Below are 57,671 nucleotides of genomic sequence, written 5' to 3' on the forward strand. Positions count from 1 at the left end.
CACGGACGACGAAGAGGAAGATGATTTCGAGCCGATAGGCAGCTCGGACAAGAATGCGGCACAGGCCGGCGGTTCGGCTGCTGCCGCACAGACCACTTATAAAGCAAGCGGTTCGGGCAACACTCCGGTGCTCGACAATTTCGGTACCGACCTGACCCGTGCCGCAGCCGAGGGACTGCTCGACCCGGTCATCGGCCGCGAAGACGAGACCATGCGTCTGGCGCAGATTCTGAGCCGCCGCAAAAAGAACAACCCGATTCTGATCGGTGAGCCCGGTGTCGGAAAATCGGCCATCGTAGAAGGTCTGGCCCTGCGCATCGTGCAGAAGAAAGTGGCCCGCATTCTGTTCAACAAACGAATTGTGGCCCTCGACATGACTGCCGTTGTGGCCGGAACAAAATACCGCGGACAGTTTGAGGAGCGCATCCGCAACATCCTGAACGAATTGCAGAAGAATCCGGATGTCATCCTCTTCATCGACGAGATACACACCATCGTGGGCGCCGGTTCGGCTCCGGGCAGCATGGACGCCGCCAACATCCTGAAACCGGCTCTGGCGCGCGGCGAAATCCAATGTATCGGTGCCACCACCATCGACGAGTTCAAGAAGAGCATCGAAAAGGACGGTGCCCTGGAGCGTCGTTTCCAGAAAGTACTGGTAGAACCGACCAGCAACGAGGAAACACTCCGCATTCTGGAGAATATCAAGGACCGTTACGAGGAGCACCACAATGTGCGCTACACTCAGGCGGCTCTCGAAGCCTGCGTGAAATACACCGAGCGCTATGTATCCGACCGCTGCTTCCCGGACAAGGCCATCGACGCTCTCGACGAAGCCGGATCGCGCGTACATTTGTCCAACATCCCGGTTTCCAAGGAAATTGAAGCCAAGGAGCAGGAGGTGGAGCGTCTGAAAACACTGAAAAACGAGGCGGTAAAGAACCAGAACTTTGAGTTGGCTGCCGACTATCGCGACCAGGAAAGCAGTGCACAGCGCGAACTGGATGTCATGCGCCAGGAATGGGAAAAGCAGCTCAACAACGAGCGCGTAACTGTGGACGAGGATGATATCGCACGCGTCGTAGCTCTGATGACCGGCATTCCGGTGGAGAAAATCGGAATTACCGAGGCCGGACGCCTGAAGAATATGGCATCGGAACTCAAGAGCGCCGTCATCGGACAGGACGAGGCTATCGAAAAGCTCGTGAAAGCCATCCAGCGCAGCCGTGTGGGACTGAAAGACCCGAACAAACCGATCGGCACCTTCATGTTTCTGGGACCGACGGGTGTGGGTAAGACCTATCTGACCAAGAAACTGGCCGAAAGCCTGTTCGGTTCGGAGGATGCCCTGATCCGTATCGACATGAGCGAATATATGGAGAAGCACACCGTGAGCCGTATGGTGGGAGCGCCTCCGGGGTATGTGGGTTACGAGGAGGGCGGACAGCTCACCGAAAAGGTACGCCGCAAGCCCTACTCCATTCTGTTACTCGATGAAATCGAGAAAGCGCACTCTGATGTATTCAACATTCTGCTGCAGGTGATGGACGAAGGCCGTATGACAGACGGCAACGGCACCACCGTTGACTTCCGCAACACGGTGATTATCATGACTTCCAACTGCGGAACGCGCCAGTTGAAAGAGTTCGGCAAGGGAATCGGTTTCAGCACCATCAACGAACCGATCAACAAGGAGCAGAGCCGTTCGGTCATCACCAAGGCCCTCAACAAGCAGTTTGCTCCGGAATTCCTGAACCGTCTGGACGAAATCATCAACTTCGACCAGCTCGACAAGGAAAGCATCCGCAAGATTGTAGACATCGAACTCAAACCGCTTGTGAAGCGCATTCACGAGATGGGCTATAACTTTGAAATCAGTGAAGAAGGCAAAAACTTCCTGGCCGACAAGGGATATGACGTGCAGTACGGTGCCCGTCCGCTGAAGCGCGCCTTGCAGCACTACATCGAGGATGCGATATGCGAACTGATCATCAACGAAGAGGCCACTCCGGGTGACACCATTTCTGCCGATCTGGCCGAAACGAAAGATTGCCTGAAGCTGACCGCGAAAAAGGGATAAAACTTTAAACAATAGTTAAAATGCCAGCCAGAATATACTGACTGGCATTTTTTTTGTACATATCCCGGCAGAAAAACAAACAACAAAAAAACTTATACAACTATGCAGAAAGGTAATATTGGGGTTACAACCGAAAACATTTTCCCCATCATCAAGAAATTCTTATATAGTGATCACGAAATCTTCTTGCGCGAAATCGTTTCCAACGCCGTAGACGCAACCCAGAAACTGAAGACCTATGCCAACAAGGGCGACTTCAGCGGCGAGATGGGCGAACTGAAGGTAACCGTTTCTCTCGACACCGAGAAAGGCACCATCACCGTGAGCGACCGTGGTATCGGTATGACCGCCGAGGAGATTGAGAAATACATCAACCAGATTGCCTTCTCAGGAGCCAACGACTTCCTGGACAAATATAAAGAGGATGCCAACGCCATCATCGGACACTTCGGTCTGGGATTCTACTCTTCATTCATGGTGAGCAAGCAGGTAGAAATCGTCACCAAGAGCTATAAGGAAGGCGCACAGGCCGTGAAATGGACCTGCGACGGAAGCCCTTCTTACGAACTGACCGAGGTAGAGAAAGCCGACCGCGGTACCGACATCATCATGCACATTGACGACGACTGCAAGGAATTCCTCGACAAAAACAAGATTCAGGAGCTGCTGAACAAGTATTGCCGCTTCTTGCCGATTCCGGTAGCTTTCGGAAAGAAAACCGAGTGGAAGGACGGCAAGCAGGTAGAAACAGAAGAAGACCTGATTATCAACGATGTGGAGCCACTGTGGACCCGCAAGCCAAGCGACCTGAAGGATGAGGATTACAAGAGCTTCTACCGCACGCTGTATCCGATGAGCGACGAGCCTTTGTTCTGGATTCACCTGAATGTGGACTACCCGTTCAACCTGACCGGTATCCTTTACTTCCCGAAAATCAAGAGCAACATGGAGTTGCAGCGCAACAAGATCCAGCTCTATTGCAACCAGGTTTATGTAACGGATTCGGTAGAAGGTATCGTGCCCGACTTCCTGACTCTGTTGCACGGTGTCATCGATTCTCCGGACATTCCGTTGAACGTAAGCCGTAGCTACCTGCAGAGCGACAGCAACGTAAAGAAGATCTCTACCTATATCACCAAGAAGGTGAGCGACCGCTTGCAGAGCATCTTCAAGAACGACCGTAAGGACTTCGAGCAGAAGTGGGACGACATCAAGATTTTCATCAACTACGGTATGCTCACTCAGGACGATTTCTATGACAAGGCCAAGAACTTCGCCCTGTTCAAGGACTGCGACGGCAAATACTTCACATTCGAAGAGTATCAGACTCTGATCAAGGACAACCAGACCGACAAGGAAGGTAACCTGATTTATCTGTATGCCAACGACCAGGATGCCCAGTACACTTATATCGAAGGCGCCAAGAACAAAGGCTACAGCGTATTGCTGCTCGACGGACAGCTGGACACTCCGGTAATCTCCATGCTGGAGCGCAAGTTCGAGAAGAGCCGCTTTACCCGTGTGGATGCCGACGCCATCGACCGTTTGATCGTGAAGGACAGTGACAACAAGTCAGCCGTAGACGCCGAGACAAGTGCCAAATTGTCATCTATGTTCAAGAGCCAGATGCCGGAAATGAAACAGACCGAGTTCCAGATCGAGGCACAGAGCATGGGCGAACAGTCTACTCCGGTGCTGATCGTACAGAGCGAGTACATGCGCCGTATGAAAGAGATGGCACAGATCCAGCCGGGCATGTCTTTCTATGGTGAGATGCCGGATATGTTCACTCTGGTATTGAATACCGACCACCAGCTCATCAAGAATGTGATGGAAGACAGCAAGGAAAAGACTGCCGAGAGCCTGAAGCCCATCGAGGCCGAAATCAAGGGACTCAGCGCACGTCAGGCTGTTCTGCGCCAGCAGCAGGAGAACAAGAAGCCGGAAGAGATCACTCAGGAAGAGAAAGATCAGTTGAACCAGTGTGGCAACGATATTCTGGCCCAGGAAAAGAAACGCGACGAAGTGATGGCCGAATATGCAGCCGGAAACCCAATCGTACATCAGTTGATCGACCTGGCCTTGCTGCAAAACGGCATGCTGAAGGGCGAGGCTCTGAACAAGTTCGTGAAGAGAAGCATCGACCTGATCCAGTAATTCTGTCAGCAGATTGCAGATTAAATAAGATAACAAACCGCTCCGGACTCCGCAAGGTGTCCGAGAGCGGTTTGCTCGTTTCTGTCCCCTTTTTCAAACAAAATGTAAGCTTCTGAGCCGAAACACGGATTTTGCCTTCGGGGCAAAAGTTTCTTTCCGGTTGAAATCCGAAGCATAAATATACCTCCCGGCTGCATATTCATGCAGTTTATCGCCATGCAGAGCATGAATATGCAGATTTCCGATGCGGAAAAACCACAATCGGGAAAGAAAAAGATCAGGATGTCTTCAGCAAATCATCGTCAGGAAACGGCATTTTCCTGCAGATGAACCATCTTCCGGTCCGTTTTGCCGCATTTTCGTACTCCCCGATGCAAGGCATTTTCTTCAAGATACACTTTCACAAAAGCGGCTGTTATCCTGTGAATCAGATTCATATAGAAAAACAGAAGCCCTGAGACTGGCGAAAATTCTGTCCGCAGGGAATCCCGTGCGGAAAAATGCCAGTCTCAGGGTCTCTGATTATCCTTTTGTCAAAATGTCCGTTACGATTCAAACTCGCTCAGCTCCAGCCAGCGCATGCTCTTCTCGTCCAGCTCGTCGTTCAGCTCCGGCAGACGCTTGGACAGAGCGGTAATCTCCTCCACCGAAATCGTACCGCCACAAAGAGCCTCCTCAATCTGTTTCTTCTCTTCTTCGAGCGCGGCAATATCCTTCTCCAGCTGGGCAAACTCCAGCTTTTCCTTATAGGTCAGACGCTTTTTCTCCGTATTCTGGTTGCGGGCAGCCGCCGGTTTCGGAGCTTCCTTCGCCTCCTTCTCGCGCTGCTGCTTCTCCTCCTCACGCTTCAGCTGGTCCTGCTCATCCTTCCACTCGCGATACTGCGAATAGTTGCCGGGGAAATCCTTCACATCGCCCTGACCGTTGAACACCAGCAGATGGTCCACCACCTTATCCATAAAGTAACGGTCGTGGCTCACCACAATGACGCATCCCTTGAAGTTTTGCAGATATTCTTCCAGAATCTGCAAGGTCACGATGTCCAGATCGTTCGTCGGCTCATCCAGAATCAGGAAGTTCGGGTTGCGCATCAGCACGGTACACAGATGCAGACGGCGCTTTTCGCCACCGCTCAGCTTATACACATAACTTTGCTGCTGCTTGGGCGAGAACATGAAGTGTTGCAGAAACTGCATGGCAGAAAGATGACGGCCGCCGCCCAGGTCCACATACTCGGCCACGTTGCGCACCACATCAATCACCTTCATCTGGTCGTCAAACTGCAAGCCTTCCTGCGAATAGTACCCGAACTGCACGGTCTCACCTACCACAATGCGTCCGCTGTCGGGCTTCACTTCGCCCAGCAGCATTTTAATAAAGGTAGACTTGCCCGTTCCGTTGTTTCCCACAATACCCATCTTCTCATAACGGGAGAAGGTGTAGAAGAAGTCCTTCAGAATCACCTTGTCGGGACCGAAACTCTTCGAAATATACTCTGCCTCGAAAATCTTGCTTCCGATATAAGACGATTTCACTTCGAGCGACACGCTCTTTTCGTTCATGCGGCGCTTGGCCACCTTCTCCAGCTCATAAAACGCTTCCTGACGGTAGCGGGCCTTATGTCCGCGGGCGCAAGGCATGCGGCGCATCCAGTCCAGTTCCGTGCGATAAAGGTTGTTGGCACGGGCTATCTCGGCGTTCATGGCGTCAATACGCTCCTGCCGTTTCTCGAGATAATAACTGTAGGAACCTTTGTACGTATAGATCTGTTCGTTGTCGAGCTCAAAGATTTCCGTACACACACGGTCCAGGAAATAGCGATCGTGGGTCACCATCAGCAAGGTGAGCGAGCTGCGGCTCAGATACTTTTCGAGCCATTCGATCATATCCAGGTCCAGATGGTTGGTCGGCTCATCGAGAATCAGCAGGTCGGGTTCGGTGATCAGGATGTTGGCCAAGGCCACACGCTTGAGCTGACCACCGGAAAGATGCCGGATTTTCTGGTCGAAATCAAAGATTTTCAGTTTTGAGAGAATCTGTTTGGCACGGCTCTCATAGTCCCAGGCCTTCTCCTGATCCATACGGTCGAGCAGTTCTTCCAGTCCGGGGTTGCCCGGAGTCTGCATGCACTGCTCATATTCCTTAATCAGACTGGTTACGGAATTTCCATGCCAGAAGCAGGCCTCCATGATGGTCAGATCGGGCGGATACACCGGCGACTGCTGCAGGTATCCCACCCGCAGATCACGCTTGAACACCACACTACCCTCGTCGTACGAGTCCAGTCCACACAAAATATTCAGTAAAGTAGTCTTGCCCGTTCCGTTTTTGGCGATAAGTCCCACGCGCTGCCCTTCGGCAATACCCAGAGAAAGATTCTCGAAAAGCACGCGGTCGCCCACCCTGCGGGTAAGTCCTTCTACTTGCAGATATGAATTTACTAATGCCATATACTTATTAAATTTCGTGCGAAAATACACATTTTTTGCCACCCTGCCGCCAAGAAAAAAATTTTTGTTCGGAAAATGAAAAAAAGACCGGAAAAAACAGGAAGATACAAAAAAAAGAAGTATATTTGCACAACCAATTGATGCGGCTAATTTCTTATCGCATCAAATCCATCCAATTTATTTTTCATATTCTTAATTTTTTGCCCGGTCCATATACCGTCCGAATCAGGAGTGTGGATAGGCCTCAAATTAAAATTTCAATTTTATTATATATGCACACGAAAAGTGAACTCGAAGAAATGTCTCTGGAGCAGTTGCAGGATATTGCGCGTGATCTGGGCATCTCGATCAAGTCGGCCGATGAAAAGATCGACCTGATTTATCAGATCATCGACACACAGTCCGAACTGTCGGCAGCCGCACAGGTAAAGGCTGCGGAGACCAAAGCAACAAAACGCAAAAGAATTTCCAAGAAGGAAAGCGATCATGTCTATTCGGCCTCACAGGGCAGTGGCGAAAACTTTGACCTGAAGAAGAAAACCACCAAAGCCAAGGCCGCAGAACCCGTAGCCGAAGAAGTGGCACCGGCAGCTCCGGCCGAAGAAACCAAGGCCGCACAACCGGAAAGCCAGGAGCCGGCGGCAGAAACTGCAGCCCCAGCCAAGAAACGGGGCAGAAAGACCAAAACGGAAAAAGCAGCCGAAGAAGAGAAAGCGGCTCCGGAAGCAACCGAAAAACCGGCCGAAGCAGCTGCACCGAAAGAAAACACAAAGAAAACACGCACCAGTAAGAAAGAAACTAAAAAAGACAATCCGTTGTCTTTGAATTTTGAAGACTTTGACTTCACCAACAATTCCAACGATGATTCCATCCCTGAGTTCCTTTTGGAAGCACAGGCAGCCGAGCAGCAGAACGAGACTGTAGAGACCGGTTCACCGGAACCGACCGAGGCTCCAGAAAGCACCGAAGAGAAAAAGGAAACTCCAGACACTACTGAAAATACAGAAAACAAACCCGCACAGCCGGAAATCTCCGAAGAAGAATTTTTCTCTGCCAAAGAACCGGATTTCATTATCCTGCAGGACCTGCCTTTCGAACAGGAAGTGGCCGTGCCGGAAAATGAACCTTCGGCTACTCTCAATGTGCCCGAGGGCCTGGAGCTGCATCCCGACAACAACATTCCGCAGGGTGTCATCCCCGAAGATACTTCCTGGACCATGCCTACCCTGCCTGAGAGCAGCACCGAAACACCCAGCAAGAAGGAAACGGCTCCCGAACCGCAGCCGGTATACGACTTCGGCGATATCCTCACCGGACAGGGTGTTCTGGAAATCATGCCCGACGGATATGGTTTCCTGCGTTCCAGCGACTACAACTATCTCTCTTCGCCAGACGATATCTATGTGAGCAACTCACAAATCAAGCTCTTCGGTCTGAAGACCGGTGACGTGGTAGAGGGTCCTGTACGCCCGCCGAAGGAAGGAGAAAAATATTTCCCGCTCATCCGCGTGACCCAAATCAACGGAAGAGAGCCGAGCGAAGTGCGCGACCGTGTGCCGTTCGAACACCTCACCCCCCTCTTCCCGGACGAGAAGTTCAAGCTGTGCAAGGGATACAACGATTCTCTCTCGGCCCGTATCGTAGACCTTTTTGCCCCAATCGGTAAGGGACAGCGTGCCCTGCTCGTGGCCCAGCCGAAGACCGGTAAGACCATGCTGATGAAGGACATTGCCAACGCCATCGCTGCCAACCATCCGGAAGCCTACCTCATCATGCTGCTCATCGACGAGCGCCCGGAAGAGGTTACCGACATGGCCCGCACGGTGAATGCCGAGGTGATTGCCTCTACCTTCGACGAACCGGCCGAGCGCCATGTGAAGATTGCCGGCATCGTTCTGGAAAAAGCCAAGCGCATGGTAGAGTGCGGCCATGATGTCGTAATCTTCCTGGATTCCATCACCCGTCTGGCCCGTGCCTACAACACCGTATCTCCGGCCAGCGGCAAGGTGTTGTCCGGAGGTGTGGATGCCAACGCCCTGCACAAGCCGAAGCGTTTCTTCGGTGCGGCCCGTAACATTGAAAACGGCGGCTCACTGACCATCATCGCTACCGCCCTGATCGACACCGGAAGCAAGATGGACGAGGTAATCTTCGAGGAATTCAAGGGTACCGGTAACATGGAGCTGCAGCTGGACCGCACGCTGAGCAACAAGCGTATCTTCCCGGCAGTAAACATCATGGCTTCCAGCACACGCCGCGACGACCTGCTGCATGACAAGACCACTCTGGACCGCATGTGGGTATTGCGCCGCTTCCTGTCCGACATGAACTCGGTAGAGGCCATGAACAAGATCAAGGAACCGCTGGAGCGTTCAAAAGACAACGAAGAGTTCCTGATGAGCATGAACTCCTAAGCCATAGGAAACCGCCCTTCGGGGTTCTCAATACAAAAAGAGTCCTATTACACTCTCAGAAGCGGAGTTTAATAGGACTCTTTTTATATGAAGCGCCTGAATGAACGAAGCGACTAGAATTCTTCAAAGGCCGGCACATGCACCTTTCCGGGATTCTGCCGGTAATATACCGGAGACACCCCCATGCAACGCTTGAAAAAGCGGCTGAAATAAGACTGGTCCGGGAAGCCCAGCGAATTGCTCACCTCCTGCACCGTCTTGTCGGTGCGGTCCAGCATGCCGAGTGCCGCCGAGAAAAGCTTATAGTCGATCAACGATTTGGGGGTTTTCTGAAGCACACGCCGGCAAATCTGCGTCAGATATTTGGAAGAGATGCACAGCTGCTCGGCATAATACTGCACTCCGTGCTCCTGCGTATAGTTGTTCTCCAGCAGAAACATAAAGCGCTTGAACAGCGTTTGGATGCGCAGCGTGTCATTGCTTTTCAAATCCGGATAATACTCCATCACCACTCCGTAGATACCCTTGATGAAGACCTCGATCAGCGAAGTGATGACATCGTGACGGAAAGGATTGCGTTTGTCATTATAGGCATACTCAAACAAAGCACAGAAGCCGCGCACACTGTCGCGCGCCTCCGGAATGATGAACCAATGGACTTTATGAAAAAGAAGCCCGAAGAAACGGGGCTCCAGACGCTGCCCCACCTCATGCATAATGCTTCGCAAAAAGGAAACAAAAAAGACTTTAAAATCTTTTGTATGATTTATTAACTTTATTTCCGAATCAGGCTGAATAAACAGCATGACATTCTCCTTGGCTCTGTATTCTTTTTCATTCACAGACACAAGAGCACTTCCCTTCTCGACAAACAGAACCACCTGCCGTGAGGGGGCCATCATAAACGATGGAATATCCTGCAAATCAGTGTGAAAGCAATTGTAATATTCCGATTCTGAGAAATCTGGTTGCAACATATTACTTTTTTTTACGTCTATTAATTATTGTCTATTTCAGAGGAAAATTGTTCAAAAACGAACCTAGTTCCCAAAATTACAAAAAAAGTTCCATAATTGCAACCTGCCATCATCCGATTTATTTGTAATTTTGCCCGGTAAAATAGAATAGTTTAATTCAAAAATCAAATTATGAAAAAGAAAATTATGACTGCTTCCTTTGCAGCCTTACTTTGTATGTTCACTCTGAACAGTTGCAAAAAGGAACAACCGCCTATGGCAGCAACTGCGTACAAGACAATGACAGTACAAACACAAACACGAGAATTAAGTACTAGCTATCCGGCAACCATCCGCGGTCGCCAAGACATCGAAATCTACCCGCAGGTAGGTGGAACACTCCAGAAATTATTGGTTACAGAAGGACAGCGTGTCAAGAAAGGACAGACTTTGTTCATCATCGACCAGGTGCCTTATCAGGCAGCCCTGTCTACAGCAATTGCCAACGTGAAGGCAGCCGAAGCTGCTGTGGCTACTGCCGAACTGAATTACAAGGGCAGAAAAGAGCTGTACGACCAGAAGGTAGTTTCTGACTTTGACTTACAGAAAGCCCAGAACGATTTGCTCAGCGCCAAGGCTTCTTTGGAGCAGGCCAAGGCCCAGAAGGTAAATGCCGCAAACAATTTGTCATACACTGTAGTGAAGAGCCCGGCTGACGGCGTTGTAGGCGTGCTGCCTTATCGTCAGGGTGCTTTGGTGGGCAGCAACATGGCCCAGCCGCTGACTACCGTATCCGACAACTCTCAGATGTATGTATATTTCTCTATGAACGAAACCGAGATGCTGGAACTCACCCGCCAGTACGGTTCTCCTGAGGAAGCCATCAAGCAGATGCCGTCCGTACAGCTGCAGTTGAGCGACGGTACCATTTATGCCGACAGCGGACGCGTGGAGAGCATCAGTGGTGTGATTGACCCAAGCACCGGTACTGCCAGCTGGCGTGCAGCCTTCAACAATCCGAACCATTTGCTGCACAGCGGTTCATCCGGTAACATTATCATTCCGGCACACTACAACAACTGCGTGGTTATCCCACAGGAGGCTACCGTTGAATTGCAGGACAAGGTTTTGGTGTATAAGGTGATCGACGGCAAGGCTGTCAGCGCACAGATCAAAGTTTCCAAGATCAACAACGGTAAGGAATACATCGTTACCGAAGGTTTGAAACCGGGCGAGGTGATCATTGCCGAGGGAGCCGGATTGGTTCGTGAAGGTGTTTCTGTAGACGGAACTGCCGGAGCACAGCAGGCTGCACCAAAAAAGAAATAATAGAATAAAGGATTAAAAGATTTGTTTCAAGAAAGGAAACTAAAATAATGAAAGGAAATATATTTATCAAACGTCCGGTCCTGGCCATGTCCATATCCATCCTGACCTTGATCGTGGGCTTTATTTCTCTGGCCACTCTGCCAGTTGAACAATATCCGGACATTGCTCCTCCAACCGTCCAAGTATCGGCCACCTATACCGGTGCGAGTGCCGACGCGGTGATGAAAGCGGTAATCCAACCTTTGGAGGAAAGTATCAACGGTGTAGAAAACATGACCTACATCCAGTCTACCGCAACAAACTCCGGTACGGCTACCATTCAGGTGTTCTTCAAACAGGGAACCGACCCGGATATGGCTGCCGTAAACGTACAGAACCGTGTCTCCAAGGCACAGGGTCTGTTGCCGGCCGAGGTAACCAAGATCGGTGTGACCACTTCAAAGCGTCAGACCAGTTTCTTGCAGATCGGTGCCTTGTATAGTCCGGACGACCGTTACGACAAGTCATTCCTGTCCAACTATATGGATATCAACGTAGTGCCACAGATCAAGCGTGTTGAGGGTGTGGGTGACGTGATGGCCATGGGTGATACCTACAGTATGCGTATCTGGCTGAAGCCGGACATCATGGCCCAGTATGGCTTGATTCCATCAGACGTTACTTCCGTACTGAACGAGCAGAACCTGGAAGCCCCGGTCGGTGCTTTGGGAGAGAATTCAGAGAATACCTTCCAGTTCACCATGAAATACCGTGGTCGTTTCACCGATATCGAGCAGTTCGAAAACATCGTGGTACGCACCCTTCCTGACGGAAACGTATTGCGTGTAAAGGATGTGGCAGATGTAGAATTGGGTAACCTGTCCTACAGTTTCGACGGTACCATGGACGGACACCCGTCTTGTACCTTCATGGTATATCAGGTAGCCGGTTCCAATGCAACCGAGGTAAACGAACGCGTAAGCCAGTTGCTGGATGATATCAGCAAGGATCTGCCGGCAGGAACCAAGTTCATGACTTTGATGAGTTCCAACGACTTCCTGTTCGCATCTATTCATGAGGTAGTAGAAACTTTGGTTATCGCCATCATCCTCGTTATCCTGGTGGTATACTTCTTCTTGCAGGACTTCAAGAGTACCTTGATTCCTTCTATCTCAATCATCGTATCTCTGGTAGGTACCTTCGCCTGCTTGCAGATTGCAGGATTCAGTATCAACATCCTGACTTTGTTCGCCCTTGTGTTGGCTATCGGTACCGTGGTGGACGATGCCATCGTAGTAGTTGAGGCCGTACAGGCAAAATTCGATGTGGGTTACAAATCATCTTATCTCGCTACTAAAGACGCGCTTTCTGACGTAACTATGGCGGTATTCACCTGTACATTGGTGTTCATGGCCGTGTTCGTTCCGGTAACCTTCATGGGCGGTACGTCAGGTATCTTCTATACTCAGTTCGGTGTCACCATGGCCACTTCAGTAGGTCTGTCCTGCTTGAACGCCTTGACTTTGTGTCCGGCCCTTTGTGCCATGTGGCTGAAGCCGGCCGACGGCAACAAGAGCGCCAAGAGTTTCAACGGACGTGTACGCGCAGCCTATAACGCCTCTTTCAACGCCGTAATGGGTAAATATAAGAAAGGTGTGATGGCCATGATCCACCACAGATGGGTTGTATGGACTGCTTTGGTCGCTTCTATCGTATTGCTGGTTTACTTCATGAACACCACCAAGACCGGTTTGGTTCCTCAGGAAGACCAGGGTACCGTTATGGTCAATGTGAGCGTTTCTCCGGGTAGCACCCTGAAACAGACACAGAAGACTATGGACAAGGTAGAAAACATCATCAAGACCATTCCGGAAGTAGACCACTACTCTAAGATCTCCGGTTACGGATTTATCGCCGGCCAGGGTACTTCTTACGGATCATTCATCATCCGTCTGAAAGACTGGGATGAGCGTCCGGGCAAAGACCAGACATCTGATGCCGTTCTGGGTAAGCTGAACATGATGCTGCAAAGCGTTAAGGAAGCTCAGGTATTTGCCTTCCAGCCGGGTATGATCCCGGGTTACGGTATGGGTAACTCTATCGACTTGAAGTTGCAGGACCGTATCGGTGGCGATGTTGAAGGCTTCTACATGAACGCCATGAAGTTCCTCGGAGCCTTGAACCAGCGTCCGGAAATCTCAATGGCCTATACCTCTTATAATATCAACTTCCCGCAGTACAGTGTAGACGTGGACGCTGCCAAGTGTAAGCGTGCCGGAATTTCTCCATCTTCTGTATTGGATGTTCTGGGTGGTTACTGTGGAGGTATCTACGCATCTAACTTCAACCAGTTCTCTAAGGTATACCGTGTGATGATTCAGGCTGATCCGAAATACCGTCTGGATGAGAACTCACTGAACGGTCTGTATGTCAGAAACGGAGACCAGATGGCACCGGTAAGCCAGTTCGTAACCATCAAGAAGACCATGGGTCCTGAGGTGGCCAACCGTTTCAACCTGTTCGATGCCATCCCATGTAACATCAACGTGGCCGACGGTTACTCAAGTGGTCAGGCCCAGAAGGCTATCGAGGAAGTTGCTTCTCAGGTATTGCCAAGCCGTTACTCTTACGAGTACGCCGGTATGTCCCGTGAAGAGGCAGAAACAGCCGGTTCAAACAACACCGTATTCATCTACGGTCTGTGTATCGTTTTGATCTTCCTGATCCTGTCCTGCTTATATGAAAGCTTCCTGGTTCCATTGGCCGTTATTCTGGCTGTGCCATCCGGTTTGATGGGTAGCTTCCTGTTCGCCAAGATCTTCGGACTGGAGAACAACATTTACTTGCAGACCGGTGTGATCATGCAGATCGGTTTGCTGGCCAAGACCGCGATCTTGATTACTGAGTTCGCATTGGAGCGTCGCCGTCAGGGTATGGGAATCATCGAAGCTGCCTACTCAGCTGCTCAGGCCCGTCTGCGTCCTATTCTGATGACCGTGTTGACCATGATCTTCGGTATGTTGCCTTTGATGTTCGCCACAGGAGCAGGCGCCAACGGTAACAGTTCTTTGGGTACTGGTGTTGTCGGTGGTATGCTCATCGGAACTCTCGCCCTGCTGTTCATGGTACCGGTATTGTTCATCACCTTCGAGTATCTGCAGGAAAAGATCCGTCCGGCACTTCACGAAGAAGCCAACCAGCAAATCCAGGCTGAGCGCGAGCAGAGCCTGATTGAGCGCAGTGCTCTTAATCCAGAAAACCAGAAGAAATTAGAAAAATGAAAAAAATAGTATTCACACTTGCCACAACTGCCCTGCTGAGCAGTTGTGGTATCTACAGCAACTACGAACGCCCGGCCGACATCAAGACCGACGGTCTGTATGGAGCCACCGTTGAAGAGTCTGCCGACTCTGCCGGACTGGCTGCCCTGCCCTGGCGTTCTCTGTTCACCGATCCCACCTTGCAGTCATTGATTGAAAAGGGATTGCAGAACAACACAGACATGCGCACTGCCGCTCTCGGCATTGAAGAGGCCGAAGCCTCACTGAAAGCAGCCAAGCTGTCCTTCTTCCCGAGCTTTGCCTTTGCCCCCCAGGGCGGTTTCAGCTCAGTAGACTGGGCCAAGGCCAACAAGACCTATACCATTCCATTGAGTGCTTCCTGGCAGGTAGACATCTTCGGAAGTCTGCGTAACGCCAAAAAGCGCGCTCAGGTACAGCTGGAGAGCAGCAAGGCCTACAAACAGGCAGTACAGACTCAGCTGATTGCCACCATCGCCAACTATTACTACACACTGGCCATGCTCGACGAGCAGGTGAATGTCAGCAAGGCTACCGCAGATATCTGGCAGGAAAACATCAAAACCTACAAGGCCTTGATGAACGTGGGTCAGACCACTTCTGCAGCCGTAGCACAGGCCGAGGGCAACTACTATAATGTATGCGCTCAGATTGTAGACCTGGAGCAGCAGATCACCGAAGTGGAAAACAGTTTCTCTACCCTGCTGGGCGAAACCGTTTCATCTATCCAGCGCCAGAGCATCAACGACTGGAAGGCTCCACAGACCATCACTGCCGGCATTCCGAGCTACGCACTGGCCAACCGTCCGGATGTAAAGAACGCAGAACTGGCCCTGGCCAGCGCCTTCTATAACACCAACGCTGCCCGCTCAGCCTTCTATCCGGCTCTGAACCTGACCGGAACACTGGGATGGACCAACGACCTGGGTACCATCGTCAATCCGGGCAAATGGATCTGGCAAACTGTTGCCAGCCTCACCCAGCCTATCTTCCAGAATGGAAAACTGAGAGCCAATCTCAAAATTTCCAAAGCACAGCAGGAAGAGGCTAAGCTGGCCTTCCAGCAGACCCTGCTGAATGCCGGTGCTGAGGTGAACACAGCTATCGCCAAGATTCAGAACAACGACGAAAAGGAGAAACTGAACGACAAACAGATTGAATCCATGGAACAGGCTGTAAAAAGCACGCAATTGTTGATGCAGAACAGTTCAACCAACTATCTGGAGGTATTGACTGCCCAACAGAGCCTGCTGTCAGCCCAACTCTCAAAGATCAGTACTCAATTTGCGAAAATTCAAGGTACGATCGAACTCTACCAGGCTCTTGGTGGAGGCGCAGAGTAAAAACTTCATATTTTCTCTATTACTCACTTCGGAGGACATCTCTTGCAAAAGGATGTCCTCCTTTTTTTAAAAGACCAATCGTATGAAATACCTTGTAGTCATTGACATGCAGTATGACTTTGTCAGCGGCTCTTTGGGCACACCCGAGGCTGCTGCCATTCTGGACAACGTAAAAAACAAAATTAAAGCCTATCAGGAAGATTCCAAAGGATGCCGCATCCTTTACACAAAGGACACGCACACCGAAGATTATCTGCATACGCAGGAAGGTCATCATTTGCCCGTAGCACACTGCATCAAAGGAACAAATGGATGGGAAATCGTCAAGGAACTGCTCATTCCCGGAGCGGAAATCATCGAGAAACCGGCATTCGGCTCTTTGGAACTGGCCGAACGCATTGCCGCAGCGGGCGATGCAGAGAGCATTGAACTGATAGGTGTCTGCACCGACATCTGTGTGATCTCCAATGCCCTGATATTAAAAGCGCGGCTTCCGGAAGTGCCGATCAGCGTCGATGCCCGATGCTGTGCCGGTGTCACTCCCGAAAGCCACGAAAAGGCACTGGCCACCATGCGTATGTGCCAAATAGACATACACGCATAGCACTCACGATAACACCTGACTTCATATTTTCTCTATGAGCCACTTCGGAGGACATTTCTTGCAAAAGGATGTCCTCCTTTTTGTAAGTAAACCGACCACGCCCCAAACCAACTGTCATTTTTTTTCAGTCAATATAATAAGATCAGGCAACCTAAAATGTTCTATTTTATCGGATCGACTTATTTCTAAAAGATTGCCCGTTGTATCAACATACAATCCAAATACACATCCCTATACCGTTAAATTATGCTTACAATAAAGGAAAAAGAAAGATTTCCCTATTCTCTTATAATATAATTCATGCAAAAACGTTATTGACTGTTAATATAGAATAATCGAAAGATTAAAATGCCTATCTTTGTAGAAATTTAAATTCTAGATTTAAGTGAAACAATATTCGAATCCAAGATATTGTGCAAACGACAAGAAATATGAAAGTAGACTTCATGTCCACTCCGATTATTATTCAGGCCTTGTAAAGATGAAACGAACTTAAGGAGTCCTATAATATCCGGAGCATACACAAATGCCAGAAATAACAGGCCCAATATACGAAGAAAATATCAATAAAGTTTGAAGAAAACAGGAACCAAATGGAGAAAGAATCGCTAAAGAAAAAGACCGTAAACGGTGTTATATGGAGTGCAATAGACCGTTTCTCAACCCAAGGTATACAGTTTGTTTTCAGTATACTTATTGCACGCCTTTTAATGCCTTCAGATTATGGTGTAATAGCTATGCTCGGTATATTTCTTGCAGTTTCCAATACTTTTATTGATAGCGGTTTTGGAACTGCACTGGTTCAGAAAGCAAACCGCACTGAAACTGACTTTTCAACCGTTTTCTATTTCAATATAGTAGTAGCAATAATCTTTTATGCCTTATTATGGCTAGCATCACCTTATATTGCCTCATTCTATAATATCCCCATGCTTAAGGATGTTACTCGGGTTGTTGCGCTGACTTTGGTATTCTCCGCATTAGGAGGAATACAGAACGCCAAACTGTCAATCGCCATAAATTTCAAAACACGGGCTATAATTTCCTTAATATCAGCATTGTCTACCGGTTTCATGGGTCTTTATCTGGCATATAGGGGATATGGAGCCTGGGCTTTGGTTTTTCAGATGGTCTTTTCGTCACTGCTTAATACAATCCTGCTATGGTGTTTTGTGCGCTGGATGCCCAGCCTAGTGTTTTCCTGGCAGTCTTTCAGACAATTGTTTTCATTCGGCTCAAAGTTGCTGGCATCTGCTTTACTGGATACCATCTATAATAATGTATACACACTGGTAATCGGAAAAGTATATTCCTCATCCTCATTAGGACTTTACTCCCGTGCATCAGGACTGGCACAATACCCGTCCTCCAATATTACCGGGGTGCTGCAAAGCGTTACCTTCCCTGTACTATGCTCTATCCAGAATGACGAAGAACGCCTTGCCGATGCTTATAAAAGATTTATACGTATGTCTGCTTTTGTTGTGTTCCCGCTGATGATTGGTTTGGCTTCTGTTGCTGAACCTTTTATAAGAGTTGTGCTTACTGACAAGTGGGAAGGCGCCATATATCTGTTGCAGATCGTATGTTTTTCAATGATGTGGTATCCCATCCATGCGATAAATCTCAATATACTTCAGGTTAAAGGCCGTTCAGACTATTTTCTAAAGCTTGAGATCATTAAAAAAATTCAGGGAGTGTGCATCTTGTGTATCACAGTGCCCATAAGCATTGTGGCCATGTGTTATGGCAGTATTGCATCCTCACTACTGTCATTGGTCTGGAATACATACTATACCAAACGGCTTATAGGATATGGATTCTTAAGTCAGATAAAAGATTTACTACCTATCATTATACATTCACTCCTTATGGGAGGTATCGTATTGTTGGTTACACATTTCATTGAAGTAATGTGGATCAAACTTTTTGCAGGAATCCTTGCAGGAGGAATATACTATATATTAGGAGCATATATCATGCATTTTGATGAACTTAAAGAGGTTTTGGCAATCATAAAAAGAAAATAAAAATATGGCAGAGAAACAGATAACGGTGACATCCCCTTTGATGCCATCTTTAGAAGAATTCAACGTATATCTTGAAGATATATGGAAAAGAAAATGGATCACCAATAATGGCCACTACCATCAGGAACTTGAAAAGGCCCTTTGCGACTACCTCGGAGTTCCGTTTATCAGTCTTTTCACAAACGGAACACTTCCGCTGATTACAGCCTTGCAGGCATTGCGCATAACTGGAGAAGTAATCACAACCCCATTCAGTTTTGTTGCCACAACGCATTCGCTATGGTGGAACGGCATCAAGCCAGTTTTTGTCGATATAGATCCTGTTACCTGTAATCTGGATCCTGAAAAAATTGAAGCAGCTATAACTCCACGAACTACAGCAATTATGCCGGTGCATGTATATGGCAATCCATGCGACACCCAAAAAATTCAGGAAATAGCTGATAAATATGGATTGAAAGTAATATACGACGCAGCTCACGCCTTTGGAGTAAAAGTAAACGGAGAGTCTATACTTAATGCCGGCGATATGTCCACGCTTAGTTTTCACGCCACTAAAGTGTATAACACCATTGAGGGCGGAGCATTGATCATGCACGACGAACAAACCAAGAAACGCATAGACTACCTGAAGAATTTTGGATTTGCCGGAGAAACCACCGTTGTTGCTCCAGGTATAAACAGCAAGATGGACGAAGTGCGTGCAGCCTACGGACTTCTGAATCTGAAGCAAGTAGACAAGGCCATAGAATGCCGTAAACATGTTGCGGAATTTTATCGCGAAGCGCTGAAAGACGTTAAAGGAATAACCTTTTTCAATGATATTGCAGGTGTAAAGCACAATTATGCTTATTTCCCGATATTTGTAGATGCAGAACAATATGGCATGACCCGTGATGAACTGTATTTTAAAATGAAAGAGCATAATGTTCTGGGACGAAGATATTTCTATCCTCTAATCAGCGAATTCAGTACTTACCGAGGATTAGAAAGTGCGAAACCTGAAAATTTAGTCAATGCACACTGGATGGCAAATTCCGTAATTTGCTTGCCAATGCATCATGATCTTAGCAATAAAGAACTTCAAAAAATATTAGAGCAAATTATCGTTTAATTTATGAAACAGTTAATCATAATTGGAGCACGAGGTTGGGGACGCGAAGTATATGCCTCCTTTAAAGAAACTGAAGATGTAAAAAGTGGAAAGATTACAATTAAAGGTTTTTTAGATTCAAAAGCTGATGCTTTTGAAAACTTAAGAGGGAAATATCCTCCAATACTTTGTTCCCCGGAAGATTACGAAATACAATCAGACGATATATTTTTTGTAGCTATGGGAGATCCCAAATGGCGAAAACATTATGCAGAAATGTTTGAATTAAAAGGAGCTCATTTCTATACATATATAAGTCCTGATGCCTTTGTAAATCAAACGGCTTTAATTGGTGAAGGTTCTTATGTTGCTCGTTGGTGCGCTGTTTCGGATAATGTAAAGTTAGGGAAACACACCCTTGTTCATCCATATACTTGCATAGGACATGATGCTGAAGTACATGATTACGGAACACTTTTGACCGGTGTTTTTATGGGAGGAGGAGCAATTGTAGGAGAAGAATCTCAGATGAGTCCCAAGTCAATGATTATACCACATAAAAAAATTGGCCGCAATGTTATGGTTGGTGCAGGTAGTGTGGTTATTCGTAATGTAAAAGATGACACAAGCGTACATGGAAACCCTGCTAAAAAGATAGAAATGTAAAATATTAAATAAAAGATTAACATGAAAACAATTGATGAATTTGTAGAGCTTTTTGGTGAGTTATTTGACGACATTGATACCAGCAATTTTACCCCCGAGACGAATTTCCGTGATAACGATGAATGGTCTTCTTTGATTGCTTTGTCTGTAATAGCTATGGTTGATGACGAGTTTGATGTAACGCTTGTTGGTAATGACATAAAGAATGCAACAACCATTGCAGATATTTATAATTGTATCGTAGCAAAATCAGAATGAAGAATCCTTTTTCTTTACAAGGTAAAACAATCTTAGTGACAGGAGCGTCATCAGGAATTGGCCGACAGACAGCGATTGAATGTTCCCGAATGGGAGCATCAGTCGTTTTGTCTGCTCGAAATGTGGAGCGTCTTCAAGAAACCTACTCTCAATTAGAAGGTGAAGGTCATTTGATACTGCCTGCTGATTTGCTTGATACTGTTCAAATAGAATCTTTAGTATCCTCTTTACCAGAAGTAAACGGTATTGTTCTTTGCTGTGGCAAAGGATTAACATTGCCGATGCAGTTTGCTACCCGGGACAAATTTGATGATATTTTCAATATCAATTTGTTTGCACCGTTTGAGCTGTTACGACTAATCTATAAAAAGAAAAAAATCCAAAAACAGGGTAGCATTGTAACATTAGCTTCTTTAGGAGGAACTCAAATATTTAGCGGCAGAAATGGAATATACGGAGCTTCTAAAGCAGCTCTAAATTCTGTAATGATGTTTTGCGCAAAAGAATTTTCTTCTAGAAGAATTCGAGTAAATTGTATTTGTCCTGGAATGGTTGATACTCCCCTAATTCATAGAGGCACTGTTACAGAAGAACAACTTCAAGAAAATGAAAAACTTTATCCGTTAGGTAGATATGGGAAGCCTGAAGATATAGCGTATGCCGCAGTTTATTTATTAAGTGATGCAGCATCTTGGATTACAGGTCAACAATTGGTACTTGATGGAGGAATTTCAATAAAATAACAATAAAATTAACTATAAATGAATATTCAAGAACAAATAAAACAAATTGTAGCAGAATGTCTGGAACTAGATGTGAACACATTAGATTGTGATCAGGATTTTTTCGATATGGATGGTTATGATTCTATGAGAAGCGTAATGATTCTATCTAAAATCGAAGATACTTTTGACGTCATTGTTCCCGAAGAAGATATTTTTGATATTACAAATATTAATCAGTGGGTTGCTGAAATCGAAAAAATAAAAGGATAGTAAACATGAACCAGTTTGAACACAGTCCTTTATTACAACAGATTGCACAAAATTCCCAAAAATATGCTTCAAAGCCAGCCATCATAATGAATGGGCAAAGTATTACATATTCAGAGTTATTCGTAAATATACGGAAAGCTGCTGGAGTTATGAAGCAAATGGGATTTAAAGCAGGCGATCGTATCATTCTTTCTGCCCATAAAGATCTTGAGTATTTATACTTATACTTTGCATCACATATCCTTGGAATTATTAATGTGATCGTAGACTCTGAATCCAATGAAGAACGTTTGCAATATATAGAAGAAAGAATACAGCCGGTCTGTTGCTTTGGCTATAAGAGTAAGAAATTTAATTCAAAATTATTTAGTGAATTAAATATTGATGAAGGTTATGAAATAGAATCAACATGTGATATTTTACACCGTACAAGTATTGCAGAGATTCTCTTTACGACTGGCACTACAGGTTTACCCAAAGGAGTCTGTCTTTCATACTATAATATTTATTCTTCAGCTGAAAATATAAATGGATATATTGGCAATAGTGCAGAAGATGTAGAGCTTTTAGCGCTTCCTATTTGTCATTCATTTGGAATGGGAAGAATTCGTTGTGCTTTAATAAAAGGTTCAACAATTGTCATTTTAAACAATTTTGCCAATATAAGAGCCTTTCTAAAAGCGTTTGAACTGTATCATATTACTGGATTCGGACTTGTCCCTGCTGCATGGGCGTATATTCGGAAAATGAGCGGTATGCGTATAGCCAAATACGCAAAGCAAATACATTATATCGAAATTGGTAGTGCATCAATGTCTTTAGACACCAAAAAAGAATTATTAAATTTATTTCCAGATACGCGAATCTGCATGCATTATGGGCTAACGGAAGCTTCCCGATGTTGTTTTCAAGAATTTCATGACACAAAACATCTCGATTCAATAGGCAAACCTGTCTCTTCTCTGGTTGATATAAAAGTTATGGATGAGCATGGAAATGAGTTACCTGTTAATTCCAAAGGTGAACTTTGTGTAAAAGGCAATATGGTGTTTTCACATTATCTGGAAGAGTGTGACACGAAAAACGCATTTTATAATGAGTACTTTCGTACAGGAGATTGTGGCTATAAGAATTCAGAAGGATATTTCTATTTATTAGGTAGAGAAAAGGAACTAATTAATGTAGGAGGAAAAAAGGTTTCCCCCATGGAAGTTGAAGATGCAATTATTTCATTAGGTGTAGGGGATTGTGTATGCGTACCTATCAAAGATGAAACAAATTTTATGGGAGAATTAGTTTTTTGCTATGTTTTAAAAGGTTCTACATCTCTAACTTTCGAAGAGATTGCTGAAAAATTAAAAAGTAAATTAGAAGTGTATAAACGGCCTGTTGCTTATGCCTGGATAGATAAAATACCAATAACATCTTCAGGTAAAAAGCAGCGAATACAAATTAAATAATATATGTCATTTTTAACTATTAACAATGTTAAAATAGTAGGGCTTTCTGCATGTATTCCTCCAGATATTGAAGAAAATAGAGGGCTAGCTATTTTTTCTGATAATTCTGAGGTCGAAAAAGTAATAGCCTCTACAGGTATAGAAAGAAAACGTATAGTAAGACCAGGAACGACAGCAAGTGATTTAACTTATCAAGCAATCTGTAAACTACTTACTAAACTAGAATGGCATGCAGACAGTATTGATGCACTTATTTATGTGTGCACTTCCCGGGATTATATAGCTCCGATAACTTCTGCTATTTTACAAGATCGTCTTGGTTTTCGCAATGATTGCTACTGTTTGGATCTTCCATTAGGGTGTTCAGGCTGGGTTTATGGCATGAGTAATTTAGCCTCACTCTTAAGTCACGGACAATTAAAAAGAGGATTGTTGGTTTGTGCTGAAACAAATTCACAAAATCGTTCTCCTAAGGATAAAACGGTTAAACCTTTGTTTGGTGATGCGGCAACGGTAACAGCTCTTGAGTTCGATGAAAAATGGAACTATCCCATGCAGTTTAGTTTTGGAGTTGATGGTAGTGGTTACAAAGCTGTCTGGACAGAATATGGTGGCACCCGAAATCCGATAACCCCTGAAGCTATTAAGGAAAAAGAAATTGAACCGGGAGTGATTCGTAGAGGTATAGATATGGTTGTAAATGGTATGGATGTTTTTTCGTTTGCAATAAAAGTACCTCCACGTTCATTACAAGAGTTTATAGAACATTATCAGATTGATGTTAATGATATAGATTATCTTTTCCTCCATCAGGCAAATAAATTTATTGATGATCGTATTCGTAAAAAGTTAAAAGTTCCTGAAGAAAAAGTTCCTTTTTGTTTACAAGATTATGGTAATACAAACAGTGCCTCAATACCTTTGGCCATGGTCGTATGTAAGTCAGAAGAATTACAAAAAGGAATACATAACTGTTTAGGTTGTGGATTTGGTATAGGTTTAGCATGGGGAAACGTTCATTATACCATAGAAAATCTAAAAGCTGTAGTTTTACATGAATATGAATATTAACTTAGACATTTTACAGACATGGAATATAAGAACTCTAGAAAAGATATTGCGTGGGGGGAACATTATTTTTTAGAGCATGTTGCACCTTCCGATTTTGATTATAAGGCTCATAAAAAGGAACTATCTCCTTTTTGGGAATCTTTAGGATTCAAATGCAGCATGATGTTTGCTGATTTTTATTCTAAATTTAATGGAATCTATAGTGATAAGTATATTCCTATGGATTTATATTACTTTTATATACTTCCATGCTTAAACCGTTTCGATTTTAGGAAAGCCTATACAGATAAAAATTTGTACGATATCCTTTTTAAGGATATTAATCGCCCAAAAACAATTATAAAGTGTATCAATGGTAATTATTATAACGGCTCTGGGGATAGTATAAAAGAAATTGATGTTCTCCCCATTTTGAATAATATTGATTGTGAATGCATCATAAAGCCAACAATTGATTCTTGTAATGGAGTTGGTATTGCTTGTTTAGAGAAAACTTCTTTAATTTCCCAAATTCAATCATACGGCAAAGATTTTATCATTCAAGAAAAAGTCGGACAGCATCATGAAATGAACAGATTAAATGAAACTTCTTTGAACACTATTCGAATTTTTACATATCGCGATTTAAACGGTGATATTCATTATGTCGAAGGAAAAAGTTTCTGTAGGTTTGGTGGAAAGGGTGCAGTTAAAGATAATGTTTCTTCCGGGGGAGGAGCTTTCAGCATTAATGATGATGGCAGTGCCAATGATACTATTATACAGTTTAAGAATATGCAAACTGGTAGTTTAGCTAAATTAGGGCTTTCTTCTTTTACTGTACCAAATATTGAAGAAGTAAAGAGTTTTGCAATTAAACTTCATCATAGACTACCCCATTTTGACTTTATCGGATGGGATATAGCTATAGATAAAAATGGAGAGCCACTTTTTATTGAATTTAATATTGAACCTAGCATTGAAATGCCTCAAATGCTAACAGGGGTGTTTTTAGGGAAATTTTATGATGAAATATTAAGTAGATTTATTGATGTCAAAAAGATAAAGTCTAATTGTTATCGCAACGTCTTTAAAAATGGCTTTGAGTACCAATTGGTTGTAAATAAATAAAAATTTAATACATCATTATCGCCTATTCACTCTTGTATAATTAATGATTAAGGAAAATAAGATAGCAAACAAGCAAATAGTTTATATTTCTTATCTGTATATATTATGAAATTAAGCAATCGTGTGAGTAATGTATGAACTACAGAATAAAATGCGATAAGTTTATAACAATTAGGAGCAAAACAAAGCCTCCAAACATACAAAATATTTTTTAACTAGTTTAAGAAGCTTTTTGGTATGAATATAACTGATAACAATAATGAATCTATAATTGTAAGTATAAAATGCACTGCATATAACCACGAAAAATACATTCGTGAGACATTAGAGGGTTTTATAATGCAGAAAACAAACTTTCGCTTTGAAGCGATAGTTCATGATGATGCGTCAACAGATAATACAGCAGACATCATTAGAGAATATGCAGAGAAATATCCAGATATAATCAAGCCTATCTATGAAACTGAAAACCAGTACTCAAAAAAAGACGGTTCCTTATTAAGGATCATGAATGAAGCCAGCAGAGGAAAATATTTTGCCCTTTGTGAGGGGGATGATTATTGGACCGACCCCTACAAACTTCAGAAGCAAGTAGACTTTTTAGAAAGTCACCCCGATTACGTTTTATGCTCTCATCGATACAGAAAATTTTATCAGAATACGCTCTCATTTGATAATAGTATTCTTCCTAGAGATTTTAATAAAGATTTTACATTTGATTTAAACTACTATATTCTTCGCGAAGATTGGGTCACTCAACCTCTTACGTGCATGTATCGTGCTTCTGCTTTTGATTCCGATTACTATATGAAGTTTAAGAACAAAAAAGATCTGATTTTTTTCTATGTATTATTAAAAAGAGGTAAGGGAGTATTACTTAATGACTGCATGGGGGTTTACAGAATACATGAAAAAGGGGTTTGGTCAGGCTTATCCTTAAAAAATCAGTTTATTTCTGAACTACAAACAACAAAAAGTATTTATGATGTAGAACATAATTTTACTGCTGCTTCTATGTTGAAAGTCTTTTTACAACGTAATTGTAATATGTTTAATTCTCAGATAATGAAAAGCGAATTAAAACTTATATTGTCCGTTTGGTGCATCGTTGTAAAATACTTTAAAATAGAAGGAATAATACTTATAATGCATCAACTCCATTTAAAAATTAAAATACAAAAATTATGGAATAAAATTGTAAGCATTGGCAAACGATAGATACCAACCTTTATATACAACAATAGCGACTGTCACTGTAAATCCGATAGTGACAGTCGCTATTTGCTTTATTAAACCAAAATTTTTCTGTCTGAATTCGTTTTCAATTTTTAAAAAGGCTGCATCGTTATGCACGATGCAGCCCCAAACAATTCTATTAAGCATTAATAAATTCGCTGTGTAAAAAGGTTTACTCGGAAACAATAATTACAGAGCGGCTCAGACGAGGATCATCATAGAACATGTTTTCAACGCCACCCTTGTAATCCATCTGCAACTGAGAAGCCTTAACACCAAATTCATTGACCAGACAGTCATAAACAACCTGAGCACGTTTTTCACTCAACTTCATGTTCAAGCCCTTAGAACCTGTACCAGCATCAGCATAACCGATAACCATGTATTTGGCATTAGGATCAGCAGATTTGATTACATCGGCCAAGAATCTCAACTTAACACGGTTTTCATTGGTCAGCTTGCTTGAACCAATCTTAAAGGTAATGATATTAGAAGCTGCGACCTTGATCTTTTCAACCTTAGTATTCTGGTTGTCCTTCAACTGATTCTTGAGACGCTCATTCTCTGCGCACATGTTATTCAAGTCCTCACGAACCTGATTCAGCATGGCATTATCGTAGCGTACCACTGTCTTACTGCGATCCCAGTTGCGTTTCGGGAACTTATAGGTAAGACCTACAGAAGCAGTCAGAATTCCGTCTGCCTTGCGACCACCGACCTCGTTCTCAAAATTATCCTTAACAATGGTTCCGCGGATATCCAGATTCAAATCCAAGGAAGAGCACAAACGGAATGAGTTATAGAGACCCAGGTTTGTAGCAAAATCAACGGATTTAGGACTGTCGAAAATACGTATTACACCAAAGCCTAAATAAGGACTGCAGTTCCAGATCCGGTTTTCGTTGTAACCGCAGAAGATGTTAGACAGATTCATCATCACATCTGCATGCAGATTGAAATATTTAAACTTCTGCTTGTCCAACCATTTTGAAGCATCATATACCTCACCGGTAGAGTATGAACTGTTCTGGGTTGCTCCTTTCAGACTCACGCCACTATACATCAAACGCAATCCCATGCCCGGTGTGAACCATTTACCTACAGCAATATCAACGGCAGGAGAGATACGCTCGCCGAATCCCATCTGTTTGTCGTGATCGCTAAACATCACCTGTGGGCCGGCACCGGCTGTAATAAACCAGTTGCTCCAAAAACCATTGGTCTCTACCTTATATTTATCATTGCTATACTCTACGGTTTCCTCACCGTTTCTTGTTGTCTGCTCTGACTGAGCCAGAACAGGACTTGCAGCTGCCAGAAGCAAAGCTGCAAAGAGAGATTTCTTCATCATAATAATATACAATTAGAATCTTACGTTATTAAGTCAGAAAATCTTTTCTTCACCGAGAAACTCGGTGAAGAAAAGCTTTATGATCAATTATTTATCCCAACCATTTTCATCAGAAACTGTACGAGTCACAGTTTTTGTACCGGTAGAAGATGGCTTCTTACGCAAAGCGAACTTAAAGTTATTATCGATAAGAGTCTGAATCAACCAGTCACTCTTATATTTAGCACCTGAATTTTCCTGCTTATCAGCGAAATTCATAAATACAAGACCCAAACCTGCATTTTCTGCACGGTTTTGCAACTCACTCACACCCATTTTATTCATATCAATAGCCAAAGCTTCAATACCCGTACCTCTGTTATTGATGTCACTAACGTCAGCATAATATCCTCCAAGGTCATTCATAAACCAAGTCTTGTGAGCATTGTCGTTCTTATATAAATCAACACTTTCTTGGAATAAGTGCTTTATACCAGTCTCTTTTTGTCCTCTAGTAGCTTCCTGATTAGTACCTACACTGGTAACTACCTGATAATACCATCTCAATTGTGCAGTTGAATTTGCATACCAAACAGGGACACCCCAGTCCATAGGCATACCACCATTCTCGTCCTGATAAGTCCAGCTATCTTTCTCAGGACCTGTTGCAGCTCCCCAATAAGTAAACATGATAGGAGCAGAAGTTTTTACCCCAGGACCATTATAAACAAATGATGTGGGATCTGTATAATACTTAAGCATTCCTTCTGAATTGTAATTTGCCTTTAAGATAATCTTACCCTTCACATCATCAATAGTTGTATTCGGAGTAATTTCACCAGTATATATACGATTCCCAGTAACTGTAGCTAACTCATTAACTTTGTCACGCAACAGATTTATCCAAGTTTGTTCTGCGTCACGAGGTTCTCTAATCCATCTCCAACGTCTAACAGGAATCCAGCCAGAATTATCCCTATAATACTCTCCTGTTCCAGCATCTTGGTTTCCTCCCGTAGCAAAGGTCAACATAAGAAATGCAAACTCATTCTCTTTCCCAACTTTTTCGCACGTTTCCAAATATGAAGCAATTTCTTTAACGGCATCTTCCAATGACATAACTTTATTGCCAGCACTTTCAGACACAACATTTATATTACCACTAAAAGTATTGTTCTCTGGGTTTGAACCACCATCACTGTTGGAACCATTAACAGCAGTCTGGAAAATAAAGGCACGCACTCCATCTTGGAACTGCCGTTCGATTGTTGCATTCTGGTAAATATTGGCAGCATTATTTCCCGTTGTCAATACAGAGAACTTACTACCCGGAATAGAGAGCTCAGACACATAAATATTCGGATCAAGAGAACTCATCCAGTAGTTGGTACCACCAACTGACAATGGAGGAAGAATCACACGGTTAATCTTGTGCGGAGTTACAGCATCAGTCTCCAGCGTTTTTCTACATGGAGCACCGTTCAACAAGGAAACTGTTACACGCAATGTTCGCTTAGTTACTGTATTTTTATTACCTTGAGGAATAATATATGCCTTTACATTCAACAATTCATTTGGGCCAAGTTGAATAAACTGACCTGTTTTCTTATCATAGCAAGGAATAGAGATACGGCCACGCTCCTCATTGAAATCACCAACAGGTTCACAAGTTGCGGTTATGCCTTCCCCTGTAGTTGCATTTCGAATATTACACGTAAAATCACCAGTAAGAATAGGCTGTGTTCCTTCTATTGCATCCACGTTAATATTGGTGATGGTCGCAGTACCTGATGATGGACCTTGTACTGTAATATCAAGTACAGTCACCAGATTATGGAATTGTAAGTTTATAAACTTTCCATCTTCCACTTGTGAAGGAGTCACAGCGTTATAGGCATACATATAAGCATAGTCCATATTCGGAAGTCCGAAATATGTTTTCTTACCTTGGATAGCCCCGTCTGCACCCTCCTTTACAACTCTCCACTCCTGCACCTGCTGTGTCACCGGAATATTTGCAGTGATCTTGCCTGTCTGATTTTCTTCTGCACTTCCTTTCACAGCACTGGCAGGATAGAATGCGTAAAATCTATGTTCTTCATTTGGATCTCCCCACTGCAAACCGGCTTCTGATGCATTTATTTTTGCAACAGTAGATGCTGTAGCAGGATCTTGCTCATCCGGCGTTACTTTATAATTTACCAAATGATTTTCCGGTTGTGAGGCCTGCAGACAGAAAATGGCAATCTTATCACTACCATCAGCTTCCCAATATACCGGAACCCCTGTGCTGGTACGGTCTCCATATACAGTTCTTGTACCAACCGTTTTATCAATGACATCTGCATCACCAGACAAAGTAGACCCAAATAAAATCTCATCTCCTGTCTGCACAGGATTCTCAACTGTTCCTTGGAAATTATCATCCGAACAGCTGCCTAGGAAGGCTGCTAAAGCCAAACCTAAATAAAATGATGTTTTCTTCATAAGTCAATCAATTTTAATTAATCCCATGTACTACCTGAATAATCTCCTTCCCATTCAGCGCCAGGATTAGCGAATCCATGCTCTTCAATGGTCACGCCATCGGCATTCTCCTTTCCACCTTCAAAGACCGAAGCCTTCATAAAGCCTTTTTCCAGTTCCACCCTTTTGACTTCAAAAAGTGGTGCTTCATAAATTTTCTTTTTCATACTCATCCATTTTAACTGTTAATAGAACTGTTTCCTATTTATTCTCCCCCTTTATATTGATAACTATAACCGTAGCCGTAACCATAAACAGTACGATGTTCAACGGCATTCAAGACCACAGCCATGTTATTTAATTTTTTATTCTCATACAGATCTTCGATCTCCGGCAGCAGGCGACGGTCGACACTTCCTGCACGCACGACGAATAACGTAAGATCCGCAACTCTATTGGCAATAGATGCATCGGCAATAATACCTATAGGCACATTATCCACAATGACATAATCGTACATCGTCTTTAATTCCTCGATCAGCTCGTCCAAACGGTTCTCCAATAAAAGTTCCGCAGGATTAGGTGCAACTGGTCCCGCCAGAATGGCATCCGGTATATCCACACCGTTTCCTTTTACCAGGATATCCTCCAACCGAATAGAGGCATCTGACAAATAGTTTGTCATGCCATACGGATGTTTGGCAAAATGACGGCTCAAAGTGCGTTTACGGATATCCAAATCCAAAACTACAACTTTTTTCTTTGCTGCCATCAAAGATACAGCTAAATTTCGAAGTATAAAAGTTTTTCCGGCTCCTTCTCTAAAAGAAGTGAAAGTTATTACCTTAACCGGAACTCCTTTTTTAGCCATAAAGGCCATATTCGTTCTCAGAATACGGAAAGCTTCCGCAATAATATCATCTTGTTTATCAAGGAACAAGCGTGGTCCATGAACTGTTTTTTTCTTTTTGGCAAGCTTCTTGTCCAAAGGAATCTCACCCAATAACGGTGCTGTAACCACACCCTCCAAATCCTTGCGACCATGAACACGGGTGTCCAAAAAAAGGATCAGAAGACAAGCGACACCGGGGAGAGCAATTCCGGCCAAAAGTCCTAAAATCAGAATCCGGTTACGAACGGGAGCAATAGGACCACTACCCTTATCAGCCTCGTCGATCAAACGGGCATTGTTGTCGGCCATGGCTTGTGTCAAGGCATTCTCTTCACGACGATTCAAGAGGAACATATACAGGGATTCCTTGATCTTCTGCTGACGCTCGATTGAAAGCATCTTTCTCTCTTTCTTAGGAATTGAGCTAAAGCGCACCTGAGCACGGGTTTCACGACTCAAAGCATCACGACGACGCACATTCAGGCTGACAATAAGGTTATCGACTGCACGAACGATATTCTGCTTCATGGCCCGCAAGGAGTTGTTCATCTCTTCCACTACCGGGTTCTTGTCACTACTGTCATCAATCAGTTTGTCGCGTCGCAGCTTCAGTTCATTATAGGTATTGATCTGGCTTTCCACACTGGCATCACTAAGTCCGGTATTCGCAGGAATCAAATCCGTTTCCTTAGCCGGATCAATCAAATATTCCTTAATGTATTGAGCCAAACGCAACTGTGTTTCCAGCTCCATACCGTCCGCTCCATATTTCTGGGATTCACTCATATACATACCAGCAGTAGAGCTTACATCCATCAACTGGTTACTACTCTTGAAAGTCTCCAGATCGCTCTCTACCACTCCCAGATCTTTCTCAATGATAATCAATCGCTCATTGATGAAGTTTGCGGTATTGATGGCAACCTGATTCTTATCCTCAATGGCTTCTTCATTATAGACATTGATCATTGTATTGAGCAATTCTTCCGCGCGCTCCGGAGAAAAATCACGCAAGGCCAATGTCAGGATAGAAGATTCATCCTCTTCTTGTCTGATTGCAAAATTGCCGCTATAATAAGAAACAACTGACTCCAAAGGATTCTTGCGCACCGTTATTTCCTGACCAATCCAGGACTTATTCAAAAAATTGGTAGGCGTCACGGCTATCTTGAAATTTCCAATGGCCGTAGTATCGCGCAACTGTACCTTATAGGTTTTACCGGCGTCGCCCAGGGTTGTAATCTGAGCCTCTTTTAAGTTCAGCATCTTCAGTTTAAACTGCACAGCCCCGTTCGGAGACATACCCGGAAAAGATACGGTAACCGGAGCCTTGGTATACAACTCTATATGACGTAAACCGTCCTCAATCAGATAATCAACATCACCATGCATCCGCTGAACCACTTCGCGCATAAGACGTTTGGAACGGAATTGCAGTATCTCATTGGCAACATTCACCTTATTGATATAATTGTCATAACGGTCGAATCCGGCAGTCGTAGTCTTATTGGAAGGATCCTTGATAATGACCGTCGCCGAACGGAAATAAACAAAAGGCTTTCGCGCATAATACAACCAGGCCGCACTGCCAAAAACCAAGACTGACAACAAAAACCATTTCCATTTTGATGCCAGAAATGAGAAGACATCGATCAGATTCAATCCTGAATCTACTTTTTTATTTGTTTGCATCACTTAAAATTTTAGATTTAACTATTTTAAAAGCAACATCAATAACGTGGTTACTGCTGTTGTCAAACTTGCAGTAAGACCTACGTATTGCACACTACGATCCTCGGTATCCTTCTTTCTGTACTTCGGTTCAACATAGACAATGTCATTCTGCTGCAAATAATAGCATGGCGAATCAAAGATATCCCTGGAACGCAAATCGTGCATAAAGACCTGACGTTTTCCATCCTTTTCACGAATCACCGCAACCTTATCAATCTTAGCTTTTGAAGAGAGGTCCCCGGCCTTAGCAATGGCTTCGACCAAAGTGACACGACCATCATCAGCAGTATATACTCCATTGGAACCCACTGCACCCAGTACGGTATATTTAAAGTTCAAGAGTTCAACATCAACCAAAGGTTCCTTAATATAGTTTCCTTCAATAATTTTCTTTTTAATCAGGTCGGCAACTTGCAAGGCAGAAAGTCCTTCCACATGCAACTTTCCCAAAATAGGGAAATCAATCATACCGTCGGGACCCACCAAATATCCGCGATCGTTGGTCTTTCCACTTCCTTCAACATTCATATTGCCATTTGAATTGACTCTGACAGAAGCACTACTCGCATTAAACGGTATGGCCAACTCCGGATTCTTACTGCTGACCTTAATACTCAAACGGTCATCACAATGCAACACGGTTTCATGTCTTTCCGCAATAGGATAAGATTCTCCCATTTCCATGTTCTGGAAATATAAGAAATCTCTTCGCGATGCACACGAAGTCATCAATAATATGGCCAAGCCAATAAACAATTTTCCTTTCATTATATTTATTTATTAAGATTATCCATACATATTTGTGCAGCCTCCTGATTCGGCAAGCATTCCATCACTCCCACAGAAACCAGCGTGCTTATCCGAACTAAAGTTCCGCAAAGAGCATTGTATCTTTCTTTGTCCTGTTTAATGACTGAAGCTCCGGGCAAAAGCTGCAAAAATGCGTCTACTCCGTTTTTCTCGCAGAAAAGGTTCTGAGGACTCTGCCTTAACCTTACAATCCCTTTGACGGGATACTTCACATTCCGATAGCAATGCCGCTTTCCGCTCCAAGGCGAACCATAAATCCATACTTGTTCCTTTTCAATTTTCAGGATGGGATTATCATCGTTTATCAACTCGCAATCCGGAAAATGCGCTCTCCACAGGTCTGCATGGGTACTTTTCCCGGTACCGCTACGCCCCATAAACAAGAAAGCATATCCATCGAGCTGGACCGCTGAGGCATGAAGCGCAACGGCATTTTCAGCAAGAATAACCTGGGAAAAAATAACGCGTACCATGGAAAGCAGAACCCGACTTGCATAAGGGTCTTCCCAATGAAGATAGGCTCTGATGTGGGTATACATTTTATCCCAACAAAGCAAATGTTCCTTTCCTCCAGGAGTCTGACAAAAAGAAACAGAAAAGTGATTGTCATCACTCATCAGACAAATATGTCCCATGTCGTTTTCTGATTCCTCCAAAAGTTTCTGTTCTGATTCCCTCGGAGTCTTCGCACGATCTTCGCAATCTATGATAAAAAGGAAATCGGTGTTTGTGTCTTCTATATAAAAAGGAAGCAGAGGCACCAGTTCTTTCTTTATATCGTAGTCCTCAGGAAGCAACAGACCAAAAAGGAAATCAGCGACTGAAAATTTAAAGATCCTTTTCATTTGAATTGTCCTTTTATCAAATTCCACACGGCCCAGCCTATCTCAGAAGATGCATAGGTTCTTGAAAAATTCAGTTGTGCCATATAAGCACGAAGAACTGCAATCTTACTGGATAAACGAGATTTTGTTTTTGCTTGATGAGAGTGATACAGACCAAAGTTGCCCCCCCTAAAAACAAGATTCCACAATCCCGTGACATCCGAGTCGAGATAATCCCGGAACGGCAATAAGGATTGAGGCATTCCTAGAACCGTAACCAAAAACTGATGTAACAGGCCGGTCCATTTTAACAAGCCAATGTTTTTCAAGGTGCTCCTTAATTCTTCTGGATTATACTTACCTTTATAATAAGAATAGGCTCTTGCCAAATCACAAAACTGACGAATTCCGATGCCCCGCCCCATTGCATGCTTTAATATATGAATATTCAGCAACAGGAGATTCATCACCGGAACCGGAACCCATACTGTCGTTTCACTCTCTTCCAATCTAATTTTTTCAAACCCCCAATCATGCTCCATCGCTTTTAATCGTCTTTTAGCAAAAGGAGAGGACACATCTATTAATACATCATGATGTTCAATCGTAACTGAATGATACCGGTAAAAATAGCTTGCATCGGCTCTTTTCCGCGGCACGCATCCTTGCTTCTGTATCAGAGATAAGGCCTTGGCTGCCTGTCCCGAATCCGGGAAATACCAATCAATATCTCCACATTCCCGCAACAGGGGATTCCCATACATAACGGCAACCCCCTGTCCTTTTTGTAATACCGGTTTTATATTTAAAGTTTCAAACAACCTTACCAGACGAGTGATACACTGATTCTGCAACCGGTTTTCGCGTTCTATTTGATCAATGTATACAGTCCACTCCATAAGCAGATCAGCATCTTCCGGCCAACATTTTTCCGGAAGATACTGCAATCCCTGGTAAACAAGACCTGCAACCGTTTGTTTTTTTGCCAAAAGCCAAAGTGAACGCCACTGCTCCGGTAAAAGAGGAAACAGCTCTTTCTTTTTCACATCAGTCTCCCACAAGCCGGCATGCAACAATTCTAAAAAAGCAGCCTGAACAATATGATCTTTCTTTACCATGCTACAGTCAATTATCGTTCCTCAAGCAGGTCGTTTATTTTCCACTTATCTATTAACTCACAAACATCTTTCAAAGCTAAATTATATTCCACATCATACTCCTCACATAGCAAACCTGCCAATGTCTCAGGAGTGACATCCAAATCCTGTTCTGTAATTTTACTCCACAAATTAGCACAAGTCGCATTCATGGTATATACTTTGGCCAGGTCTACACAATCTGCATTTACATCGACGATCATGTAATTAGGCCCTAATTTTCGTAGAACAAGATTCTTCCTAAGTTTCATTTATTTTAAGATTTAACAATTTTCTCAAAAATGTTTCCCTGAAAGAATAGCAAAAACTGTCATGCAGATTATTTTCAAATCCAATACAAAATTTCTATTCTCAAGGTAATCCAAATCCATTCGTAAACGAATTTGCATTTTTTCCATTGTATCCGTATAACCATTATATAAGGTCGCCATAGAAAATAATCCAGGACGCATACGGAACAAAAAACGATACTCGGGATTGATTTCCATAATCTGATCTACAAAATATTGCCGCTCAGGTCTGGGTCCAACGATAGACATATCGCCGATAAGCACATTCCACAATTGGGGCAGCTCATCCAGATGATGTCTTCTCAAAAATGCACCGATAGGTGTTAATCTTCTGTCATTCTCGGCACACAACTGAGGAATCCCGTTTTCTTCAGCATCCTCCCGCATCGTTCTAAACTTATACAAAGTAAATAGTTTCCCTTTATACCCCACTCTTTCTTGACGAAAAATAACATTTTTTCCATCTACCACCCTCAGCAATACATAAATTATCAAAAAAGCTGGAAAAAGTAATAATATTCCTAGTGCCGACACGATAACATCAAAATTGCGTTTAATGATACGCGAAGTTGTGGACATACCGTCATGCACTCTTTTTCTAGGTTTTGTCTGAACCATCTCTACAATCTCTAACATTACAAAAAATTCTAATACAACTTCATACTTTCATCAATCATCTTCTCATAAGTAAAGAAACGCTCATAGCGCTCTTTCGCACCTTTACAAAATTTATAGTACCTGTCTGCATTTTCCGTCACAAACAAAATGCCTTGCGCAAGTGCTTCCGCATTTTCAGGTTCAACATTCACACCGGACACAAGATCCTCATTCACCCAAGCCACACCGGAATGAGGAATTTTTGTTGCAACAACAGGTTTACCACATGACATCGCTTCTATCTGAACAATTCCAAATGCCGCCGTTTTCTGTATGGAACTCATACAAAAAACATCACACGCGGCATAATAGGCCGGAAGCTCTTCATCAGAAACGAACCCCAACAGCTTTACCTTCTCCGTCAGATTCTGACTTTCAATCTGATTCTTCAAAGATTCGTATAACGGACCTTTTCCTCCTATCAGAATCACATAATCTGAAGGTAAAAAACGAGCCGCGTCAATCAAATATGTAAAACCTTTGTATTCTATGAGTCTTCCTAAAGAGAAAATAATTTTCTTTCCGGAATAAGTCTGTCGTATTCCCTCCGCAGCTTCTTTTGAAGAAGACATTGGCACCACACCAATAGGCAGACAAAAGGTTTTATGCTGTACATCTTTCAGAAATGGAGACTCCTTTAAATATACCGGACTCGTTCCAACCACAATATCAGCACGCTTCAACAACCATTTTTGAAATGGTTGATAAAAAAGCAGAAGGAACTTCTGTTTTAAAATATCACTATGCCAGTGTAACACAACCTTTCCTTTGTATCTCGAAAAGAAAAGAGAAAAACAGGCCATAGGGTCCGGGTGATGAATATGGATCACATCATACCTGGAACTTATCCTTTTCAATTTCAAGATCATAGCCGGGGATATCATTGTGGCAGATATTTGAGTCCATGCGTAGCAACAAATGAGATTTGCATACTTGTTTAAGGTTTTATTCTTCAGACTCTTGTCTCTGACTGCGCATAACATATCACAATATACCCCTCGTTGCGATAAACCACTCATCAGGTCATACATTACCTTTTCAACTCCACCCTTTATAGGATAGAACTTACCTAACTGTAAAACTTTTTTCATGTCATTATGCAAAAACCATACTAAAGAGTCTCGCAAAGTTAAATTTTTTCATGGTTGCGAGCAAGCATTTCTTCATAAATTTTCAAATAAAATTTATATTTGCTTTCCTTGCTAAAGTTATTTATAGCATACTCACGACAAGAACCTTGAAAATAAGTTTTTCCCAGTAAAACAATTTTATTTATTTCTTGAGCCAACTGTTTAACATCTCCCTGCTCGACTATGACTCCCGTTTTTTCCGTTATAACTTCCACACTTCCACCTGTTCTATAAGTAATTACAGGTGTTCCACAGGAAATGGCCTCCATATTAACCGTCGGAAAATTATCTTGCCAGGTTGGATTTACAAAGACGTCTGCAGCAGCGTATAACTGTGCCATCTGTGATATGTTCTCAGTGCGTTCGATACCAATCATTTTATCATTTAAAAAACTTTTCTGTTTTTTTGTAACCCCGACCAAGACAATCACTTTATCTTCTGATAAAAGAGAGGATAATTTGCAAAAATCTTTCAATCCTTTTTCTTCACTCCAAATACTGGCAACCCCCAATATGATATGCTTGCCCACCAAACCAAATTGTTTTTTAACACGGTCTGTATCCTCTGAAGGAGCGAAGACATGAGTATCGATTCCGTTGTGCACAACACGGCATTCATAATCTTTCAAAAAGGATTTCTCCATTTCTGACTTTAACCATTTCGAAACAGGAGCAAACAGCAACCGGTTGCGTGGTATAGAAGTAAAAGCCTTCTGTTTATCCAGCCAATTCCGGGCAGAACGGTCATAGAACCAGCTTGCAGGAAATTTCCTTCTTTGCGGACAGTTGCCACACCCCGACTGCCACTTATCACAACCGGCATAATCATAATAATAACAGTGACCGGTGTATAGCCAGCAATCGTGTACTGTCCATACCACAGGAATATTACTTTTGGAAAGAAAATCGAATAGCATTGGATAATTCAGGAAATACCCATGTATGTTGTGGATATGAATCACATCTGGAGCAATTTCACGAATTCTCTGAATAAATCTCTCAGTAGCTTTTTGGGATGCCAAGCCATGACGGTCAAACAGGCGCGTCATAACACCATGCCAAGCTACACTCCATAAATCCCCCACCGGCACTACTTGAGAAGTGGAAATGCGTAAACCATCTCTGCCTTTACTGTAAGCCAAATAGCTCTCCCAACCGTTTTCTTGAACCAAATCTGCAATTTCCTGCATAATACGCCCTGTTGAAGTAGAAGGACGTAAAACTGGATTTATTTGTAACACTCTTTTTTTTCTCATTTCATCTGAATAAACAAGTCCATCCATTTTTTCATAATCACTTCTTCGGAATATTCTGCAATAATTTCTCTTGCGTTTTGAGAGCAATATGCACGCAGAGCATTGCCTTTCATCATGAAGGACAAAGCCTTTGCCAAAGCAACAATATCTCCCTCGGGTACTATCAGGCCATTTTCCTGGTGCCGTATGATATCCTTAGGACCGCATTTAAAAGCAAAAGAGACAACTGGCACTCCACAAGCCATCGCTTCAATCATCACCATAGGAAAGCCCTCATAATTGGAACTCATAACCAATATAGAGCTGCTGACATATTCCTGACCGATATCGGTTGTCGGAGCGTGAATTTCCAAACTGTCTTCCAGTCCATATTCCTTGATTTCATTCAGCAATTTGTCCTTCCATTCACCCTGACCGAATATATCCAGCTTCCAATCTGACAGTTCAGAATCTTCCTTAACAAGTTTCCAGGCCTGAATCAGTTTGTCAAAGCCTTTCTGATAATCCAAACGCCCCACAGCAAGAACCCGTTTCACACTGGGATCGGCATAAACATTCTTCAGGCGCATTGCAGCATTGGGAATCACCTGAATATTGGGCAAATCCCCCCAATATTGCCGGTCTTCCTGAGTCAAGACCACAAAACGGTCGAAACGACGAACCAACCTTTCATCTGTCCGTGTACGCCATTTATCAATCAACCCCAGAATTCCCTGGCGCCCATATTGCAAACGGAAAAATTTGCAATAATGCAGTTCCAAGATTTTTTTACTGCCATCCTTTATGTCTGGAATGAAAGAGGACTCTGAAGGATAAAGGGATACCACAAAATCCGGCTTTTCCTGATACAACAGTCTGGTAAGCCGTTTTTTATGAGCCCGCTTACGCTTTAAATATCCCAGAACCTTAGTCCAGACGGGGCCATTGTTATCATCGGAATAATTAATATCCAAATCTATCATTCGTACCGTATCCGGAAAAGGATAAAACGCAGGTCTTCCTTTCTGATCCGTAGTAACGATCAGTATTTCCCAATCCGTGTGCTGAGACAAATAGGTGACTTTGTTCAGCAATACACGTTCCATCCCACCTGGATTGTATACAGAATGCACGCAATAAACTATCTTCATCATTCTACCTGTTCACTTCTCAAACATACCTGATTATAATCATCATTCTCCTGCTCGCCAATCATCAAAAACAAGGCATAAAACACGAATATATCTGTGGAAACCTTTAACCAAAAGACGAAATTCAATGAAATCAGGATCAAGAAAATCAAATGTTCCTGCTTAAAGCGGTTCATCAGAATCTGTCCCAATTTGATAAAATAACCACAGAAAATTCCTAAGCCAACAACACCAAAATAGAAAATGAATCTCAAATAACCAATATCAGTAGCTTTATAAAAGCCGCCCCATTTCGGTCCAATATAATAGGGATCTGAATAATATGGATTATCCATATAACCATCCCCAATCACCCAGGTTTTAAACGAATCCGGAAGAACAAACATGTTTTTAAGAATTTCATTGGAATGAACATCCCACCTTCCGGTTTCGGCCAAACTGAAAAAGCCTTCAAAAGCAAAACGGAAATTCTCCCTTACTTCTGCATTGGTCTGATAAAGGAATACGGATATACCTAATCCTAAAACAGTTCCACCTGCAAAAATGCTTATAAGTTTTTTTCGTGACGCTTCATCACGCATCCGAAACAGTACCTCATAGACTAAATATGCCAAGCAAACCAATACTCCAATCGTTGTGGTTCTGGAAATCATATTACCGATTGCTCCAATAATAAAAATTGCAGCCACATATGACCATAAAGCCCATTTATTCTTTTCCAGATCAATATGAGTCATCATATAAGCAATCAAAGTCAGAACGGCGGCAAAACGAGTTCCGGCAACGTCCAGACTGGCTCCAATTCCATACAATCGTTTTGTCTCCTTCAGTGTATTCAAATCCACAAAACCCAAACCTGCCACATAACGATTTATCAATTGCTCAAAAGAAGGACTGGAAGAAATGATCATCGCCAAAATACATTGCATCACACATACGGCCACCAAATAATTTCCAACTAATACAACAGATGCTTTGCCATGCAAAGCTCGAATCAAGGAAACTACGGTATAAGCTCCTCCACACCATACCCACATGGAAATGATATAGGTAGCATACATGTAGTCATATGTATTATTATATACTACTGCAGCAAAACCCGCCAATGAAACGCCCAAAGCCCAAAGGCTAAGAGTAGAAAAATCCTTATCGATGGTAGCATCACCCCTACGACTCATTCTCAATCCCAATATAACGAGACCCAGAGCCGCCAACATCATTTTTGTATTTATTCCCGGCAGAAATGTAAATTCTATTGGAAAAAAATACAAGCTGGTTATCACCGTCACTACCAGCATTCCGATCATTTTTCTCATTTATAACCCAAAATTAATTTATAAACAAATTCTTGCATTACCTTATTATATAACCAAACCACCCAATACTGCTTCTTCCAAGCAAACCACTGTAAGATTCTTGTACGAAAACAGACAGACTTATTCTTCCAAATAAATCTGTTGGATTCCTGATACCAATCAGACCATAACCTGTACATCTGAAAATCATCGGAGATCAACAAGGGCAATTTAATGCTTAATTTAAAATATTCCAAGAAAAGATCAAACTTCTCTCCGAACTTTCTTTTGATAAAACCAATCGTTTCATCAACATTATGATTAATGTCAGCCAAATGCTTTTCACTCCATGATGCTGTCATCGCTCCTGAATTGGTCCGGACATAATGATAATAAGCCTGCGGCACATAAGCAACACTCTTTGCGCAAGCCATCAGTTTGATTATCGTCATATCTTCTCCCATAGAATATCCCTCTGGAAAAAGAATACCCTGATCGTCATACAAACTTCTTCGAATAAGCTTATTCCAAACATTATATTTCATTGTCCCGGATAAAACAGCCTCTAAAGCCTCTTTTGGGGTTTTGCAGTTTGGTTGCGGCATATAACGCTCTTTTTCCTGATAAGACAAAAACCAGTCACTCCAAACCAAATCGGCCTGCTGCTGCTCAGCAGCAGCATACAAATCTTTCAACATGTCCGGCTCCGCAAAGTCATCACTGTCCATATGAAAAATATATTTACCTCGTGCAACTGCCAACCCTGTGTTCCGGGCAGCTGGCAACCCTCTATTGGACTCATGTTTCAAAACGACGCAATCAGCTTTTCTATGAGGATATTCCGCCATCAACTTCATTAGAAGATCCATACTCTGATCTGGTGTCGAATCATCTACAAAAATAAATTCAACATCTTCCAGAGTCTGCCGAAAAAGAGAGATCACGCAACGCTCTATAAATTTTTCGACATGATATACCGGAACAATGACACTAACTTTATATGGTTCTCTTTCCATAGACAAAATACCTGATCAAGATTTTAATTCTTTTCCACAAAGGAAGTTGATCCAATTCGTTCAGTTTATCATAAAAGAAATCAAAATAAAACTTCTCATCAAAGAAAGGAGATTTACGATAATATTCCCACCATATATCGAAATTAACACAAAAGCCTTTCCAAGGTTTCTGTCCATTATAGTGAATTATTCCATTTGACAATGCCTTTTCTATTTGTATTTGACTCCAATGTGTTATAACAGTTTCTCTTTTTTTCACAAACAACTCATTTAAATAAGTTGTTAAACAGAACTCCGGTTCCAGATATACTATTTTTCCAGAACAAACGATATTCAAAACATCTAAATCCTGAAATTTAAATTTTTTATTAGCAAATTCTATAAACTTCGATGTTAATTTGTCCTCTCTTATCTTTTTAGAGTTTAAAATAATATTTCCAGCATATATAATATTATTAGGATCTGCCTTTTCAAGTTTGGAATAATACAAATTCATATCTGGAATCATGGGAACCATGGCATTAACCCCAGCGACATATGCATTCTCCAAATCCGTATTCATATAGATCTCAAATAAATCAGAACGGAATATTACATCTACATCTGAATAAATAATTTTATCATATTCAGGTATAACTTCGGGAATTAATAAACGGTAATAAGTTGCCACGGTAATCCCTCTAATCTCAAAAGAATTTTCAAATATATCATCAACAGCCCGATACTGTATTCTACAATTTTTATAAAACACTAACAATTTATCCAATTGTTCTTTTTCCAGTTCAATATTAGGTGAATGCAAAATGAAAATATCATAAAAGGTATCTTTCTTTGCATTCATCAACAATGATGACATACAAACGCAGGCTGGAAGTATAAAGTTATTATCAAAAGAAAAAACTATAGGAACTATATTCATAAAAATTATCAGCTTACTTTATATTTATCTTTAGTTATTAATGGAATACTTTTATATTCATTACTTCTTATAAAAAAAACAGCACTATTTATAGCTTTATATTTCAATTTCATAATCTCAAAATCAAATTTCAGAAACGAAACTGACAAAGCAAAGATAAACGTATATAAAATACAAAAAACACTCAACATCTTACCAGACAATGATTTATCAGGCATATAGATATAGCGATGCCAAAAAACCGTTTTAAAAAAGAAATCGGAATAAATGAGTTTCTTTTTTTTGCTTTCTTCCATGTTATTTCCACCATCCAAATGGACAAAACCATGTCTATACCATGTTAGAATTCTATATCCATACAGATACATCTTATAAAACATGACCTGATCATCACCCAAAGCATATTTTTGGCTATCCATCCATAACTCTTCCGAGAATTGTATACTCAAGAAAACCTTCTTTGAGCACAAAAAACATGCACCGGCATTTGTCTGTGACCAATAGACTTCTTTACTCGGGTATTTATTATAAGAATAGCCCGAATTTCTCATAACTTTATACCCCCAATAACTGTCGTTCCTTCTGGCTCTCATTCGTCCAGACAACGTCATAAGCATCTCATGAAAAAAAGGTCTCTTGGCATTGGGATAGATGTCCGGTGAAATTACATCTGCATTATTTTCATGCAACAAAGCGAACATTCTTTCAACGGTATTTGATGGAAAACATAAATCATCATCCAAAAAAAGAATATATTCAGAATCAACCTCATCATACGACAGTGCTCGTTGAGATACCATCCCTTTTTTTACATAAATATATTGTTCATACCCAATTGTTTCTTTAGGAATGGAATAACCCTCAGCAATATAAACAAGTATCTGCTTAGGTTTTATTGTCTGGCAATTTAACGAATTCAATAACTTCTGATATTTCTCACCAGCAGTACCTAAAGTTCGAATAACAGCAGAATATTCAAATCGATTTTCCATGTCTCAAATGTCTAAGTAATAACATAAATCTTGATAAAAGTGAGAAATGATGCGTTACCCCCCACATCATTAATTTCAATTTAAAGTTGAGATAAGGACAAGACCATATATATTGATGGCTCTCGGGATGTAAACTTAAGAATTTATCGTAAGTCTGAGTATTCAAGATCCATTCCTGTTTACTTTTTAAGATTCTCCAGCAAAGTGGTTCCTGAAAAATCTCATAAACATTATTTTTCTTGAAGTAGTTGATTACATCCAAATACATTATTTGCTCATCATGCATTGTTTTTTCTGTCATGTTGTGCACTATCGATTTCTCATTCTGCCAATAATAGTAATAGGCATGAGGAACACGTACAATCTTATTCGCGTGATATAACAATTTTACAGATAAGTTAAAATCTTCGCAATATGAATATCCTTCCATAGAAGACAACTTATTCTGTACATATATAGCTCTTCTCACTAACAAAGTAACCAAAACCGTCCAGCCCGAAGCAATATATTTGTTCAATGCCAAGTTTTTTTCCTCATTCCAATCTGTAGTCTGATAATAAACCGTTTTATCCGCATATACCATCTGAAAATCACATGAAACAATATCTGCCTGATGCTCTATCGCAGCATGATACATGTCAGCAATCATTGAAGGATGAATCCAATCATCACTGTCGCAATGAATCACATACTCACCCGTAGCTGCCGCCAATCCACTATTCCTTGCAGCAGCTAATCCTTTATTTTTTGCATGATTTACAACAAAGCAATTGTTTTTTCTTTCTGGATATTCAGATATCACTTTTTCTAAGATATCAATACTATTATCCGGCGTAGCATCATTGACAAAGATATATTCTATATCCTTAAAAGTCTGCTCAAACAAAGAACGAGCACATTTCTCTATAAATGCTTCTGTTTTATAAACTGGAATTATTATTGAAACTTTAGGCATCTCAAAACTCTATTTTTAAATTTCGCTAATCTATGTCTTAATCTAAACAAAAGAACTCCCTGATATGGATTCACATAATAAATTATTGATTTCTCAATATATCCATAATCTCGCATCCAGGATAAAACCAACTTCCGTTTTTGCTTTAAAGAAAACCTCTTTATATAGATTCTGGCATTCTCATAATACATATTGTCTGCCAGTGTTTCTAATGTATAATAATACATAGAAATACTAGAAACTTGAAAGAATCCTTTTAGTAACTTATCTTGTGTTTCCAACGATCGCTCATGAAAAAATTCACACATATCGAAAGAATCTTCCAACTTCTTAGGATTAATGCTAAAAGAAACACTATTCTCATTTTTTCGATACGCATAAAACCTTAAATCCGGAAGATACATGCAACGAGGTTCTTTTAAAAAAAACAAAGAATAAAAACGCATATCTTCAAGAAAGATTCTATTCGTTTCAAATCGAATATCAGTTAAAAGGGATTTTCGTATTAATGAAAGAAACAAAAAAAACTCTCCGGTCATCACATAGTTCAGAAATTCAGAAGAGGTCAATACGCGATAAGCATATTTCATCTTTTGCTCTGAAGCATGCCGGGAGAATAATTTTTCTCCTTTCATCCCAACTGCAACATACTCTCCACGCACAAGATCCAGATTCTCACTGACTGCTTTCACGAGCATTTTCTCCAGACAACATGGGTCTATCCAATAATCATCTGCATCTAAAAAGATTACAAAATCTCCTTGAGCAATGTCCAATGCCTTATTTCTGGAATCTGAAACTCCTGTATTTTCTTTATTGACAACCTTTATTCTTGAATCTGACTCACTATATCGATAACAGATCTGTAGCGAAGAATCAATACTGCCATCATTTACCAAAATCAATTCCCAATGAGTGTAAGTTTGGGATTTTACATTTTGTATGCACTCATCCAGAAAAGATTCAGCATTGTATATAGGTACAATAACAGATACTAATGGCTCTTTCATTAAATCATCCATCTCAAATTTCTTTAAATTTACCAGAAATCAAATTTAGAACTAGAACTGTTCATAGTTTGCAATTATGCTATTTAAATTCTTAAAATGTCACTCATTGTAAACTAATTCATGACACAGAGCAAAGTTCTGTGCAATGAATTAGTTTTACAATTATGCATGAATATATGCGCTACAAAATTACACCTTTTTGTTTACAATACAAAAAAATAGCACATTTCATATAAATTAAAAACAAAGGTTTACTGGTCTGACTGATTCTTGCGTTTCAAGAAATCCGTGGGATTCTCGCCGAAATACTCGCGATAACACTTGGCAAAATAGGACGGAGAATTGAATCCTACCTCAAAAGCTACCTCTGAAATGGTCTTTTCCGTAGAGGCCAGCAGTGAAGCGGCTTTCTTCAGACGTGCCATGCGCAACAGCTCGTTAGGTGGATAGCCACAGAGAGATTTGGTCTTACGATAGAGCTGCACCCGGCTCAGTCCCACCTTCTCGCCCAATTCCTCTACCGTAAAGTCCGCACGGTGCAGGTTGCGGGCAATCAAGGTGCGCAATTTCTCTACAAAGCCCTGATCCAGATCATGTCCCTCCGTCGTGTCAGTCAGCGGCAAAGCCCCCTCTGCAAAGAAATCTTTCAGGCGTTTGCGGTTTTCAATCAGGTTACTCAGGCGCACCTGCAACAGTTCAGCGCTGAACGGTTTGGCTATGTAGGAGTCCGCTCCGCACTGATATCCTTTTATTTTCTGTTCGGCCATGTCATAGGCTGTGAGCATCATCACCGGGATATGACAGGTCTGCAACTCCTGTTTCAACCGGCGACAGCACTCCATACCGTCCATCACCGGCATCATCACGTCGCACACCACCGCATCGGGCACATACTTCATAGCCAACTGCAAACCTTCCTGTCCGTTGGCAGCTTCGAGCACATTATAGTCTTTTTTCAGGAACGAAGAAACATACGCCCGTATATCCTGATCATCATCAATCACCAGCACGGTTTTCTCCTTTCCGGTCACCTCGGCATGAGCAGCTACCAACGAGTGCTGCTCGGCCTGCAGGATAGCCCCCTCCTTAAAGTTGAGCGTATTTCTCGGCAGTGTGTCCAGAGAATGCACTTCGCCCTCCTGTTCCGTCGGAATCTCAATGCAGAATCGGGTGCCCTTACCCGAATCACTATCCACCTGAATCTGTCCGTGATGCAATTCTACAAAGGCTTTTACCAGGGCCAATCCGATGCCTGAACCTCCGGGATGTACCCCAATCTGATAGAAGCGGTCGAAGATATGCTGCACATGTTCGGCCGACATGCCTACCCCATCGTCGGTCACCGTCAGACGAAACCAGCGCTTTCCTTCTTTCTCAAAAAATACCTGCTCCACGGTTACCGTGCCGTTCTCGGGGGTAAACTTAAAGGCATTCGAAAGCAGATTGTAGAGAATACGCTCCAGTTTTTCGGCATCGGCCACCACCTCGGTCTGTTCCTCGGAAGCGAACCGGCACAAGAAATGGATGTGCTTCCGGTAAGACAGCGCCTTGAAAGAGTCGGCCCACTCGGCCATAGCCGTACCCAACTGGAAACGCGACAGATTGAGCGTCAGTTTGCCGTTCTCATATTTCCGGAAATCCATAATCTGATTGGCCAGACGCAGCAGCACGGTCACATTCTTGTGGATGATATTCACCAGAAAATGTTCCTGCTCATCCAGATTCCGGCTTTTGAGCAACTGCTCCACAGGAGCGGAGATCAAGGTCAGCGGGGTACGGATGTCGTGCGACACATTGGTAAAGAAGGCCAGCTTGGCACGTGTGGCTTCTTCTACCTGATGAGACAGTGCGATCAGCTGGTCGCGCTGATCCTCCAGTTTCGTCTTTTGAGCCGAAAGTTCTTCATTCAACCGTTTCTTGGTCCAGAAGGCACGTACCAGAATCACAAGCAGCATTCCGGCCAGAAGCAGAATGAGCAGACAAGCCCACAAAAGTATCCGCTGCGAAGAATAACGCATCAGAAAGGTATCCAGCTGCTGGTCCAGATATTCGATTTTCCGATCCAGAGTTTCAATATGTTTGGTCTGCATCTGCATCACCCGGGCATTCTCACTGTTGACCAATGCCGTGGACAAAATATTTTCTTTCTGATAAGGCTCACCGCGGAGAATGTGCATGGCCAGCTGCAACAGGCTGTCGCCGGCCGTAGGATAAATGAAAGAAGCATCGAGCACCCCTTCACGCACCAGATTCACCGCACCGGAAAGGGCATCTACGCCCACAAAAAGAATGTCCTTGTGACGGTTTCTCTTCTTGGCCGCTTCGTATGCACCCAGCGCCATACGGTCGTTTTGGGCAATCACCATATCAATATGAGGCTGACGCGTCAGGATGGAATCGAAAGCGCGCTCGGCATCTGCCTCCCGCCATCCGGCACTTGCCGTGGCCAGCACCTCGATGCCGGGACTTTTGGCCAGTTCTTCCATCATTCCCTGATGCCGTTCTGTAGCGGGAGTAGAACCGGTGAGTCCCGTGAGCTCTACAATATTTCCCTTTCCACCCAGACGCTGTTGGATATAGTTTCCGATGCCGCGACCGATTTCCCGATTGTCGGCACCTATATAAGCTGTATAACGCGAAGAATGTGTCTTGCGGTCGACCAACACGACCGGCGTTCCGGAGCGATAAGCCTTTTCGATAATCGGTGTCATGCTTTCGGCTTCGTTCGGAGCCACCACCAGCAAATCCACTCCCTGTTTCAGCAGAGAGTCTATATCCTGAATCTGCTTGCGGCTATCGTCGTTGGCCGACGTGATTTTCACCTCCACTCCGGGAAAGAACAGGGATTCGCGCATAATCTCCCGATTCATCTGCGTGCGCCATTCATCCTGACTGCACTGCGACACGCCGATTACGTATTCGGCTTCAGCAGGCTCACAGGAGGCCAAAGTCAACAGAAATCCGCCACACAAAAGCAGTTTTCCGAAAAATATAGATTTCAAATTCATTTTGGTTTTCCAGTTTGTTTGATGTATTAAACAAATATAAGCAGATTTTTTGAATTCTCGGATATGCCTACCGACAAAAAAAGCGGCATTGTCGCAAAACAATGCCGCTACAAATCATCATAACCTAAAACCAGAAACCTATTTGAGTCTGTTAATCAATTCAGCAGGAAGTTCTGGCATGGCTCCGTTCTGCGTACAAACGTAGGCTGAAGTTTCCACTGCCAGTTCGTGTGCCTCGCGCACGGTCTTGCCGCTCAGGATTGCCGCAACAAAGGCTGCGGTAAACGAGTCGCCGGCTCCTACCGTGTCGGCCACCTCCACTTTCGGAGTTTCTACAAACGACATCTCGCCCGGTGTGAACACATAGCTTCCGTTCACGCCACAGGTCAGGATGAGCATCTTCAGGTTGTACTTGCCCAAAAGAATCCAGCACTTGTCCTGAAGGTCGATGCCCGGATAACCGAACATACGGCTCACGGTAACCAGTTCCTCGTCGTTTATCTTCAGGATGTTGCATCTTTTGAAAGAGTTGCACAGGATTTCCTTGGTGTAGAAGCTCTGACGCAAGTTGATATCAAAGATCTTCAACACATTGGCATCGTGAGGCATGGCATCGAGAAAAGCGTTGATGGTGTTGCGTGACACCACGCTGCGCTGAGCCAGCGAACCGAAACATACGGCACAGGCCTGATGGGCCAATTCATCCAGTTCCTTGGTGTATGGGATGTTGTCCCAGGCCACACCTTCCTTGATGTCGTAACAGGGCACTCCTTCGGCATCGAGTTCCACCTGAACGGTTCCGGTGGGATAAGGCACTGTTTCGATCTGCATCTTCAGTTTCTTGGCCTGAAGATTCTCCAGGATCTCAGCTCCCAGTTTATCTTCGCCCACAGCACTCACCACTTTGCTGTTCAGTCCGAACTGCGATACATGATAGGCGAAATTGGCAGGAGCGCCACCGATTTTCTTTCCTTCGGGCAGCACATCCCAAAGTGCCTCACCCATACCGACAACTATATTTTTTTCCATTTCCTAATTTATCTTTTAATTTTAAAGGTATATGCCAACAAATAAATCACTCCCACAGTCATCACGGCCACAGCTCCACTCTGTCCTACAGCGTCGCTGGCCACACCCATGGCCAACGGGAACACGGTACCGCCGAACAGACCCATAATCATCAGACCGGACACTTCGTTCTTCTTGTCGGGCACATGCAACAGTGCCTGAGAGAAGATGATCGGGAAGATATTGGAGTTTCCGAAACCGATCAGCGCAATGCACACGTAGATCATCGCCTTGTCTTCAAAGACAAACAGACCGGCCATGGCAAAGAGCATCATCATCACACTGAATCCAAAGAAGGATTTAGACGACATTTTCTGCAGGATAAACGAACCGAGCAGACAGCCTGCCGTACGGAAGATGAAATAGAGGCTTGTGGCGAAGCCGGCCTCGGCCAGACTCATGCTCAGGCGCTCCATCAGAATCTTCGGAGCGGTGGTGTTGGTACCGACATCGATTCCCACATGACACATGATGCCGAGGAATGACAACAGTACAAACGGACGGGCCAACAGCGACACACTGTCTTTGAAACCGGAAGCACGGTCCTGCTCCTCTTCCTCAATCGGTGTGGAGGCCAACAGGAATACAGCCAGAATAGAGATGACCATATAAACCGGGAACAGTACCCGCCATCCCAATCCGAAAGCCGGGATGGCACCGGTGGCTCCCCACACGGCGATATACGGAGCAAGGAATGAGGCAATGGCCTTGACGAACTGTCCGAAAGTAAGGCTGCTCGCCAGCTTGTTTCCGGTCACGATGTTACTCAACAACGGGTTCAGAGAGGTCTGCATCAGCGCATTTCCGATTCCCAACAAGGAGAAGGAACAGAGCATCAACAGGTAGCTCTCGCCGAAGATCGGCAGCAGGAGGGACACGAAGGTCACCACCAGACTGAGCAACACGGTCTTCTTACGACCGATGCGGTTCATCAGAATGCCCGTAGGCACCGAGAAGATCAGGAACCAGAAGAACACCAGCGAAGGGAAGATATTTGCTTCGGCGTCCGTCAGCTGCAAATCCGATTTCACGTAATTGGAGGCAATGCCCACCAGATCGACAAATCCCATGGCAAAGAAACAGAGCATCACCGGGACGAGTCGGAATATCTTAACTTGATTGTCAGAAGTCATAATCTTTAAGTTTATACATTATTGATACAGGCAACCGATGTTTTTATAGGCTCAGGCGATAGGCCTTGACTTGTCCGAAAGCAGCCTTACCACCCTCGGCAAAGCACTTCAGAGTATTATACACTTCGGTTGGGAACACCAGATTGGTCATGGCAATACGTCCGCCGTCTACAAAGAGTTCTACAGAGCACTTGTCCACAAATACATTCAGATGATAAGTCTTTCCGGCGCACAAAGACAGTGGAGCCCAGGTAGCCAGTGCGAAGTCATCCTTATAATTGATAGAATTAGTTTTGCGATGGTCGTGTGTTTCCTTCTCATGCGGAACAGCTTTCTTGCCGAAGTCTGTGATACCGCTTTCCGTACGATCCATCACGGCGCGTCCGCTCTTCAAGTCCAGATAAATTGTAGTGTGCTCACCCTTTGCGTTGCTCAATTCGATACCTACCTTGGAAGCATTTCCCGGAGTGATGTCCATCTCCAGCTCATAAGCGCCCTTGTTGTCGGCCAGCAGGTTGTCTGTAATCTGTTCCTTCTCTACCTCGAAAGAACCCAGATCGCGGGTTTCCTTACGCAGAGCCTGTACCTCCTTGGCAGCATTGGCGGCCATATAGATCTCACCATTCTGAGTGTAGAGCGACAATTCACGAGGCAACGCGTTGATGCCGCGGAACTGCTTGGTCGGAGTCAGGTTGGCATACTGCCAGTTGCTCATCCAAGGCACAGCCACGACGCGGTCGCCGGTATTGGAGAAACATACGGTTGCGTAATGATCCTTACCGAAATCCAGCCATTTGGTTGTCTCCGGCTTGTTGTCGCATACGAAAGTGGTTCCGTCGAAATCACCTACGAAATATTCTGTAGCGCTACCGCCGAACAGACAGCCCGGGTTGATGTTTACAATCATCACCCATTTCTTCTTGTTCGGATCACCGTCTACCGGCAACTGTACGAAGTCGGGGCACTCAAACTGGTTCGGCTGCACACCGTATCCTTTTCCGAAACCGCTCAGATACTTCCATTCTTTCATGTCGGAAGACGAATAGAAACGCATCTCCTTATCGGCCGATACAATCATGTACCACTTCTGGGCCGGCTCATACCAGAAGACTTTCGGATCGCGGAAGTCCTTCAAACCGTCAAAAGGAGTCAGAATAGGATTTCCTTCGTACTTGGTGTAGGTGCGTCCCTTGTCATTGCTGTAGGCCATACACTGAATCTGTCCGTGCTCGTCGCTGGCGGAAGTGTAGAAGGCAATCAGAGCATCCTTGCCGAATCCGGCGCTGTTCTTGTTGTCTACAACCACGCTACCGGAAAAGATATGTCCCAGTGTGTCGCGGGCGATGGCGGGTTTCAGATGATCCCAATGCATCAGATCCTTGCTCACTGAGTGGCCCCAGTGCATGTTGCCCCACAGAGAACCATAAGGGTTGTACTGATAATACAGATGATACTCTCCGTCCTGATATACCAGTCCGTTGGCATCGTTCATCCAGCCGTAGAGCGGTGTGTGGTGATACAGCGGACGATAATAATCGGTGTTGGTTACATCGAAGGTATCCGACATTTCGATCAGATTCCAGCAGGCGGCATTCTTGTTTACCTTACCGATCACGACGGTTGCCTCGTCGGCTCCTTCCGGCAATTCAAAAGGAACGAAATAGTCGGCGCTGTCTACAGCCAGACGCACGTCCATGGCCATGTCGGCAGGATTGCCGGTGTCCAGTTTTACCTTACCTTCGGCCGAAGTTTCCTGAACCGGAAGCAACAGATACTTCGATGGATTTTGAATATGTACGATTGTGGTTGTGTCGTTTACATGTTCCAGACGAATGTTCTCTTTAGTCTGCACACAGGCAGTAAAAGCAGCTGACATCAGAGCAGCTGACAAAAGGAATAAGGGTTTTCTTGCGTTCATAATACAAATGTTTTTAGGTTGATTGATTGTTTCGTGTCACAAAGGTAACAGAATGATTACAAGGGGTATAACACAAATGTTACATTTCATGCAACAAATGTTTCATGCAACATTTCTAAGATAAAATGCAACCGGTGTTTTCTCTTTTACCCATGCTTTCCTATCTTTGCAGCGATAATCCTTTATTGCAGCAAACAGAAACCTGAAATTAAAAACAAAAACCGATTATGCTCACATTTATTTCCTGCGCCAAAACGATGACAGCCCGTACCAAAGTGGCCGTTCCTTTCACCACCGAACCACTCTTTCCGGAAGAAGTGCAGCGGCAGGTGGCCCGCATGGCAGCTCTCGATACGGTCGAAATGGGACGCCTCCTTCATGTCAATCCCAAACTGGCCGCACAGAATTGTCTGCGCTATCACGATTTCTATTCCGAAACCAACCGCCCGCTTCCGGCTCTGCTCTCATACACGGGAATGGTCTTCAAGCGCATCGCTCCTCAGGACTTCACTGCCGATGATTTTGCCTTTGCCCAGGAGCATCTGCGCATCACCTCTTTTCTCTACGGACTGGTGCGTCCGCTCGACCTCATCCGCAACTATCGTCTTGAAGGCAGCGTTCCGGCAGAAGAAGGAAGCCGCGAAACCATATTTGAACACTGGCGCCCACGGCTCACCGAATGCTTCATCCGCCAGATTCAGGAACAGGGCGGCATCCTGGTCAATCTGGCCAGTGCCGAAATGAAAGACCTGTTCCACTGGAAGGAAGTGGAAAGTTCCGTGCGTGTCATCACTCCCGAGTTTTATACTCTGAAGAACGGAAAGCCGACCACCGTCGTGGTGTATGCCAAAATGTGCCGCGGCGAAATGACCCGCTTCATCATCCGCAACCGGATAGAAGATCCCGAGCAGCTCAAGGCTTTCACCTGGGAAGGGTTCACTTACCATCCCGAACTCAGCGAAGGCGACCGTCTGGTGTTCTGCATGCAAGCATAAGCATGCCCTTTTCCTTAAAAAAGCAGAAAACAACCAAAGTAACGTAGAAATATTGTACTTATTACAATTTAGAATTTATATTTGCGCATGAAACCAATTTAAATAAAGGAACTCATGAAAAAATCGCGTTACTTATTATTGGCTCTTGCCTTTTTAGGATTCCAAACAGCCACTCAAGCACAGGAGAAAGTCATCACCCGTGGTCAGGAAGTCAGCACCAACGGCAACATGCCGGCAGTAGGTGCCGCAGCGCCCGAGTTTACCGGAACAGATAAGGACCTGAAAGAAGTGTCGCTCTCTTCTTTCCGCGGAAAACATGTCATTCTGAACATCTTCCCCAGTCTGGACACCCCTACCTGCGCCATGTCGGTACGCCACTTCAACGAGGCGGCTTCGGCACTGGACAACACCGTGGTGCTCTGCCTCTCCAAAGACCTGCCCTTTGCACAGGCGCGCTTCTGCACTGTAGAGGGAATTGAGAATGTCATCCCGCTGTCGCTGTTCCGCAGCGAGGCATTCGACCAGACTTATGGTCTTCTCATTACCGAAGGACCGCTGAAGAATCTGGCCGCGCGTGCGGTGCTGGTTCTCGATCCCGAAGGAAAGGTCGTATATCGCCAGTTAGTCAAGAACATTTCCGAAGAGCCGGACTACGACCGTGCTTTGGAAAGTATCAAATAGTGAAAACCAACCATTCCTTATACCCTGCCCGTCCTCTGAACCATTCCTTATTTCAGGAAGATCAGAGGACGGGCTTTTTTATCATCGACAGTTTTCCCTCACGTTAATATATTCTTATAAGGTGAATATATGTTTCATATCCCCCTGAAAAAAATTATTTTTCTTAATTTTGAAGGAGAATCAAAGGTAACAGAAACCTCCTGAGTCGCCAAACAGCTTCAAGAAAAGTCGCTTTTGCGTCAAAGGAACTAAATCACAACAGCTTATGAACAGAAAGGGAAAAGTCGTTGGTTACTGTCTGCTCACCTTCCTGACCGCATCGCCGGCCTGGGCCCAGGTGCAGATCAGCAAGAATGCGAATACCGTAACCATCGGAAACCAGTATCTCAGCCGCACATTCAGCATTGCCGACGGGGTATTGAAGACACAGAGTATCGAAAACAAGCGAACAGACGGTAAGGCAACAGTCTACACTCCGGCTGCCGGCAGTGAAGAATTTGTCATCCGCGCTCTGGGAAAACCGGTAGCTCCTATGGCCATCGGTCGCAAAGGATGGACGGCCACAGCCTCAAGCTGGTGCAACGACGGTCCGAAAAGCGGTAAAGCCGAATATATTATCGACGGGGACAAACAGACCCTGTGGCACACCAACTACCGGGATGACGGAACCGGAAGCAAGGATTTCCCTTTCTGGTTCGATATCGACATGAAGAAGGAAAACACCTTCAAGAGCTTTGCCTACGTGCCGCGTCAGGGTGCCGAGAACGGACGCATCAAGGGATTCGAACTGTATGTGTCCAACAGCCTGAAGGATATTGAGCAGCCCCAGAATCTGGTGATGAAAGGCGAACTTACCATGAACGGTGATGCCGCCTGCTGGATGAATCTGCCCAAGGAAGCCAAGGGCCGCTACATCCGTTTCAAGGAGATTTCTTCGCAGAACGGACTGAAATACGGTACCTGCGCCGAGTTCTATGTGAGCAAGGACAACTATATCGACGGCAGCTACCAGCTGAAACCATCGGCCATGAAGCTGAACGGTGTGAAGGAAGAGAATATCGAGGGCGGAAAACGTCTGGTCTTCGATCTGGCTCCTTATCAGGCCAACAACATCGACTGGGATGTGGATGTGGTTTATGAAATGAAAGACAACGACCACTTCATGCGCAAATACCTGCGCATCGCCGCTCCGCAGCAACAGCAGGCACAGGCCCGCATCGACTATATCGACATGGAGCACCTTGGAGTGGCTTCTGCCGACAACACCTGGACTCACCCGGAGATGGGCGAAGGTGTAGGCGGTATGTCGGGCTACCACATTTCTTTGGGCCAGCCGGTCTATATCGACGGTATGTTCCTCGGTTCGGAATTCCCGCAGACCGAGAACGAGATTGCCGCCCAGACCGCTCATGTGCGCTACTACAGCGGCAAGTCTCTGGCTGAATTAGGCCAGGAAAACCGTCTGGATGCACAGGGAGCCTTCACCACCTGGAGGAATGTCTTGGGAGCTACCCGCAGCGCCACCGATATGGATGTGATCCAGTCGGACTTCTTTGCCTATATCAACAGCATTGCCCGCCCGGCCAACCTTCGCATCCAGTATAATTCCTGGTTTGACTGGATGATGGACATCACCGAAGAAAACATCCTGTCTTCCTTTAAGGAAGTGGAGCGCGGTCTGTCGCAGCAGGGCATCCGTCCGGTGGACAGTTATGTGGTAGACGACGGATGGAACGCCTACGGTCCGTATGAGAAAGAGAACACCACCGGCTTCTGGCAGTTCAACAGCAAATTCCCGAACGGCCTGACCAAACCGAGCGACTTCGCGCACCGCGTGTCTTCCAACTTCGGTATCTGGCTCGGCCCGCGTGGCGGTTACAACTACCAGTACGACTTTGCCAAATTCCTGGAGAAGAACGGCAATGGAACGGTCAACAAGTCCAACTACGATATTGTTACCGGCGACAAGCAGTATCTCAAGAAGTTGCAGGAATTCTTCCTCGACTGCCAGAACAAGTACGACGTGAACTACTGGAAGCTCGACGGATTCTGTGCCAAGGTGCCGCAGCCTTCTGAAAACGGACGTTACATCACCGGCGGCAAGAATGGCATGTACTACATGACCGAACACTGGGAGCGTTGGGCCAACCTGCTCGACACTCTCTATCTGGATGCCGACAAGCGCAACAGCAACCTGTGGATCAACCTGACCTGCTACATGAACCCGAGTCCGTGGCTCCTGCAGTGGTGTCAGTCCGTATGGTTGCAGATTTCTGCCGATATGGGCCGCATCAAGGTAGACGACCAGCGCGACCGCGAACTCGACATGCTGCTGAGCTACCGCGATGACCGCTACTTTGACTTCATCAAGACCCGTCAGTTCCAATTCCCGTTCAGCAACATCTTCAACCACGATCCGCTCTACGGAAAGACCTACTGCGTGGCTCCGAACTCTATGGACGACGAAGAGTTCCG

At 44.0% G+C, this 57,671-nt stretch carries 44 protein-coding genes (2 of these 44 cut by a window edge); 20 read left to right on the forward strand and 24 right to left on the reverse strand.

The features are described 5' to 3' along the window. On the forward strand, positions 1 to 2,080 hold the 3' portion of the coding sequence (locus DXA74_RS02870; protein ID WP_118525402.1) for an ATP-dependent Clp protease ATP-binding subunit. 461 nt of this gene lie to the left of the window's left edge; 2,080 of the gene's 2,541 nt are visible here — the last part of the coding sequence; the start codon falls outside the window, past its left edge; it ends in the stop codon at positions 2,078 to 2,080. 102 nt (positions 2,081 to 2,182) lie between these two features. Then, a complete protein-coding gene (htpG, locus tag DXA74_RS02875; RefSeq protein ID WP_118525322.1) occupies positions 2,183 to 4,237 on the forward strand; it encodes a molecular chaperone HtpG in 2,055 nt (684 codons plus the stop codon). 545 nt (positions 4,238 to 4,782) lie between these two features. On the opposite strand, the gene abc-f is transcribed toward htpG, so the two are convergent. After that, positions 4,783 to 6,687, reverse strand: coding sequence for a ribosomal protection-like ABC-F family protein (gene abc-f, locus DXA74_RS02880; protein ID WP_118525323.1), 1,905 nt, complete (start codon positions 6,685 to 6,687; stop codon positions 4,783 to 4,785). Positions 6,688 to 6,959: 272 nt separating this feature from the next. On the opposite strand from abc-f, the gene rho reads away from it, so the two are divergent. Beyond that, the gene (gene rho / locus DXA74_RS02885) at positions 6,960 to 9,101 is read left to right on the forward strand and encodes a transcription termination factor Rho (protein ID WP_118525324.1); all 2,142 of its coding nucleotides are present in this window, start codon (positions 6,960 to 6,962) and stop codon (positions 9,099 to 9,101) included. A 113-nt stretch (positions 9,102 to 9,214) separates the two neighbouring features. On the opposite strand, the gene DXA74_RS02890 is transcribed toward rho, so the two are convergent. Continuing rightward, positions 9,215 to 10,078 carry an AraC family transcriptional regulator gene (locus DXA74_RS02890; protein ID WP_118525325.1) on the reverse strand — a complete coding sequence of 288 codons (864 nt, stop codon included), beginning with the start codon at positions 10,076 to 10,078 and terminating at the stop codon, positions 9,215 to 9,217. A 171-nt stretch (positions 10,079 to 10,249) separates the two neighbouring features. On the opposite strand from DXA74_RS02890, the gene DXA74_RS02895 reads away from it, so the two are divergent. From DXA74_RS02895 to DXA74_RS02960, 14 genes are all read left to right on the forward strand, one after another. Continuing rightward, positions 10,250 to 11,386 (forward strand): efflux RND transporter periplasmic adaptor subunit, encoded by a 1,137-nt coding sequence (locus tag DXA74_RS02895; protein ID WP_199666060.1) that lies wholly within the window; start codon positions 10,250 to 10,252, stop codon positions 11,384 to 11,386. Positions 11,387 to 11,433: 47 nt separating this feature from the next. Beyond that, entirely contained in the window at positions 11,434 to 14,646 is a 3,213-nt protein-coding gene (locus DXA74_RS02900; RefSeq protein ID WP_118525326.1) for an efflux RND transporter permease subunit, read from the forward strand. Further along, positions 14,643 to 16,007, forward strand: a complete 1,365-nt coding sequence (locus tag DXA74_RS02905; protein ID WP_118525327.1) for a TolC family protein — start codon at positions 14,643 to 14,645, stop codon at positions 16,005 to 16,007. Before DXA74_RS02900 ends, DXA74_RS02905 begins: the two co-directional genes overlap by 4 nt. A gap of 82 nt (positions 16,008 to 16,089) precedes the next feature. After that, positions 16,090 to 16,611, forward strand: coding sequence for a cysteine hydrolase family protein (locus DXA74_RS02910; RefSeq protein ID WP_118525328.1), 522 nt, complete (start codon positions 16,090 to 16,092; stop codon positions 16,609 to 16,611). Between the two features lie 593 nt (positions 16,612 to 17,204). Then, positions 17,205 to 18,641, forward strand: coding sequence for a lipopolysaccharide biosynthesis protein (locus tag DXA74_RS02915; protein ID WP_118525329.1), 1,437 nt, complete (start codon positions 17,205 to 17,207; stop codon positions 18,639 to 18,641). 4 nt (positions 18,642 to 18,645) lie between these two features. Beyond that, positions 18,646 to 19,755, forward strand: coding sequence for a DegT/DnrJ/EryC1/StrS aminotransferase family protein (locus DXA74_RS02920; protein WP_118525330.1), 1,110 nt, complete (start codon positions 18,646 to 18,648; stop codon positions 19,753 to 19,755). Positions 19,756 to 19,758: 3 nt separating this feature from the next. After that, complete coding sequence (locus DXA74_RS02925) at positions 19,759 to 20,400, forward strand: acetyltransferase (protein WP_118525331.1); 642 nt, start codon at positions 19,759 to 19,761, stop codon at positions 20,398 to 20,400. Between the two features lie 21 nt (positions 20,401 to 20,421). Continuing rightward, positions 20,422 to 20,658: an acyl carrier protein gene (locus tag DXA74_RS02930; protein WP_118525332.1), complete on the forward strand. Its 237-nt coding sequence runs from the start codon at positions 20,422 to 20,424 to the stop codon at positions 20,656 to 20,658. Further along, complete coding sequence (locus tag DXA74_RS02935) at positions 20,655 to 21,401, forward strand: SDR family NAD(P)-dependent oxidoreductase (protein WP_118525333.1); 747 nt, start codon at positions 20,655 to 20,657, stop codon at positions 21,399 to 21,401. The genes DXA74_RS02930 and DXA74_RS02935 overlap by 4 nt, the downstream gene beginning before the upstream one ends. Positions 21,402 to 21,419: 18 nt before the next feature. Next, complete coding sequence (locus tag DXA74_RS02940) at positions 21,420 to 21,653, forward strand: acyl carrier protein (RefSeq protein WP_118525334.1); 234 nt, start codon at positions 21,420 to 21,422, stop codon at positions 21,651 to 21,653. A 5-nt stretch (positions 21,654 to 21,658) separates the two neighbouring features. Beyond that, a complete protein-coding gene (locus tag DXA74_RS02945) occupies positions 21,659 to 23,113 on the forward strand; it encodes a class I adenylate-forming enzyme family protein (protein WP_118525335.1) in 1,455 nt (484 codons plus the stop codon). 3 nt (positions 23,114 to 23,116) lie between these two features. Continuing rightward, on the forward strand, positions 23,117 to 24,184 hold the full coding sequence (locus tag DXA74_RS02950) for a 3-oxoacyl-ACP synthase III family protein (protein ID WP_118525336.1): 1,068 nt from the start codon (positions 23,117 to 23,119) through the stop codon (positions 24,182 to 24,184). A gap of 18 nt (positions 24,185 to 24,202) precedes the next feature. Next, entirely contained in the window at positions 24,203 to 25,294 is a 1,092-nt protein-coding gene (locus DXA74_RS02955) for a sugar-transfer associated ATP-grasp domain-containing protein (RefSeq protein WP_118525337.1), read from the forward strand. A gap of 237 nt (positions 25,295 to 25,531) precedes the next feature. Further along, entirely contained in the window at positions 25,532 to 26,512 is a 981-nt protein-coding gene (locus DXA74_RS02960; protein ID WP_118525338.1) for a glycosyltransferase, read from the forward strand. A gap of 190 nt (positions 26,513 to 26,702) precedes the next feature. Here DXA74_RS02960 and DXA74_RS02965 read toward each other — a convergent pair whose 3' ends face one another. The 22 genes from DXA74_RS02965 to DXA74_RS03070 form a co-directional block, all read right to left on the reverse strand. After that, positions 26,703 to 27,881, reverse strand: a complete 1,179-nt coding sequence (locus tag DXA74_RS02965; RefSeq protein ID WP_118525404.1) for an OmpA family protein — start codon at positions 27,879 to 27,881, stop codon at positions 26,703 to 26,705. Between the two features lie 87 nt (positions 27,882 to 27,968). Next, positions 27,969 to 30,347, reverse strand: a complete 2,379-nt coding sequence (locus DXA74_RS02970; protein ID WP_147401010.1) for a hypothetical protein — start codon at positions 30,345 to 30,347, stop codon at positions 27,969 to 27,971. A gap of 17 nt (positions 30,348 to 30,364) precedes the next feature. Then, the gene (locus tag DXA74_RS02975) at positions 30,365 to 30,553 is read right to left on the reverse strand and encodes a hypothetical protein (RefSeq protein ID WP_118525340.1); all 189 of its coding nucleotides are present in this window, start codon (positions 30,551 to 30,553) and stop codon (positions 30,365 to 30,367) included. A 38-nt stretch (positions 30,554 to 30,591) separates the two neighbouring features. Further along, on the reverse strand, positions 30,592 to 32,910 hold the full coding sequence (locus DXA74_RS02980) for a polysaccharide biosynthesis tyrosine autokinase (protein ID WP_118525341.1): 2,319 nt from the start codon (positions 32,908 to 32,910) through the stop codon (positions 30,592 to 30,594). A 21-nt stretch (positions 32,911 to 32,931) separates the two neighbouring features. Continuing rightward, a complete protein-coding gene (locus DXA74_RS02985; protein WP_118525342.1) occupies positions 32,932 to 33,720 on the reverse strand; it encodes a polysaccharide biosynthesis/export family protein in 789 nt (262 codons plus the stop codon). A 5-nt stretch (positions 33,721 to 33,725) separates the two neighbouring features. Continuing rightward, positions 33,726 to 34,634, reverse strand: a complete 909-nt coding sequence (locus tag DXA74_RS02990; RefSeq protein ID WP_147401011.1) for a phosphoenolpyruvate carboxykinase — start codon at positions 34,632 to 34,634, stop codon at positions 33,726 to 33,728. Beyond that, a complete protein-coding gene (locus DXA74_RS02995; RefSeq protein WP_118525344.1) occupies positions 34,604 to 35,704 on the reverse strand; it encodes a nucleotidyltransferase family protein in 1,101 nt (366 codons plus the stop codon). Before DXA74_RS02995 ends, DXA74_RS02990 begins: the two co-directional genes overlap by 31 nt. 11 nt (positions 35,705 to 35,715) lie before the next feature. Next, positions 35,716 to 35,994, reverse strand: a complete 279-nt coding sequence (locus DXA74_RS03000) for a PqqD family protein (RefSeq protein ID WP_118525345.1) — start codon at positions 35,992 to 35,994, stop codon at positions 35,716 to 35,718. A 24-nt stretch (positions 35,995 to 36,018) separates the two neighbouring features. Further along, the gene (locus DXA74_RS03005) at positions 36,019 to 36,669 is read right to left on the reverse strand and encodes a sugar transferase (RefSeq protein ID WP_233550433.1); all 651 of its coding nucleotides are present in this window, start codon (positions 36,667 to 36,669) and stop codon (positions 36,019 to 36,021) included. Between the two features lie 11 nt (positions 36,670 to 36,680). Continuing rightward, entirely contained in the window at positions 36,681 to 37,781 is a 1,101-nt protein-coding gene (locus DXA74_RS03010; protein ID WP_118525406.1) for a glycosyltransferase, read from the reverse strand. A 38-nt stretch (positions 37,782 to 37,819) separates the two neighbouring features. Then, positions 37,820 to 39,103, reverse strand: a complete 1,284-nt coding sequence (locus DXA74_RS03015) for a glycosyltransferase (protein ID WP_118525346.1) — start codon at positions 39,101 to 39,103, stop codon at positions 37,820 to 37,822. Continuing rightward, positions 39,073 to 40,161: a glycosyltransferase family 4 protein gene (locus DXA74_RS03020; protein ID WP_158576007.1), complete on the reverse strand. Its 1,089-nt coding sequence runs from the start codon at positions 40,159 to 40,161 to the stop codon at positions 39,073 to 39,075. Before DXA74_RS03020 ends, DXA74_RS03015 begins: the two co-directional genes overlap by 31 nt. A gap of 44 nt (positions 40,162 to 40,205) precedes the next feature. After that, positions 40,206 to 41,522, reverse strand: a complete 1,317-nt coding sequence (locus tag DXA74_RS03025; RefSeq protein ID WP_118525348.1) for a hypothetical protein — start codon at positions 41,520 to 41,522, stop codon at positions 40,206 to 40,208. Beyond that, positions 41,519 to 42,517, reverse strand: coding sequence for a glycosyltransferase family 2 protein (locus tag DXA74_RS03030; protein ID WP_118525349.1), 999 nt, complete (start codon positions 42,515 to 42,517; stop codon positions 41,519 to 41,521). Before DXA74_RS03030 ends, DXA74_RS03025 begins: the two co-directional genes overlap by 4 nt. Continuing rightward, entirely contained in the window at positions 42,498 to 43,436 is a 939-nt protein-coding gene (locus tag DXA74_RS03035; RefSeq protein WP_118525350.1) for a glycosyltransferase family 8 protein, read from the reverse strand. Before DXA74_RS03035 ends, DXA74_RS03030 begins: the two co-directional genes overlap by 20 nt. Before the next feature lie 8 nt (positions 43,437 to 43,444). Beyond that, complete coding sequence (locus tag DXA74_RS03040; protein WP_118525351.1) at positions 43,445 to 44,428, reverse strand: glycosyltransferase; 984 nt, start codon at positions 44,426 to 44,428, stop codon at positions 43,445 to 43,447. Next, entirely contained in the window at positions 44,412 to 45,383 is a 972-nt protein-coding gene (locus DXA74_RS03045) for a glycosyltransferase family 2 protein (RefSeq protein ID WP_118525352.1), read from the reverse strand. Before DXA74_RS03045 ends, DXA74_RS03040 begins: the two co-directional genes overlap by 17 nt. Next, the gene (locus DXA74_RS03050; protein WP_199666062.1) at positions 45,365 to 46,405 is read right to left on the reverse strand and encodes a glycosyltransferase family 2 protein; all 1,041 of its coding nucleotides are present in this window, start codon (positions 46,403 to 46,405) and stop codon (positions 45,365 to 45,367) included. Before DXA74_RS03050 ends, DXA74_RS03045 begins: the two co-directional genes overlap by 19 nt. 239 nt (positions 46,406 to 46,644) lie before the next feature. After that, on the reverse strand, positions 46,645 to 49,401 hold the full coding sequence (locus DXA74_RS03055) for a substrate-binding domain-containing protein (RefSeq protein WP_118525353.1): 2,757 nt from the start codon (positions 49,399 to 49,401) through the stop codon (positions 46,645 to 46,647). 138 nt (positions 49,402 to 49,539) lie between these two features. After that, a complete protein-coding gene (locus DXA74_RS03060) occupies positions 49,540 to 50,430 on the reverse strand; it encodes a carbohydrate kinase (protein ID WP_118525354.1) in 891 nt (296 codons plus the stop codon). Positions 50,431 to 50,438: 8 nt separating this feature from the next. After that, positions 50,439 to 51,602: an MFS transporter gene (locus DXA74_RS03065; RefSeq protein ID WP_118525355.1), complete on the reverse strand. Its 1,164-nt coding sequence runs from the start codon at positions 51,600 to 51,602 to the stop codon at positions 50,439 to 50,441. 43 nt (positions 51,603 to 51,645) lie between these two features. Next, on the reverse strand, positions 51,646 to 53,520 hold the full coding sequence (locus DXA74_RS03070; RefSeq protein ID WP_118525356.1) for a GH32 C-terminal domain-containing protein: 1,875 nt from the start codon (positions 53,518 to 53,520) through the stop codon (positions 51,646 to 51,648). A gap of 227 nt (positions 53,521 to 53,747) precedes the next feature. Here DXA74_RS03070 and DXA74_RS03075 point away from each other — a divergent pair, with 227 nt between their 5' ends. The 3 genes from DXA74_RS03075 to DXA74_RS03085 form a co-directional block, all read left to right on the forward strand. After that, a complete protein-coding gene (locus DXA74_RS03075) occupies positions 53,748 to 54,515 on the forward strand; it encodes a YaaA family protein (RefSeq protein WP_118525357.1) in 768 nt (255 codons plus the stop codon). 114 nt (positions 54,516 to 54,629) lie between these two features. After that, positions 54,630 to 55,196 (forward strand): thiol peroxidase, encoded by a 567-nt coding sequence (gene tpx / locus DXA74_RS03080; RefSeq protein ID WP_118525358.1) that lies wholly within the window; start codon positions 54,630 to 54,632, stop codon positions 55,194 to 55,196. Positions 55,197 to 55,461: 265 nt separating this feature from the next. Further along, positions 55,462 to 57,671 carry the 5' portion of a discoidin domain-containing protein gene (locus DXA74_RS03085; RefSeq protein WP_118525359.1) on the forward strand. Its footprint extends 1,168 nt past the window's final position, so the window shows 2,210 of its 3,378 coding nt (coding positions 1-2,210); its start codon is at positions 55,462 to 55,464; its stop codon lies off the right edge, out of view.

Origin of the sequence: Bacteroides sp. OF04-15BH, from assembly GCF_003477995.1 — a bacterium.
In the GTDB taxonomy this organism is placed as follows: Bacteria; Bacteroidota; Bacteroidia; order Bacteroidales; family Bacteroidaceae; genus Paraprevotella.

Bases quoted from the DNA above. Each gene is read 5' to 3' on its own strand.
- DXA74_RS03035 (WP_118525350.1), bottom strand. From the start codon at position 43,436: ATGAATATAGTTCCTATAGTTTTTTCTTTTGATAATAACTTTATACTT.
- DXA74_RS02960 (WP_118525338.1), top strand. From the start codon at position 25,532: ATGAATATAACTGATAACAATAATGAATCTATAATTGTAAGTATAAAA.
- DXA74_RS02980 (WP_118525341.1), bottom strand. From the start codon at position 32,910: ATGCAAACAAATAAAAAAGTAGATTCAGGATTGAATCTGATCGATGTC.
- DXA74_RS02945 (WP_118525335.1), top strand. From the start codon at position 21,659: ATGAACCAGTTTGAACACAGTCCTTTATTACAACAGATTGCACAAAAT.
- DXA74_RS03005 (WP_233550433.1), bottom strand. From the start codon at position 36,669: ATGTTAGAGATTGTAGAGATGGTTCAGACAAAACCTAGAAAAAGAGTG.
- DXA74_RS03015 (WP_118525346.1), bottom strand. From the start codon at position 39,103: ATGGATGGACTTGTTTATTCAGATGAAATGAGAAAAAAAAGAGTGTTA.
- abc-f (WP_118525323.1), bottom strand. From the start codon at position 6,687: ATGGCATTAGTAAATTCATATCTGCAAGTAGAAGGACTTACCCGCAGG.
- DXA74_RS03050 (WP_199666062.1), bottom strand. From the start codon at position 46,405: ATGGATGATTTAATGAAAGAGCCATTAGTATCTGTTATTGTACCTATA.
- DXA74_RS03070 (WP_118525356.1), bottom strand. From the start codon at position 53,520: ATGAACGCAAGAAAACCCTTATTCCTTTTGTCAGCTGCTCTGATGTCA.
- DXA74_RS03065 (WP_118525355.1), bottom strand. From the start codon at position 51,602: ATGACTTCTGACAATCAAGTTAAGATATTCCGACTCGTCCCGGTGATG.
- DXA74_RS03045 (WP_118525352.1), bottom strand. From the start codon at position 45,383: ATGCCTAAAGTTTCAATAATAATTCCAGTTTATAAAACAGAAGCATTT.
- DXA74_RS03055 (WP_118525353.1), bottom strand. From the start codon at position 49,401: ATGAATTTGAAATCTATATTTTTCGGAAAACTGCTTTTGTGTGGCGGA.
- DXA74_RS03025 (WP_118525348.1), bottom strand. From the start codon at position 41,522: ATGAGAAAAATGATCGGAATGCTGGTAGTGACGGTGATAACCAGCTTG.
- DXA74_RS02965 (WP_118525404.1), bottom strand. From the start codon at position 27,881: ATGATGAAGAAATCTCTCTTTGCAGCTTTGCTTCTGGCAGCTGCAAGT.
- DXA74_RS02955 (WP_118525337.1), top strand. From the start codon at position 24,203: ATGGAATATAAGAACTCTAGAAAAGATATTGCGTGGGGGGAACATTAT.
- DXA74_RS02975 (WP_118525340.1), bottom strand. From the start codon at position 30,553: ATGAAAAAGAAAATTTATGAAGCACCACTTTTTGAAGTCAAAAGGGTG.
- DXA74_RS03010 (WP_118525406.1), bottom strand. From the start codon at position 37,781: ATGAAAAAAGTTTTACAGTTAGGTAAGTTCTATCCTATAAAGGGTGGA.
- DXA74_RS02995 (WP_118525344.1), bottom strand. From the start codon at position 35,704: ATGGTAAAGAAAGATCATATTGTTCAGGCTGCTTTTTTAGAATTGTTG.
- DXA74_RS03060 (WP_118525354.1), bottom strand. From the start codon at position 50,430: ATGGAAAAAAATATAGTTGTCGGTATGGGTGAGGCACTTTGGGATGTG.
- DXA74_RS03040 (WP_118525351.1), bottom strand. From the start codon at position 44,428: ATGGAAAATCGATTTGAATATTCTGCTGTTATTCGAACTTTAGGTACT.
- DXA74_RS03020 (WP_158576007.1), bottom strand. From the start codon at position 40,161: ATGGAACGTGTATTGCTGAACAAAGTCACCTATTTGTCTCAGCACACG.
- DXA74_RS02935 (WP_118525333.1), top strand. From the start codon at position 20,655: ATGAAGAATCCTTTTTCTTTACAAGGTAAAACAATCTTAGTGACAGGA.
- DXA74_RS02920 (WP_118525330.1), top strand. From the start codon at position 18,646: ATGGCAGAGAAACAGATAACGGTGACATCCCCTTTGATGCCATCTTTA.
- htpG (WP_118525322.1), top strand. From the start codon at position 2,183: ATGCAGAAAGGTAATATTGGGGTTACAACCGAAAACATTTTCCCCATC.
- DXA74_RS02915 (WP_118525329.1), top strand. From the start codon at position 17,205: ATGGAGAAAGAATCGCTAAAGAAAAAGACCGTAAACGGTGTTATATGG.
- DXA74_RS02925 (WP_118525331.1), top strand. From the start codon at position 19,759: ATGAAACAGTTAATCATAATTGGAGCACGAGGTTGGGGACGCGAAGTA.
- DXA74_RS03075 (WP_118525357.1), top strand. From the start codon at position 53,748: ATGCTCACATTTATTTCCTGCGCCAAAACGATGACAGCCCGTACCAAA.
- DXA74_RS02930 (WP_118525332.1), top strand. From the start codon at position 20,422: ATGAAAACAATTGATGAATTTGTAGAGCTTTTTGGTGAGTTATTTGAC.
- DXA74_RS02970 (WP_147401010.1), bottom strand. From the start codon at position 30,347: ATGAAGAAAACATCATTTTATTTAGGTTTGGCTTTAGCAGCCTTCCTA.
- rho (WP_118525324.1), top strand. From the start codon at position 6,960: ATGCACACGAAAAGTGAACTCGAAGAAATGTCTCTGGAGCAGTTGCAG.
- DXA74_RS03030 (WP_118525349.1), bottom strand. From the start codon at position 42,517: ATGGAAAGAGAACCATATAAAGTTAGTGTCATTGTTCCGGTATATCAT.
- DXA74_RS02900 (WP_118525326.1), top strand. From the start codon at position 11,434: ATGAAAGGAAATATATTTATCAAACGTCCGGTCCTGGCCATGTCCATA.
- DXA74_RS02940 (WP_118525334.1), top strand. From the start codon at position 21,420: ATGAATATTCAAGAACAAATAAAACAAATTGTAGCAGAATGTCTGGAA.
- tpx (WP_118525358.1), top strand. From the start codon at position 54,630: ATGAAAAAATCGCGTTACTTATTATTGGCTCTTGCCTTTTTAGGATTC.
- DXA74_RS02890 (WP_118525325.1), bottom strand. From the start codon at position 10,078: ATGTTGCAACCAGATTTCTCAGAATCGGAATATTACAATTGCTTTCAC.
- DXA74_RS02905 (WP_118525327.1), top strand. From the start codon at position 14,643: ATGAAAAAAATAGTATTCACACTTGCCACAACTGCCCTGCTGAGCAGT.
- DXA74_RS02985 (WP_118525342.1), bottom strand. From the start codon at position 33,720: ATGAAAGGAAAATTGTTTATTGGCTTGGCCATATTATTGATGACTTCG.
- DXA74_RS02895 (WP_199666060.1), top strand. From the start codon at position 10,250: ATGAAAAAGAAAATTATGACTGCTTCCTTTGCAGCCTTACTTTGTATG.
- DXA74_RS02950 (WP_118525336.1), top strand. From the start codon at position 23,117: ATGTCATTTTTAACTATTAACAATGTTAAAATAGTAGGGCTTTCTGCA.
- DXA74_RS03000 (WP_118525345.1), bottom strand. From the start codon at position 35,994: ATGAAACTTAGGAAGAATCTTGTTCTACGAAAATTAGGGCCTAATTAC.
- DXA74_RS02910 (WP_118525328.1), top strand. From the start codon at position 16,090: ATGAAATACCTTGTAGTCATTGACATGCAGTATGACTTTGTCAGCGGC.